The organism is Streptomyces sp. CA-106110 (assembly GCF_050936285.1).
Taxonomy (GTDB): Bacteria; Actinomycetota; Actinomycetes; order Streptomycetales; family Streptomycetaceae; genus Streptomyces.
The window spans coordinates 9,990,098-10,047,768 of record NZ_JBNJNB010000001.1 but is presented as its reverse complement, the minus strand read 5'-3'; the positions used below and the strand labels follow the sequence as shown (position 1 = coordinate 10,047,768).

Genomic DNA, 57,671 nt, shown 5'->3' with positions numbered 1-57,671 from the left:
ATTAGAGGTGAGCCGCCATGGAGCACGAGACCGGCACGCCGTCACCCCCCGGCCGCGTACACCGTTCGCCGCAGTGGACCGTCCGGCGGCGCCGGGCCCGTTACGCGGGGCGCCGGAGGCCGGGGGCGGCGGCGCCCCTCACTGCGCGGCGTCGCCGACGAGGCTCTGCGGCGCCGTCCGGCCGTCGTCCTGGTTCCGCAGCAACTCCTCGATCAGCCGGACCGCCTGGGGTACGGCTGCGGACACCGGCGCGGAGAGGCCGATGCGCTCCTCCACCGAGGCGGGTTCGCAGCCCACGACGAGTGTGCGCCGCGGCGGACGTGCCCCGGTTCCGGCGCAGAGTGTGCCGAGCAGCGCGAGTACGGCGTCGGGGGTCATCCGGTGGCCGTCGAGCGGTACGCCCTCCGCGTCCTGGCCCGCGCCGTCGTGCTCGATGACGTACAGCGTCCCGGGCTCGCCGCCGCGCTCGGTGGCGTCCACCAGGATCAGCGTGCCGTAGCCGTCGAGGACCTGGTACGCGAGGTGCACACCCCGCACCCCGATGTCCACGACCTCGACCGCATCGGGCAGATCGCGCGCGGCCAGCGCGCGCACGGTCTCCACGCCGAAGCCGTCGTCCCCGAGGAAGATGTTGCCGATGCCTGCGACGAGGACCCTGCCGTCGTCCGGGGGAAGGCTCATGCGTCGTCCTCCAGTGGGGTGACCTCGTCGGGCCGGAAGTAGAGGAAGGTTCCCTGTACGCGGCGGATGTCGGCGCCGGGGTCGTCCTCCACCGTCACCGCCAGGTACACCGTGTCGTCCACGTCGTTCAGCACGGCCTCGACCCTCGCGGTGCGCCCCCGCAGGAAGAGGTCCTGTGCGTCGGTGCGCCGCATCCCCGGCTTCAGGCGCACCCGGCTCCCGACGGCGACCGGGCGGCCCTCCACGACGATCCGGTCGGACACCGGGCTTGCCTCGGTCGCGGTCACCGGATCCCGCCACTCGGGGGGCGCCGAGCCCGCCGGGCCGCGGATCGCATCGGCCTCGGGGGTGTGGACGACGGGGGGAGCACCGGGGCCGTCGGGCGCGGGGACCGGGTAGTCCTCCAGGATGACCGGCGAGGACAGCACCACGTCCGCGCGGCCCCGTTCGCCCGCGAGGACGGGCCAGGTGTGCAGATTGCGGCAGGACGCGGCCGCGCCCTTGGCCCACTCCGGAGGATCGGTCATCGAAAGGAACGACCCGGCGCTCAGCCCCATCAGCAGATGGGTGGCCACCAGGCAGTGCGGGAGTGCCGCGTCCCGGTCCGCGGGCCGTTCCTCCGCGGGTGTCCAGCCGCTCGTGTTCTCCACGACGGCGGTCAGCCGCATGAGCCGGAACGGCCCGTCGAGTCTGCGGGCCGACAGCCGAAGTACGCCGCTGATCTCCTCGTGGCGGTGGATCAGACGGCCGGCGACGCGGCCGTCCCCGTCCAGGACCGCTTCGCTCTCCTCGCTCGCGGGGCAGCCGAAGGGAATGGCGATCCCGTCGCCGCCGGCGAGTTCCGCCACCGTGAGGAGGGCCTCGACGTGCTCTTCGGTTCCCTCGTCCAGGGGGACCAACATCCCATCGGGGGAGGCGAGTTCGGGTACGGTCTCGAACTCGCCGTCCGGGCGGGCGCGCTGGACGGTGCGCCGCCGCGCGCGGAGGAAGCGCAGTTCGACCGCCAGGCAGGCATCCGTCCCGGGTTCCATCAGGCATTCGGTGTACTGGAAGTCGTACTCCTCGTCGTCGGCGTCCCAGGCGGGCGGGACGAGCACACCGAACGGCCGACGCAGCCGGCTTCTGCCGGTGGTGGCGCGGTGCGGGTGGAGGGGGCAGCCCTCGAAGAGGACGGCGTCGGCCACCCGCCGGGCGAGGGCGAGGCGCGCCTCGGTCTCGGGGGCGAACGATGTGACGCTCACGGCGCGGTCCTTCCGGTGGTCGGGCTTCCGCTGCCGACCGGATCCGCCCCGGTCCGGCCGCCCGTGGCGAGGGCGATGTGCGGGGGCGTGCACAGGGGCTTCTCCTTGCGTACGAAGGCGCGCCTCAGTGCGTGGTAGGGAGCATCCGGGTCGTGGAAGATGCGGTGCATCTCGGCCAGTTCGCGGGCCCGGAAGGCGGACAGCGGCTCGGTGCTCTCCTGGCGTTCCAGGTCCGCCTTCTTCGACGCGACGCGTGAGCGGGTTCCCGGCAGCGACGCCAGCCGGGCCGCCAGCCTGCCCGCCTCCGCCGCGAAGTCCTGCGGCCCGCACTCGACCACCCGGTCGACAAGTCCGAGGCGACGGGCGCTCACGGCGCTCATCGGCAGCGCCTCGTGCATCAGCCGGTCGGCCGCCGCGGCACCCACCCGGCGCGGCAGCGTGTACGTCCAGTACTCCGATCCGTACAGGCCCATCAGCCGGTAGTGCGGGTTCAGTACGCAGCCAGCGCGGCACCACACCTCGTCGGCCGCCAGGGCGAGCATCACGCCGCCGGCCGCGGCGTTGCCAGCGAGCGCCGCGACCACCAGCCGGTCGGTGGTCCTCAGGACCGCTTCCACCAGGTCATCGATGGCGTTGATGTTCGCCCAGGACTCCGCCGCGGGGTCCTCGGCGGCCTCGATGACACCCAGGTGGATCCCGTTGGAGAAGAAATCCCGCCGGCCCCCCAGCACGAGCACCGAGGTGGGACGCGCACAGGCCTCACGGTAGGCGTCCAGCAGGCGCCGGCACTGAGAGGTGCTCATCGCGCCGCTCGGGAAGGAGAACGAGAGGAAACCCACACTCCCCTCCTCGCGGTACCGGATGTCCGTCCAGGTGCGCAGGCCCGGGCCGGCCAGTGCGGGCAGCCGCGGCAACGCGGGCAGCAGGTCGCCTAGGGCCTGTACGGCCGGGAGTTTGACCGTGGCCGGATGCCCGGGACGCCGTCGGCGGCGCAGCTCGGGGATCCACACGGCGCCGTCCTTCGTCGCCCGGCAGATCGCCCCGGCCCGGGTGGCCAGCAACTCCCCCGGCGTGCCGCGCAGGACGTCCTCGGGGTGGCCGCCGTGCAGGTACCACTCCTCGCCCAGCAGCGTGTCCAGCACGCCAGGCCGGGAGTCGGCGGCGCGCAGTCTGCGCAGGACGGTCGCGGTCGGGTCCGTGTTCCAGCCGATCGTGCGGACGCTCTGGTCGAGGTAGGGACGGGTCCGCGCCGCTTCCTGCCGGAGGGGGCGGTAGCTGCCGGAGGCGAACCGCTCCACGGCGAGCAGCACGGCGGCCAGCGCCGCGTCGGCGATCTCGTTGCGGTAGAGGTCGCTCTTGGCCAGCGGTGGGAGAGGATACGCGACGGACGCCCACACGGCGCCGGCGTCCATGACCTCCTCGGCCTGCAGGACCGTCACCCCCCACTGCTCGGCGCCCTCCTGGATCGCCCAGTCGAGGGAGGACGGTCCGCGGTCGCCCACGGGACCCGGGTGGACGACGAAGCAGGGGCGGGTCGTCCACACCTGCCGGGGGATGGCCGTCTTCAGCATCGGCGCGATGACGAGCTCCGGCGCGTGCCGGGACACGGCGTCTGTCAACGAGTCGGCGGACAGGGCGAGTTCCACCGCCACGGTGTGGCCGCGGTCCCGCAGTTCGGCATGGACGCGCTGGGTGAGACTGTTGAACGCGCTGGCCACGAGCAGGATGTGCACGGTGGGCTCCCGGCGGACTCCCGGCGGACGACGTGCGGGCAGATTAGCCCCGCCGAGTGTGATCGTGAGGCACGTCCGTCCGTCTGCTCCGAAGACAAGCCGCCGGGTCACTCGAACGCGGGCGCCGGAGGGCTGCTCGGGCGCGAGACCGTGCCGGGGCACGGCTGTTGTGCTCCGGGAGCCCGACCGCCGCCGCCCGGCGCGCTGCGTTCCGGGGGGCTCCCGCCCCGTTTCCGGCCGCTGGCGGGCACCACCGTGTGTGACGCCCCTCGCCTCTTGGGGCGCGGCGGTGTAGACATGGCACATGGTCCGGCTCCTGCGTCGAACCGGCACCCGGTCGACCCGCCCAAGCGGCCCGCGCGCGCCACGTGCTCACCGCTTTCACCGAGCGCCCGCGAGTGAGGGACGGCAGGCTGAGCACCGCCGCCAGGAGGAGCGTGCGCCGGACGCGGGGCCCCCCGCGCCGGGTCCGCTCGCGGGGATCTGGTCGGCGCTGACCGGGCGCAGTGTCGCCGGGCAGGTCTTCGTCCTGCAAGTGGTCATCGTGCTGCTGCTGGTCTTGTCGGCGGTGGTCGCGCTGCTGCTGCAGGTGCGGCACGACACCACTCAGGAGGCCCGCCACCGCTCCCTCGCCGTCGCAGAGGCGTTCGCCAACGCGCCGGGCACACGTGACGCGCTGAGCAGCCCGGACCCGACCGCGGTGCTGGAGCCGCGGGCCGAGGCGGCACGCAAGGAGGCGAAGGTCGACTTCGTCGTCGTGATGAATACCGAGGGCATCCGCTACACCCATCCCAAACCGGACCGCATCGGCAAGAAGTTCGTCGGGACCATCGAACCCGCGCTGGCGGGTGGCACCGTGATCGAGGAGATCAACGGGACCCTCGGCCGGCTGGTGCAGGCCGTGGTGCCCGTCAAGGCGCCCGACGGCAAGGTCGTGGGCCTGGTGTCGGCCGGTATCACCACGGAGCACGTGGGCGGCGCGGCGGATCGGCAACTGCCGCTCGTGCTGGCGGCGGCGGCCGCGGGGCTGGTCCTGGCGACGGCGGGGACCGCGCTCGTCAGCAGGCGGCTGCTGCGCCAGACCCACGGCCTGGGACCGCGCGAGATGACCCGGATGTACGAACACCACGACGCCGTGCTGCACTCCGTCCGGGAGGGAGTGATCATCGTCGGCGGCGACGGACGTCTGCTGCTCGCCAACGACGAGGCCCAGCGGCTGCTCGACCTGCCGCCGGACGCGGAGCGGCGGCACGTGAGCGACCTCGGGCTTCCGCCCGACACCGCCGCCCTGCTCGCGTCGGGGCGGATCGCCACGGACGAGGTCCACCTGGTCGAGGACCGGCTGCTGGCCGTCAACCAGCGGCCCACGGATCTGGAGGGAGGCCCGGCCGGTCATGTCGCGACCCTCCGTGACTCGACCGAGCTGCGCGCCCTCTCCGGCAAGGCCGAGGAGGCTCGCGAGCGCCTCACGCTGCTCTACGACGCCGGTGTGGGTGTCGGTACCAGCCTGGACGTGACGCGTACCGCGCAGGAGCTGGCGCGGCTGGCCGTCCCCCGGTTCGCGGACTTCGCCACCGTGGACCTGTTCGAGGAGGTGCTGCACGGAGTGGAGCCGGAGGCGGGCAACGAACTGCGGCGCACCGCGTTCAGCGGGATCCGCGAGGACCCTCCCCTGTACCCGGTGGGCGACCGGATCCGCTTCGTCGCGACCACTCCGCAGGCGCACAGCCTGGGCAGCGGCCGGGCCGCCCTGGAACCCCGCCTCGGCGAGGCCCCCGGCTGGCTCGCCCAGGACCTCGAGCGCACCGCGCAGGTGGTGGAGTACGGAATCCACTCGCTGATCACCGTTCCGGTGCGGGCGGGAGGCGTGGTGCTCGGAGTGGCCAACTTCTGGCGCTCGCAGAAGCCCGAGCCCTTCGACGAGGAGGAGCTGGCCCTCGCGGAGGAACTGGTGGCCCGTGCCGCGGTGTCCATCGACAACGCGCGCCGCTACACCCGGGAGCACGGCATGGCGGTGACCCTGCAGCGCAGTCTGCTGCCGCGGAAGCTGCCGGAACAGGACGCCCTGGACATCGCCTCCCGCTACCTCCCGGCGCAGGCCGGGGTGGGTGGCGACTGGTTCGACGTGCTGCCGCTGTCGGGCGCCCGCGTGGCGCTGGTCGTCGGCGACGTCGTGGGGCACGGCCTGCACGCGGCGGCCACGATGGGACGGCTGCGCACGGCGGTCCACAACTTCTCCGCGCTCGATCTGCCGCCCGACGAACTCCTCGGTCTGCTCGACGAACTGGTGGGCCGTATCGACCAGGACGAGGCGACCGAGGGCGGCAGTGCCCCCGTCACGGGCGCGACCTGTCTGTACGCGATCTACGATCCGGCCTCCCGGCGCTGCGCCGTCGCCCGGGCCGGTCACCCGCCGCCGGCCCTGATCGGGCCCGACGGACGCGTCGAGTTCCTGGACGTGCCCGCCGGTCCCCCGCTCGGCCTCGGTGGGCTTCCGTTCGAGACGGCGGAGCTGGAGTTGGCGGAGGGCAGCCGTCTCGTCCTCTACACGGACGGGCTCGTCGAGGGCCGCGAGCACGACATCGACGCCGGGCTCGAGCTGCTGCGCACCGCGCTGGCGGAGGCCGGGCCGTCGCCCGAGGACACCTGCCGGGCGGTGCTGGACGCCCGGCTGCCGCACCGGCCGAGCGACGACATCGCCCTGCTCGTCGCCCGCACCCGGACCCTCACGGCAGGCCATGCCGCCCAGTGGGAGGTGCCGATGGACCCGGCGGCCGTCGCCGAGGTACGCGCGGCGGTGACACGGCAGCTGGCGCAATGGGGGCTGGAGGAGCTGACGTTCACGACCGAGCTGATTCTCAGCGAACTGGTCACCAACGCCATCCGCTACGGCAGTTCCCCCATCCACGTCCGCGTGCTGCGCGACCGCAGCCTGATCTGCGAGGTCTTCGACGCCGTCAGCACCTCGCCGCATCTGCGGTACGCGACGATGACGGACGAGGGCGGACGCGGCCTCTTCCTCGTCGCGCAACTCGCCGAGCGCTGGGGAACCCGCTATACGCCGACGGGCAAGGTCATCTGGGCCGAACAGCCGCTGTCCTGAGGCCTGTTCACGGGAGTGATCGCCGCCGGAAACCTGGCGCTTGACGGGTACCCAACACTCAGGGGATCTGATAGTAAACCTTCCTATCAGTACAACTCACCACCCCCCGAACCCACTTGGAGTCACCGTGGTACATCCGTTCCACGACACGCAGGGCGCCCGCGGCACCTCCCGCCGCACCGTCCTCGCGCTGATCGGCGCCTCCCTGGCGGCAGTCCCGCTCCTTGACGCCACGAGCGTCTCGGCCACTCCGGCAGCCGCGAAGGCGACCGGACTCGACGACCCGGCGAAGAAGGAGATCGCCATGAAGCTGGTGTCGAGCGCGGAGAACTCCTCCCTCGACTGGAAGGCGCAGTACAAGTACATCGAGGACATCGGCGACGGACGCGGCTACACGGCCGGCATCATCGGATTCTGTTCCGGCACCGGCGACATGCTCGACCTCGTCCAGCTCTACACCGACCGCAAGCCCGGCAACGTCCTCGCCAAGTACCTTCCCGCACTGCGCGAGGTGAACGGCACCGACTCGCACGACGGACTCGACCCCAACTTCCCCAGGGACTGGCGCAAGGCGGCCCAGGACACGGCGTTCCAGCAGGCGCAGAACGACGAACGCGACCGGGTGTACTTCAACCCGGCCGTCCAGCAGGGCAAGGCCGACGGCCTCGGCGTCCTCGGGCAGTTCACGTACTACGACGCGATCGTGATGCACGGCGACGGGGACGACCCCACGAGCTTCCGCAACATCCGCAAGCGCGCCCTGCGCACGGCGAAGCCGCCGGCGCAGGGCGGCGGCGAGGTGGCATACCTCAACGCCTTCCTCGACGCGCGGGTGTGGGCGATGAAGCAGGAGGAGGCGCACAGCGACACCAGCCGGGTCGACACCGAACAGCGTGTCTTCCTGCGCAAGGGCAATCTGAACCTCGACCCGCCGCTGGACTGGAAGGTGTACGGCGACAGTTATCACATCGGCTGACGGCCCGGCTCCCGCTCCACGAGTGAGACCTTCAACGGCCGGAACTCCACCCGGGTCCGGGCCCCGTCCCCGGCCCAGGTGACCTCGACGGCGTCGTCGTCGGCCAGCACGCCGGCGACGACGTCGGCCAGGGGCGCGGGCCCGGGTTCGGCGGTGAGGACGGCCAGGCACACATGCACCGACGTGCCTCCGCCGGGCCCGGTGAGCCTTGGCACCCGGGCCCAGCGGGTCCAGGCCGTGCCCTGCGGCGCGCGGACCGTCTCAAGGCCGTCGTCCCAGCCGTACAGCCCGTGCAGCGCCGACACGACGGGCTCCTCGGGTCCGCTGGCCCATCCCGTCTGGGTGACACGGGCACCCTCCGGCGCCCCGGCCACACGGTGGACCCGCAGTTCGTACCGCCCCCGCACCACCGTGACGCTCTCCACGCGCAGGCCCGGCACCATCGGCGGCCCGGCGGCGAAGACGGGCCGGTGCCAGGACGCGGCCCAGCCCCAGCCGTCGTCGTGCTCGGCCCCCAGGAGACTGATACGGCGCCGTACGCTTCGGCGGCCGTTCACCACGACCGAGAAGTGGTTGTCCGCGACGTTCCCGAGGGCCGTGGGCCCGGTGCGTGTGGAGTACGCCTGGCGGCCGTAGTGCGGATCGTCCTCCGCCGCCGACTCTCCCTGGTGCGGACGTACGTCGTCGCTGCCGTGGTTGTGCAGTCGTACGATCCCGTCCGCCTGAGTCGACTGCACCAGCAACCCCGGTGCGGGCAGGGCGAGAACACGGTCGCCGGCCTCCACCGGCGCGGGCTCCTCGCGCGCCGTCCACAGGGGATCGCCGGCCGGCGCCAGCAGGGCCACGAACGCCTTGGACGCCCAGTAGGGGGACGCAGGACCGGAGTAGCTCTGCAACGTCGCCTCGTGCGGGCCGTGCCAGCCGAGGCCGAGCAGCCCGTCCTCGGTGAGGCAGCCGCGGTCCAGGAAGTAGCGCAGACTGCCGCTGATCAGCCGTCGGGAGGTGCCGGGCGACAGCGGGGTGTGGCCGGTGACGGCGCCCAGACCGACGGCCGCCGATGCGGCGAACCGGTAGGTCAGCGACCGGCCGAAGTACAGCGGCGCGCCGTCCGCGCCGAACATCGACGAGAAGCCGTCCAGGTGCGTGCGCAGCCGGGCGCCGTGAAGGGCGGACAGTTCCGCGTGCCCGCCGAGGTGGGCGTCGAGCACCGGATACAGGTGCAGGGCCCAGCCGTTGTAGTGGTCGAAGGCGCGTCCGTCCCCGTCCGCGTACCAGCCGTCGCCGCGGTACCAGCCCTCCAGCAGTTCCAGCGCGCGTTCCCGGGCCCCGGCGGTCTCCGCGTCGCCGCGGCCCACGGACTCCAGGAACCCGGCGACGGTGAACGGGAAGAGGTACCAGTTGTTCGGCGAGGGCGTGTGCCGCAGTGCTCCGCGCAGCCACTCCTCCGCCCGGTCCTGGACCCCGGGGGCGAGGTGCTTCCACAGCCAGGGCGCGGTCAGCCGCAGCCCGAGCGCGACGGACGCCGACTCCACCATCGGCTGGCCCTGGACGTCGTGACCGAGGATCAGGGGCCATGACTCGCCGTCGTCGCGGCCCGGGGTCCGCGTACCCGCGTCCAGACCGCACGCATACCGCTCCAGCCAGCCGTGCGGGTCGCCGCCGCCGGCGCCGGCCACGCGGAACGCGGCGGCGAGGAAGGTGCGGGCGTAGCCCTCAAGACCGTCGGAGCGCACTCCCGAGCGAGAGGGCCGTCCGGGCAGGTCGAGCAGGGCACCGCCCGGTGTGCTCCAGCGCCACGCGGATGCCAGCAGCCCGTCGGCCACGGCCTCCCAGTGGGCTCGGAGGTAGCCGGTGTACGGGCTCGACTCGCGGTCTTCCGGGGGCAGTTCGAAGGGGGTGCTCACGCCTGGAACGCCAGCCTTTCGCGTCGTACGGGATGCAGGAAGCCCGCGCCCGACGCCCAGCGCGCGGTCTCGGCCAGGGCGAGCTCGGCGAGGCGGCGCCACTCGTTGCCCTGACTGCCTGCCAGATGCGGGGTGATGAGCACGTTGTCGCAGTCCCACAGCGGGTGCTCGGGTGGCAGTACCTCGGGATCGGTCACATCGAGGACGGCACGGATGCGGCCCGCGACGGCGGCGTCGGTCAGCGCGTCCTGGTCGACGACGGCGCCCCGGGCGGTGTTGATCAGTACGGCGCCCGGGGGCATCGCCCCGATCAGCTCGCGGCCGACCAGACCGCGGGTCGCGGGCAGCAGCGGGGTGTGCACGCTGACGGTGTCGCTGCGCGTGAACAGCTCGGGCAACCCGGCCCGGGTCACGCCGAGTTCCGCCGCGTCCGCGTCGGTGACGTACGGGTCGTACAGGAGCACTTCGAGATCGTGCGGGCGCAGCAGCTCGATGACCCGGCGGCCGATGAGCGACGCCGACAGGATGCCCACGGTGCGGCGGAAGTTGCCGACGGCGCGGGGCGTGCGCAGCCAGGTGTCCCCGGTGCGGTGGACGCGGTGGTCGCGGGCTCGTTCCAGGACCTGCTTGCCGGTGAGCAGGATCATCGCGAGGGTGTACTCGGCGACCGGCACCGTGTTGGCCGAGGCGGCGGAGGACACCTCGATGCCGCGCTCCCAGCAGGCTTCGGTGATGTGCGAGCGCACGCTGCCCGCGGTGTGCACCACCGCGCGCAGTCGGGGCGCAGCCGCCAGGGCGGCGGCGTCCAGCGGGGGGCAGCCCCAGCCGGTGACCAGGAGGTCGACCTCGGCGAGGACGGCCCGGGCCCGCGGGGTGGTGAGGTCGTCGAGGACGGGCGACGGGGCGAGGTCGCAGATCGCGGCCAGTGCGCCGAGCGACTCGGGGTCCAGGACGGCCGCGGCGGCCTCCTGGGACATGGCGAGGGCGGCACGGGGGTGGAAGCCGGGACCCGGCGTCGAGAGAGTCATCGGGCTGGGGAACTCCTCACTCGCTGCGGACGTGCGGCGGGAGGAATCCTCTTGGTCCGGTGGGAAGCGGTCAAGGCACCGATCGGGCCGGTCACCTCCTGGTGGCGGGCCAAGCAGGTCGGGTCCGCCCGTGCTTGCGCGGCGGCCTGCGTACAGACTGGTGGTGAACGAAGGAACGCCATGGCGGCGGCTCGCGGCGCGATCCAGGAGGTCCCGGCAGCCGCCGCCCCGGGCGCGGGCGCGCAGCCGTTAGCGGCTGCCCGCACGTCAGTACCGGACGGGCCGGCCCAGCGCTGGTGGAGACGACCATGACCCGACCGGACGGCGGCCGGCCCATCGTGGTCGGCGTCGATCCCGACCCGGCGAGGCGCGCGGCTCTGGCCTGGGCGGCCGACGAGGCGGCGCGTCGCCGGGTGCCGCTGCGCCCGGTGCATGTCGACAGCGTGCCGACCACGGAGTTCCGCAGATGGGACATGCCGCCCTCCTGGAGTGCGCGGGACCACGCGCTGCACGACGCGGGAGAGCATCTCCTCGAGGCGGCGGTGGCGTTCGCCGAAGCCCGCCAGCCGCAGGTCGAGGTGGCCGGGCTGCTGGCCGAAGGGCACCCGGTGGAGATCCTGCGGGAGCAGGCCCACGACGCCACGGCCCTCGTACTGGGGTCCCGGCATCCGAGCCGGATGACCGAGGTGTTCGGACCGACCTCGATCACTCTGCCCGTCATGGCCCATGCCCGCTGCCCGGTGGTCGTCGTGCCCGAGCCGGAACACCTCCCCGACCGGCCCGAGTACGTCGTCGTCGGCGTGGACGGCAGCGCGCGCTCGGCCACCGCCGTCGCCTTCGCCTTCGAGGAGGCCGCACTGCGGAGCGCGGTCCTGAGGGCGCTGTACGTGCGGCCGCCGGGGCTGCTCGGCGGACTCGACGAGGACCAGGCGTGGCAGGAAGGCCAGCTTCTGCTCTCCCGCACCACCGCCGGCCGCGCCGAGGAGTACCCGGACGTGGAGCTGCGCCTGGACGTGGTCAGCGGTCATCCGGCGAGGGTTCTGGCCGAGGAGTCCGCGCATGCGGCGGCCCTGGTGGTGGGGACCCGGGGCCACGGCGGCCTCGCCGGTCTGCTGCTGGGCTCGGTGAGCCAGGGCGTACTGCGCCACGCCGGATGCCCTGTCATCGCCGTGCCCCACCCACTCGTCCCGGTCGAGGACAAGGGCACCTGACGCAGCGGGGCCGCGCGAAGCCGACCTGGGGGGCGGCACGCTCGGGGCAGCGCCACCGGGCTTGCGACCGGCCGGGGGCCGGGCCGCTGCGTAGGCTGGTGGCCATGGTGTCGTACACCAGGGAACGGCATGTCGTTCTGCCGTTGTTCAAGGCGCGGTGGCTGAGTCAGACCTTCGTCCACTGGCCCTACGACCCGCGGAGCGTGCAGGCGCTGCTGCCGCCGGGGCTGACCGTCGACACCTACGAGGACGCGGCGTGGGTGGGGTTCACGCCCTTCGTCATGTCGGCTCTGCGCCCCGGCGTTCTGCCACCGACTCCGTCGTCCTTCGCGGAGACCAATCTGCGCACCTTCGTGCACCGCCCCGACGGCCTCGACGGCTTGTGGTTCCTCTCCCTGGAGGTCGCCGTGCCGGCCATGCTGGCGGGGTGGCTGATCGGCGCGCCCTACCATCTGGGCGTGCTGCAGGTGCGGAAGGAGGGCGCCACGGTGCGCTATGCCGGAGTGCGTCGCGGGGGATTCCCGTCCTATCGCCTCGCCGTCCGTCCAGGAGAACCGATCGACCCGGATCCGAGGGACGTGTGGCTGATCTCCCGCTGGCGGGCCTTCACCCGCACCGGCCGGGTGCTGTGGCAGACCTCCGTGGATCACGAGCCGTGGCCGCTGTGCCGTGCCGAGGCGGTGGAACTGCGCCAGACGCTGACGGCGGCGGCCGGGCTTCCCGCGCCGGCCGGGCCCCCGGTGCTCCACTTCTCGCCACGGGTGAGCGCGGTGCGGTTCGCACTGCCGCATCCGGTCCGCCGCCACTGAGCGGCCGGGGTCGAACCCGCCCGGGACCTAGGGTGTGACCGGATCGAGCAGCTGGGGGCCGTTGTTGCGGACGTTGTTGACGGCCATGGACACCGGGCGGGCGGCCAGCCGGCCGTCCGCGGGCGGGTGCAGCACTCCGTGCAGCCGGGCCGGGTCATGCTGCTCGGGGTCCAGCCAGCCGTCCTGCTGGTCGGGGGGCACGGCGAGGGGCATGCGCGGGTGGATGCGGCCCGCGGCGTCGGTGGCGTCCGTGGTGATGACCGTGCAGGTGGTCCACCAGGCCGCGGGGTCGTCGTCCTCGGCCACCGCCGGATCCCGCCAGAACTCGTACAACCCCGCCAGGGCCATCACCTGCCCGTCCTCGGGGCTGATGAAGTAGGGCTGCTTGTGCGCCTTCGCCGGGCCGGCCGCCGGGACCTGCTGCCACTCGTAGAACCCGTCGGCGGGCAGCAGACAGCGCCGTTTGAGGAAGGCCTGGCGGAAGGCCGGCTTCTCATGGACCGTCTCCACCCGGGCGTTGATCATCCTTGCGCCGGTCTTCGGGTCCTTCGCCCAGGACGGCACCAGCCCCCAGCGCAACGGCCGCAACTGCCGCCGCACGGTGCCACCGCCGCGGGGCGCGCGCTCGAGCACCGCCCATACGTCGTCGGTCGGGGCGACGTTCCAGTTGGGCTCCAGGGCGTCCTGACGGTTCCAGTCGGTGACCTGGAAGAGCCGGGCCAGGTCCTCGGGGCTGCGGGTGGAGACATATCGACCGCACATGGGCTCACTGTGCCACGCGTCGTGACGAGGACTCCGGCACCTGGGCGGGGGCGGTCACGAGCGGGCGAGGTCGCCCCCGAGCGCGGACCCCCGACGCGCCCCCGGCGGGGTCACCGAGGCGAACGCCATCCGGAACAGGTCCCACGCACTCGCGTCACCGAACGCCGCGCCACCGGCCTGGGCCGCTCGCCCCCGGCGGTACGCCGACTCGGTGCCAACGGCACCGGGGCCGGACGGTTCGGCGCAGTCGACCGGGCTCGTCTCCACGGGCCTCCGCTCCTTTGGTACGCGCTCCGAAACGGCCGACGGCCCCCACTACGCGCGAGCGCGGTGCCGCCCGGCAGGGCCGCGACTCGCCGCAACGGCCCCGGCCCAGCGCCCGCAGCCTGCCACCCCCACGCGGGGCACACGTCCCCGTCCCTCATACGCGCCGCGACGGCCACGACGCGACCACCCGAATGGCCGAACGGCGGCATCCGGAGGCATCTCGCCCCACCACTCCGCGGTCCTCCCAAGCCGACGCGCCACTCACCCGTCCGCCGCCCAATGCGCGCCGAATCCGATAAAAGGTGTGATCGTTGTAAACCACTGCAATAGGGACAGTTGGCGAGTGAGGAGCTACGGTGAGCGACCCTGACCGGGAGCCCGGGAGCGCGCGCGTGGCGCACTCCGCGGTCGACGAGGCCTGCGCCGTGGCCGACGCCGTCCTCTACGAGGGCTACCTCCTCTACCCGTACCGGAGATCGTCGCCCAAGAACCGCGTGCGCTGGCAGTTCGGCATCCTCGCGCCGCGTGCCTGGGCGGGGGCCCACGGCCCCGTCGCGCCGAGCATCTCGGGGTCCGTGGAGTCCTGGCAGCAGCAGACCGAATGCCTGCTGCGGGCAGGGCGCGAGGCCGTGGTCCAGGTGCGCGTGCGCTATCTGCAGATGCAGCAGAGGGTCGTCGAGCTCCGGGAGGAGGACGGCCGCTACACCCCCGTGGACTCCGTGGAGACAGCCGGCGACGTCCATCTGGCCTTCGACGAGGCGGTGCCGCGCGAGAGCGACCTCGTCGTTCCGCTGGCCGCCCTCCTGGCAGGTGAGCGGCACTTCGCCCTGGCCGCTCCCGGCGGTGAGGAGACGGAGGAACTTCCCGATGGCGTGGGGCGGTTGGTGCGCCGGCGGTGCCCCGTCGAGGCGCGGACGACGCTGTACGCCGAGCGGCTCCCCGGCCCCGGAGGACTGCACCGGCTCCGGGTGCGCACGGAGAACACCGGTGAGGCGACCCCGCCGGAGACCCCTCGCGAGGAGGCCCTGCGCCATGCGCTCATCGCGACACACACGTTGATCGGCGGCCAGGGAATCAGCTTCCTCTCCTCCATCGACCCGCCCGAGGAGGCCGCCGCTCACGTCCGGGACTGCCGCAACCTGCACACCTTCCCGGTGCTCGCCGGCGAGGAGGGATCGGACGGCCTCGTCCTGTCCGCCCCGCTCATCCTGCCCGACCACCCGCAGGTGGCGCCGGAAAGTCCGGGCGACCTGCACGACGCCGCGGAGATCGACGAGATCCTGACCCTGCGGACGCTGCTGCTCACGGACGACGAGAAACGTGAGGCCCGCGCCACCGACGCCCGGGCCGCGTCGATCCTGGACCGGGTGGAGACCATGCCGCCGGAGGTGCTGGCCCGGCTGCACGGAGCCATCCGCTCCCTCGCCCCGACGGCCGCCGGCGCCGTACCGGCCGCGGACGCCGCCGCCCCCGACGAGCGCGGTGCCACGACCGAACCACATCCGCACGCATCCGACGCGTCTCCCGCCCTGGCGTTCGCCGGACCGGTGGCCGCGGCCCACGACCGACTCCGGGACCGACTGCAAGGGAGGCCGAGCACATGACCGTGGAAAGCGGTACCAAGGTCAGCCGACGCAACGACAAGGCCGAGCAACCACGCGGGTTCGACGAGGTCCATATCCTGTGGATCTCCGAGGGCATGAGCTGCGACGGCGACACCATCTCGATGACGGCGGCCGGTCAGCCCGCCATCGAGGACATCGTCCTCGGGCTCGTACCGGGCCTGCCGAAGGTCAATCTCTACAACAAGGTGCTCTCGCCCAGCATGGGCGGCGAGGACTTCCTCGCTCCTTTCCGCGCAGCGGCACGCGGCGACCTGGAGCCCTTCATCCTGGTCATCGAGGGCTCGATCCCCAACCAGAAGATCATCCAGGGCGACGGCTACTGGACCTCGTTCGGCAACGACCCCGAAACGGGTGAGCCGCTCACCCTCAACTGGTGGATCGACCACCTCGCTCCCCGCGCCTGGGCGGTGGTCGCCGCCGGTACCTGCGCCACGTACGGCGGGATCCACGCGATGGCCGGCAACCCCACGGGCTCCATGGGCCTCGCCGACTATCTGGGCTGGGAGTTCAAGTCTCAGGGCGGACTGCCCATCGTCAACGTGCCGGGCTGCCCGATCCAGCCCGAGAACTTCATGGAGACGCTGACCTGGGTGCTCTACCACGCGGCCGGGTCGGCACCGCCGCCCCCGCTGGACCACATGCTGCGTCCGCAGTGGCTGTTCGGGAAGACGGTGCACGAGGGATGCGACCGCGCCGCCTACTACGAGCAGGCCGACTTCGGCCGGGACTACAACTCCCCCAAGTGCATGGTCAAGGTGGGTTGTTGGGGTCCTGTCGTCAACTGCAACGTGCCCAAGCGCGGCTGGATGGCGGGCGTGGGCGGGTGCCCGAACGTCGGGGGCATCTGCATCGGCTGCACGATGCCCGGCTTCCCGGACGCCTTCATGCCGTTCATGGACGAGCCGACGGGCGCCACCTTCTCCGCCGCCCTGATCAGACCCTACGGGGCCGTGATCCGGCGACTGCGCGGCCTGACCAACATGGCGGTCAACCGCGAACCCAAGTGGCGTCACCCCAAGGCCGAGCTGACCAGCGGTTACGACGCCCACTGGCGCCCCTGAGACCGGACAAGCGAAAGAGAGCGAGGAAAACACGGACATGACGGCAACCGAGGCGCGGGGCGCCAAGCGCAAACCCGCGCAGATCGTGGACATGTCCTGGGACCCGATCACCCGGATCGTCGGCAATCTCGGCATCTACACGAAGATCGACTTCGCGAACCGGGAAGTCGTGGAGTGTCACAGCACCTCGTCCCTCTTCCGGGGCTACTCCGTCTTCATGCGAGGCAAGGACCCGCGCGACGCGGGCTTCATCACGTCGCGCATCTGCGGGATCTGCGGTGACAACCACACCACGTGTTCCAACTACGCCCAGCAGATGGCCTATGGCGTCAAGCCGCCGATGCTCGCCGACACCATCGTCAACCTGGGCGAGGCGGCCGAGTACATCTTCGACCACACGATCTTCCAGGACAACCTGGTCTTCGTCGACTTCTGCGAAGCCATGGTCAAGTCCACCAACCCCGGCCTCCTGGCGCGGGCCGAGCGCACCGAGGCACGCCACGCGAACATCCACGGGTACCGGACCATCGCCGACGTGATGCGCGCCTACAACCCGTTCGAGGGCGAGGTGTACAAGGAGGCGCTGAAGGTCAGCCGGATCACCCGGGAGATGTTCTGCCTGATGGAGGGGCGCCACGTCCATCCCTCCACGCTCTATCCGGGCGGTGTCGGCACGATGCCGGAGCCGACCACCTTCACCGACTACCTCTCCCGCCTGGTGCGCGTGCTCGACTTCGTCAAGAAGGCCGTCGTGATGAGCGACGACGTCTTCGACTTCTTCTACGAGGCGATGCCCGGCTACGAGGAGGTCGGCCGGCGGCGCATCATGCTCGGCTGCTGGGGCGCCTGGCAGAACCCCGACGTGTGCGACTACCGCTACGAGACGATGAGCGAGTGGGGCAAGGCGATGTACGTCACCCCCGGCGTCGTCGTGGACGGCGAACTCGTCACCAACGACCTGGTCGACATCAACCTGGGCATCCGGATCCTGCTGGGCAGTTCCTACTACGAGGACTGGGCGAACGAGCAGCCGTTCGTCACCCACGACCCGCTCGGCAACCCCGTCGACATGCGCCACCCCTGGAACCAGACGACGGTCCCGATGCCGCAGAAGCGCGACTTCGACGGCAACTACAGCTGGGTGATGAGCCCTCGCTGGTACAACAAGAAGACCTCCGAGCACCTTCCGCTGGACACCGGCGGCGGCCCCCTGGCCCGCCTGTGGTCGACGGCGCTCAACGGCATGGTCGACACGCCGTACGTGAAGGCCACCGGCCGCAGTGTGGAGATCTCGCTGCCCAAGAGCGAGCAGCTGCCGGAGATGACGCTGGAGTGGAAGATCCCCAAGTGGAGCAACACGCTCGAACGCGACCGGGCCCGGCCGTACTTCGTCGCGTACTCCGCCGCCATGGCCTTCTACTTCCTCGAGAAGGCGATGGGGTTCGTCCGTGCCGGCGAGACCAAGGTCTTCGAGAACTACGAGGTGCCGGACGAGGCGATCGGCTGCGGGTTCCACGAAGCGGTGCGCGGTGTCCTCTCCCACCACCTGGTGATCAAGGACAGGAAGATCGCGAACTACCACCCGTACCCGCCGACGCCGTGGAACGGCAGCCCGAGGGACATGTATGGCACCCCCGGGCCCTACGAGGACGCCGTCCAAGGCCAGCCGATCTTCGAGGAGAACGGCCCCGACGACTTCAAGGGCGTCGACATCATGCGCACCGTCCGCAGCTTCGACCCCTGTCTGCCCTGCGGGGTACACATGTACCTCGGCAAGGGCAACACGCTGACCAAGCTGCACTCGCCCACGTACGGAGCGGCTCATGCCTGAGTCCGTGCGGCTCGACGAGGCGGCGGTCGCCGAACGGCTGACGCGCCTCGACCTCCTGCTCGAGCAGATCGAGGGCGCCCCGGGGCCCATGACCGGCGCCGCGATCGAGGCGGTGCAGGTACTCGCCGCGGTCTACGGGGAGGCGCTGGCCCGGGTACTGGACGGCGCCGACCGCGCCCTCGTCGACCGTATGGCCGGTGACCAGCTCATCGGCCATCTCCTGGTGCTTCACGACATCCACCCGGAACCGCCCGAGCGCCGGGCCGAGCGCGCGGTCGACGCGCTGCGCCCCTCGGTGCTCGAACGGGGCGGGGACGTCGAGCTGACGGCCGTGGAGGAGGGCGTCGCCCGGGTGCGGCTCGCCGCCAAGGGCTGCGGATCCTCCTCCGCCGAACTGGAGGAGGCGGTCCGCGAGGCCGTGCTCACCCTTGCCCCCGAGCTCTCCGGCGTCGAACGGGCGCCGGGGGCTGACGGGCGGCGCAGCACCTTCGTACCGCTCGAAGCACTCACCCTGCGTCCGGCGTCCGTCGCCGAGCCGTCATGACCTCCGGTGCTCTGGCCCGCGTCATCCGCTCCGCCGCGGACCGGCGACCGGAGGCGGAGCGCTGCGACCTGTGCGGCGTCGAGACCCCGTCCGACCACCGGCATCTGCTCGACGTGGGCAACGACGAGGTGCTGTGCGCCTGCCGGCCCTGCTCCCTGCTCTTCGTCGAGGCCGAGGCGAGCGAGGGGCGGTACCGGCTGGTGCCGAGCCGGCGGGTACGCCTGCCTCCGGTGGGTACTCGCGCCCTAGGCGTCCCGGTGGGGCTGGCCTTCTTCATCGCGCGTGCGGACAGCACCGTGACCGCGCACTACCCGAGCCCCGCGGGGGCCGCGCGCTGGGAGGCAGACCCGGAGGCATGGCGCGAGGTCGTCGCCCAGTGCCCCCCGCTCGCCACCCTCGAACCGGATGTGGAGGCGCTACTGGTGAACACCGCCCGTTCCGCGGAGGAGCACTGGATCGTCCCCATCGACGACTGCTTCCGGATGGTCGCGCTCGTCCGACGGGAATGGCGGGGCCTGTCCGGCGGCAGCCGGGTGTGGCCGGCCGTGGACCAGTTCTTCGCGGAGCTGACCGAACAACCGTAGACCGGCAAGGAGGAGCTGATGGGCATCATCCGAGTAGGCAAGCCGCACGTGAAACCCGACACCCCGACCCATGTCTCCGGGCTGCACGAGGGCAACAGGGGGCCCTACAGCCGTCAGACCGGACACCACAAGGACGGGACCGCCGACGCCCGCCGCTCGACCGGAATCCACTGGCGCAAGCACAACGCGATCGCCAAGACCATGCCGAACCTTCCTCCCGGATGAGGCGGCATCCACCACCGCGCCGCTTCCGGTGCGGCATCGCAGACAAGGACCGAGGAGTAGGGAACATGGCCAGACGAGTGCTGATCGCCGAGGCGCTGCTCATTGCGGGCCTGGCGACCGTCGTACTGTGCCGGGAGATGCCCGGGCTGGTACGCGAAGTCAGGATCTGGCGGATGGTGGGACTGCCGGGCGTCACCAGGCGCCGCCGCTGACCCGCCCTCCCGCCGGGCGCCATTGGGCCGGGCCGCGCAGTCCGCTGCGCGGCCCGGCCGCGTGCGCGCCCGCGGTACCCGCCGCCGGTACGGCAGACCATGACCGAGCTGAGCGGCCGGCCGGTGCGTGCAGGGGCTCGCGCCAAGCCCACGACCCGGCAGCCCCGCCGGGTCGCCGCGCGCCAAGCGCACCGAACCGGCAGCCCCGCCCGGTCGCCATGCACGACGGCCGCCGCCGTGCGCCAAGCCCACCGCCCCGGCAGCCCTGCCCGATCGCCGCGCGTCATGGGCCCCGACATCCCCGCCCCGTCGCCGTGCGCCAAGACCCACCCACCCGGAAGCTCCCCGCCCGTCGGGCCGTGCGTCGGGCCCGCCGCGCCGAGCCTCAGGCCTTCGTCCGTGCGGACCGGCCGGGCTGTACCTCAGCACCGGATCGGCCTCCGCGGGTTCCGGTCACGGACTAGGTGAGGCCGAGGTCCGGTGCCTGGAGGCCGAGGCGGGACAGGGCCGAGGTCAGCCAGCCGGCTGGTACGGCGACCAGGGCGGCCGCGGCCGACGGCAGCGGCGCCGGCTCCCCGTCTCCTTCGGTCTGCTCGTCTCCCGAGGGCAGCCAGACCGAACCGGCCAGCCGGCAGGCGAGCGGCCGCAGGCCCGCGTGCAGCAGCGTGGCGGTGGTGATAGCCGACAGGGAGATGCCCCAGGCGACGGGTCCCAGCGGGGTGGATCCGAAGAACTGGCTGACGCCCGGCGTCTGGACGATGCCGACGAGCACGCCGGCCGAGCCGACGGTGGCGGCGAGCACCTGGCGGTCCGCGCCGCCGCTGATGAGGGTCTGTGCGAGCTGGGTGCCGACCACCGCCACCAGCGCCACCGTGGCGGCCCGGCGTTGCGTACCGGTGAAGCGGGCGGCCGTCCAGGCCAGCCCCGCACCGAGGGCCGTGGTGAGCCCGCGCTGCAGCATCTCCTGGGTCAGCGCGGTGCCCAGCGAGTGGTGGGGACCTTCCTCGAGCAGTTGTTCCCCGGTGCTCTCGGCGGGTGTGCGCACCGCGATGGACAGCGCGGGAGCAAGGTCGGTGAGCAGGTTGACCAGCATGATCTGCCGGGCGCTCAGCGGTGAACTGCCGACCACGGCGGAGGCCAGCACGCTGAACGTGACCTCGCCCAGGTTGCCGCCGAGCAGGATGGCCAGCGCGGTCCTGACCGAGGTCCACATCGCCCGGCCCTCGGTCAGGGCGGTGACGATCGTCTCCAGTCGGTCGTCACCGATCACCAGATCGGCGGCGGCCGTGGCCGCGGGGGTGCCGCGCCGCCCCAGGGCGATGCCGACGTCGGCGAGGCGGATGGCGGGGGCGTCGTTGGCGCCGTCGCCGGTCATGGCCACGACCCTGCCCAGTCGCTGGTACGCCTGCACGATACGGACCTTGTGGCGCGGGGTGCACCGGGCGATCACGTCCACCTTCGGCAGCAGCACGTCGAGCGACTCGTCGTCGAGTTCGTCCAACTCCGGTCCGGTGCAGACGGTCTGCTCGGGGTCACCGGTGACGGAGGCCGCGATGGCCTCGGCGGTCGCGGCGTGGTCCCCGGTGAGCAGGACCGTGTGCACGCCGGCCGCGCGCAACCGGGCGGTGGCCGGGGCCGCACCGGGCCGCACCGGGTCGGCCAGGACGACGAAACCGGCGAAGACCAGGTCCTGCACGACGTCGTCGGTGAGCTCCTCGTCCGGGAGCATGGTCCGTTCGGCCACGGCGAGGACCCGCTTGCCGGCCCCGGCGAGTTCCTCGGTGGCCACGGTGAGGGCCCTGCGCCCGGCGGCGTCGAGCGCGGTCTCGGTCCCGTTCAGACGCCGGCGCGTGCAGCGGGCCAGCACGACCTCCGGGGCGCCCTTGATGCTGAGCAGGCCGGTACCCGCGGTGCGGCCCGCTGTGGCGTGGTAGGCGCGGGACGGGTCGAAGGGCAGGGTGTCCGTACGCTCCCAGCGGGGGGCGTCGCGGCTGACGGACACCCCTGCCGTGCGGGCGCCCATGTCCACCGCCCGGTCGGTCTGGTGCGCCATGGGCGCGGACTGCCGGGCGGCGGGGGTGGCACGCAGCGCGGCGGCCAGGATCGCCTCGTGCGGCGGGCCGAGCCGGTCGAGGGAGAGGGTGCGGGTTCCGTCGCTGACGGCGGCGAGTTGGAGATCGCCCTCGGTGAGGGTGCCGGTCTTGTCGAAGCACAGCACATCGGCCCGGCCGAGCGCCTCGATGGTCCGCGGGTTGCGGACCAGCGCGCCGTGGTCGGCCAGGCGGCGCGCGGAGGCCAGCTGGGCCGCGTTGACCAGGAAGGGCAGACCTTCGGGGACCGATGCGACGGCCAGGTTCACCGCCGAGGCCAGGCTCTGCGCGAGCGGGCGTCCGTGCAGCAGTCCGGCGCCGACCACCGCCACCGCGGAGGCCGCGGCCACCGGCAGGCTGGCCCTGGTGAGCGACGACAGCCGCGCCTCGACCCCGGTGGCCGGTGCGGCCTCCCGTGCGCTGGCCATGGTCCGCCCGACCTCGGTGGCCGCTCCGGTCGCCACGACCACGGCCACCGCCTCCCCGGCGGAGACGGTGGTGCCCTCGTAGAGCATCGAGCTGCGCTCGGGGAGCTGCGCGGCGACCACCGGGGCCGGGTCCTTGGCCACGGGCAGCGACTCGCCGGTCAGCGACGACTCGTCGACCTCGAGGCCCGCGGCCTCCAGCAGACGGCAGTCGGCGGGAACCACGTCCTCGGGCCGCAGCAGGATGACGTCACCGGGCACCAGGTCCTCGGCGGTGACGAGCCGCTCGCCACCGCCGCGCCGCACCCGCGCGCCGACCGCCGAGCGGGCGGTCAGCTCCGCGAGGGCGCGCTCGGTCCTGACCCGCTGGAAGCCGCCGACCAGCGCGGACATGGCGGTGATCGAGGCGACCAGCGCGGCGTCCGCCCGCGAGCCCACCGCGGCGGCCAGGGCCGCCCCGCCGGCGAGCACCGGGGTCAGCGGGTTGGCGAGTTCCTCGACGAACGCCGAGGGCAGCGTGGTGCGCGGCGCCGCTCCCCCGGTCGAGTCGCCCTTCGCCCGCGCCGCGGCCTCCTCGGCAGGGAGCCCGTCAATGCTCGTACGCAACCGTTCGAGGACCCGCGCGGGCGGCATCAGGTGCCACGGCACGGTCTCCACGGACGGGGTGATGGGATGCGAGTACAGCCGCCGGGCACGCCAGACGCCTATGCAGAACGCGATCCCGCCCGCGGTGTTGCACGCCGCCTGTCCGCGCGAGCACGCCTCGGACGCCGGTGCCCGCATCGCCGCGACCGCGCCGATGCCGCTGCCGCTCGCGGCCAGCACCGCGCTGTCCCGGTCGACCTGGCGGGCCACGCCGACTCCGGTCATGATCAGCGCGACCGAGTCCAGGTCGGTACCGACCAGCAGATGTGCGCCCCAGGCCGGCGGCTCCCCTTCGCGGTGGACTCCGATGCCGCAGTCGGACGCCCCGAGGGCCCGGCGGTTGCCCGACACCAGGAGCACCACCGCACCGTCCGCCTGCAGCGCGCGCACCGACGCCACCAGGTGGCCGTCCCCGGGCACCATCGCGTCCACGAAGCCGAGCTCCGGGGAGGGCTGGTCGCTGGCGAGGACCACTCGCAGGCCCGAGCGGCGGGCCGCCGCCGCCAGGGTCTGCGCGCCCGGAAGCGTCTTCATCGCCACCCCCGCCACGGCCATGAGCCGGCGCCGGCGGGCGAGGCCCAGAACCAGCTCGCTGCCCCGGCTGCGCAACCGGTCCGCGGCCTGCCGCCCGGTGCGGCCGGTCAGGTCCAGGTCCTCCAGGGGGCCGAGCGCCCAGCCGTCGCCGTCGCTGCGGACCCGCGCGGGCGCCGCCGGATCGAACAGGGCGAACAGCGGGTCGGAGACCTCTTCCGTCCCGACGCCGCCGAGCACCTCCAGTCCGGTCAGTTCGTACCGGCCGCCGCGCAGTACGTCCACGTCGAGGAGCACGGTGTCCACCTGGCCCAGGCGGCGCAGCGCGCTGCGGTCCATCGCCACGACACCGCGTAGCGCGAGGAACCTGCCGAGGCTGGTGGCGAAGCCCTCCCGGCCGGCCTCCGGTGCCTTCGGCATGCTGGCCAGCGCCACCGCCAGGGCGCGCCGTGGTCCCGCGTACGGGGTGGCCAGGGCGCCGATCGCGGCGCCCGTCCCCATCGCCCGTCTGGCGTAGCGCGCCGTCACGTCCTCATGTGCCTCGGGCCGTTCCACCACGATCGGCTCGGCCTGCGCGTCCTGCGGCCCCCGCACGAGCCGGGGTTCAGCCTCCACCCACGCATCGAGCTCGGCGTTCGCCTCGCGCCACTGCGCCATGCGCTGCGCGACGTCGAGCACCAGTCCTCCGCCGCGGGTGGCCATGCCCTGGACGAAGGCGTTGACGACGGGAACGACCGGCCCACCCGTGCCCTCCCGCCCGGCGACGCGCGCCAGTGCCACCCTGCGCAGCCACGGGTGGTACTGGACCGCCGTGGCCAGCGCACCCGCCTCGGCCGGCAGGGGCGTCCAGGGCGACACCCGTGTGGCCACCGTGAGCAGGAGACCCGCGACGTCGGCGATCAGGACCGGAAGCGTCGGCCGCCTGCTCGGCCCCTCGGACGGATGGTGGGGCTCGGGGCACCACCGGTCGACCGTGCCCGACTCCCCGGCGCCGACCCCGTGCGACTCGGCACGGGCGATGATCCGGATCAGCTCCTGCTGGGGCGGCGGGGGCGAGGCCAACTGCACCACGACCCGCTCCGCCGGTGCGTTCACCCGGGCCCACAGCACGCCGGGATGCTGCTCGAGCGCGTGCTCCACGGCATGTGACACCCATGTGCCGCCGGGGCCCCGGACTCCCCGCACCTCGATATGGCAGCGCCCCTGGCGGGACCACACATCGCGTCGCTCCAGCCCGAGCAGCATGGCGGCCATGTCGGACGCACCGCGCACACCGGCGGCCACTCCGCCCGCCAAGAACCCGCTCAGTGGCACGGCGAACGGCAGCGGTAGACGTACTCCGGACAGCAGCGACATCTGGGTGGCACCTCCCGAGCGGCGGTCCCCCGGTTCGATGGCGATCATCCTGACCCGGTACGGGCGGGCTCGCGCGGCGTGCTGAGCCGAATGGATTCCTGGCTCGCAGCCTCAATTCCCCACAGGTAGCTTGTGCCTCGTTGGGGGGCGAAGTCCCGGACCCACGAACGGATGTGAACCGTGACCACGCCGAAGACCGCTGCGAAACGCCCGGCCACCCGGAGCGGGAGCGCCACGCGCCCCGCCTCGAGGACGAAGACGACACAGCGGCCCGCCACTCCGCGGGCCGCGAAAGCGCCCAAGAAGAGATCCACCACCGCATCCGGCAAGCAGATCACCATCACCGTCCCACCCCTCGGCGAGGCGGCCGGCCGCGCGGTCGACGCCGCGGCCGTGCCCGTGGAGACCGCCCGCCGCGTATTGCCGGCCAAAGGCGGCCTGCCGCTGTACGCGGGCCTCGGGGCGCTGGCGGTGATCGGCGCCCTGGAGTGGCCGGTGGCCGCGGGCATCGGCATCGGCTACGCCTTGCTGAGGCACAACGGACTGCTCGCCCCGCCCGCCGCCAAGTGAGGTGCGTGCGACGCGTTCGCGTCGCCCTCCCCCGGCGGTCCCCGGGCCGAGCCGCCCGCGCCGCCCGAGCCGGCTGAGACCGGTTCGACGGAGGCCGGACGTGCCGACGGGTCCCACACGACGCCGGCACGTCCGTGGCCGCCGCCTCCTGCGGCGGGCTCCCTGACTCCCCGTCCGCGCACCGGCCGAGTATCCGCGGGCCGACGCCCGGGTGTATGCAAGAGATATGCGGCTTTTGCCTGGCGGAGGCATCCGCTGGTCGTGGCAGTCGAACCGGGGACTCGTGGCCATCCCGATCGCGTTGATCGTGGCGATCACGATCGCCGATGTCCTGGCGCCGGAGGACATCCATCTGGGACCACTGCTCGTGGTCGCGCCCGCACTCACCGCCTCGTTCGGCGGCTCCCGGCTCACCGCACTCATCGCGGCCCTCGCCGTGGCGGCGCTCATGGCCATCTCCCTGATCCGCAACAGCGTTCTCACCTCCAACCACGAGACCCAGCTCATCTCCCTGATCGTGATCGGCGCCTTCACCGTGCTCTTCTGCCGGCTGCGTGAACGGCACAGCGCGAAACTCAAACAGGTGCGGTCGGTGGCCGAAGCCGCCCAGCAGGTCGTACTGCAGCCCCTGCCCGACCAGATGGGTGTGCTGCGTATCGCCAGCGCCTATCGCGCGGCCACGGAGGAGGCACGCATCGGCGGCGACCTGTACGCCGCCGTTCGCACCAGGAGCGGGACGCGTCTGCTCATCGGAGACGCCCGCGGCAAGGGCCTGCCCGCCATCGAGGACGCGGCCCTGGTACTGGGCGCCTTCCGCAGCGCGGCTCACAACGAACCGAGCCTCCCCGCGCTGCGGAGCGAGATCGAGGCGACGCTGTGCTGGAGTCTGTCCCAGCCGGGCAGGCAAGGCACCGACGCGGACGAGTCCTTCATCACCGCCGCTCTCATCGACATCCCGGACGAGGTACCCGAGGTCCACATCCTCAACTGCGGGCACCCGCCGCCGCTGCGGCTGCACGCCGGACGGGTCGTCGCCCTCGCGCCGGGCCAGCACGCGCTCCCCCTCGGCATGTGCCTGCCGGGGGTCCCGGGCGGAAGCGCGGACACCTTCCCCTTCGCACCCGGCGACATGATGGTGCTCTACACCGACGGGGTCTCCGAGGCGCGCGACTCGGCCGACCGCTTCTATCCGCTCGACGAGCGACTGTCGGCCTGGAAGGACGCGGACACCCCGGGCGATCTCATTCTTCGTCTCCGCAACGACATCGTCGCGCACTGCGGCGGCACCTTCCAGGACGACGCCGCGCTGGTCGTGGTGCGCCGCGAGGCCGTCACCGGCGGTCAGGGGCCCGCCCAGGCCGGCCACTCGGCCCGCCGCCCGTCCCTTACGCACCGGTCCCTGCGCTGACAGCGGCCACCCAGCTGGGGCTCTCCCGCCCGGGATGCGCCGCGACTGGTGTGCCCATCACCCGGCCCGGACTCAGGCGGCCCGTGACCGGCCGGACGGGGTTCCGGCGTCAGGAGCTGTTCGCCGCGAAACCCCCGGCCGCGGCGGTGTCGCCCGCCGGACGACGCGCCTTCGACTGCCGGACACCGTACGGTCACACCGGCCGGGAAGGTTTCCGCCGTCCCCTCTGCCTCGGCTTGTATTCCGTCCGCCGCGTATCACGCGGGTGCGACGCGGAAGGACCTTGTGCGCCGTGTCCCTGCTCCCGCTCGAAGAGCTCCCCGGGCCGCTCCCCGCCCCCGTCCGTAGCCCCTCCCTCGCGCGCCTGGCCCGCCGGGTGCTGACCCTGCTCCCGCTCCTGCTGATCGGTGCGTGGGCCGCCGCCGACTGGCGTGCCGTGCGCGGCGGCACCGCCCGGCTGGTCTCCGCCGACCCCTGGTGGCTGCTGGCCGGGGTCTTCTTCACCTGCCTGGGCTGGGTGACCGCCGCGTGCGTCCGCCAGGGAGCCGTGCCGGAGAAGCTCCCGCCCGGGCCGCTGCTCGCCTCCCAGTTCGCCGCCGGCGCCGCGAACCATGTGCTGCCGGCGAGCATCGGAGCCCATGCCGTCACCCTGCGCTTCCTGCAGGGCCGCGGTATCCCGTTCGCCCGGGCCACCGCCTCGCTGGCCCTGTACTCACTGGTGAAGCCGATCGCGAAGACGGCCGTGCTCCTCTTCTTCGTCGTGGCGTTCCCCAGGACGCTGCAGCTCGGCCGACTCCTCCCGGACACCAGAACGCTGCTGCTCGCCGCCGGGATCGCGGTGATCGGTGTCGCGGCCGTCGCCGTACTGCTCACGGTCGTACGCCCGCTGCGCCGCCCGGCATTGGCCCTCGCGCGCACCGCTCTGACCGACGCACGGATTCTGCACACCCGGCCCAGCCGGGTGCTCGCCCTGTGGGGCGGGTCCGCGGTCGCCCCGGTGTTCCAGGCATGCGTGATCGCCTCGGTCGGATCCTCGCTGGGCATGGGACTGCCGTGGACGCAGGTGATCTTCGCGTTCCTCGCCGCGAGCACCGCCGTCGGGGCCGTGCCGGCGCCGGGCGGCATCGGCCCCGTGGACGCGGCGACGGTGTTCGCCCTGGTCGCCTACGGCGCACCGATGGAGCTGGCCACGGCCGGCGTGATCGGCTATCGCGTCCTGACGGTCTGGCTGCCCCTGCTGCCAGGGACGCTGGTGCTCGCCACCCTGGTCCACCGCAAAGTGCTGTGATCCGGGTCCGCCCGTACCGGGATAGCCGGTCCGGATCGAGGGCGCGGCAGTCCGCCGCACGAGCGGGAGACCGCCACACACCACCTCCGGGCCGCCCGGCGGACCTTGTACGCGGGGGCCTGCCGGCCGCCTCCTGACGGCCGGCACCCCTGTCGTCGGTGCCCTCGGCTACCGTCTCTGGCGCGGGCACTGCGGCGAATGGACCGGCACCGACGTCCGTGACCGCCTTCCGCCCACCGCTCGCCCGACCCCAGCCCAGGACAGGAGCCCCTCGTGCACTACGACATCACCGGCATCCGTGCGCAGTTCCCCGCCCTGGCCACCGGCAGCGTCCACTTCGACGGGCCCGGAGGCACCCAGACCCCCGAGCCCGTCATCCGGGCCATCACCGACGCGTTCGCGCAGCCTCTCTCGAACCGGGGCCGGCTGACCGCGGGAGAGCGCAACGCCGAGGCCATCGTGGCCGGCGGCCGCGAGGCCATGGCCGATCTGCTGGGCGCGGCCCCGTCCGGAATCGTCTTCGGGCGCAGCGCCACCCAGCTCACCTACGACTTCTCCCGCGCCCTGGCCAAGACCTGGTCGCCCGGCGACGAGGTGGTCGTCACCCGCCTCGACCACGACTCCAACGTCCGGCCCTGGATCCAGGCCGCGGAACAGTCCGGCGCGACCGTCCGGTGGGCCGACTTCGACCCCCGGACGGGCGAACTGACCCCCGAGCACATCGCCTCGGTCCTCGGTGAACGCACCCGGCTCGTCGCCGTCACGGCCGCCTCCAACCTGATCGGGACCCGGCCCCCGATCGCCGCGATCTCCCGCCTGGTCCACGACGCCGGCGCCCTGCTCTACGTCGACGGTGTCCACTACACCGCCCACTCCCTGGTGGACATCGCGCGACTGGGCGCGGACTTCTTCGTCTGCTCGCCCTACAAATTCCTCGGACCGCACCACGGCGTCCTCGCCGCCCGGCCCGAACTGCTGGAAACCGTGCACCCCGACAAGCTGGCGGCCTCCAGCGACGCGGTACCCGAGCGCTTCGAACTGGGCACGCTGCCCTACGAGTTGCTGGCCGGTACGCGCGCCGCGGTCGACTTCCTGGCCGGTCTGGACGCCGATGCCACCGGCACCCGCCGAGAACGCCTGGCCTCCGCCTTCCACGCGCTCGAAGAGCACGAGGACACGCTGCGCGCACAGATCGACAAGGGCCTTTCCGGGCTCGCCCTGGTCACGGTGCACTCCCGGGCAGCCGACCGCACCCCGACCCTGCTGCTGACCTTCGAAGGCCAGGACACGGCGGACGCCTACCGCTTCCTGGCGGAACGCGGCCTCCACGCGCCTGCCGGATCCTTCTACGCGCCCGAGGCCTCACGCCGCCTCGGGCTCGGCGACACCGGCGGACTCCGAATCGGGCTCGCGCCCTACAACGACTCGGCGGACGTCGACCGGCTCCTGGAGGGCCTCGCGGACTTTCTGCGTCGCTGAGGAACACGCCGATGCGCGCCCCTCGGGCCGGCGGCCGCTAGGCCGGCCCGCGGTGGCCCGCGGCCAGGGCCGGCAGCAGCCGACAGGCGTTGTCGCGGTTGATACGGCGGCGCTGGACCTCGTCGAGAGCGGGGTCGTTGTCCAGCGCGGGCGCGGTGACGCCCGTGACCAGATGGGCCGGGGTGGGGGGCCAGTCGCTGCCGTAGAGGATCCGGGAAGGGTCCACGGCGGCCAGCAGAGTCGGCGTGGCCGACGGGGACATGGGCGCGGCCGTGTCGTAGTAGAAACGATGCAGGTAGTCGCGGATCCGGACGTGATCCACCTTCGGCATCAGATGGTCGCTGAACACCTCGATGCGGCTTGCGATGTAGGGCAGGAATCCGCCTCCGTGCGGCAGGATGAAGGTGAGATCCGGGAAACGGTCCAGGGTGCCGTTGATGATGAGACTGATCGCCGCGCGTGTCGTGTCCATCAGGAAGTCGCACAGGAACGGCGGGACGCCTTCCAGCTCCGCACCCCCCGGCCGGACCTCCATCGGGTGGGTGCTGATCACGGCGGAGCGGTCGTTCAGTTCGGCGAGAATCCTGTCCTGCGAGGCGTGGCCGAGGTGGACGCCGTTGACGCTGGTCCGCGCGCTGACGCCGACCGCCCCGAGGTCGTCCATGCCGTGCCGGACCGACCAGATCGACAGGTCAGGGCTCTCGAGGAAGACAGGGGTGTAGAACGCGAAGCGGCCGGGGTGGCTCCGGGTGAGGTCACTGGCGGCCTGCAGGGCCACCCGGGCGCTCTCCTTGCGCAACTCCGGGTCCTGCAGGCGTCCCAGCATGGCGACGGTGAGCACGCTGGTACGGATGCCCGCGCCGTCCATCAACGCCAGCGCGCTGTCGACGTCCCAGCGGGTCCACGGGGGCAGTTTCCCGCGCTGAACGATGCCCTGCCCTTCCGCCCAGTCCATCCACTCGGGCGCGGTGTAGTGGTGGTGCACGTCCACCCGCGCCCGGCGTGCATCGCCGCCCGCCGGCTCACCGATCTCCGCACCGGCCACCCGGGCCGCGCCTGCCGCTGTCTGCAGTGATGTCATGCGGGGTCCCATTCCTGTGGTCGCGCCGGAAAGCCCGGGGCTTGGGGCGGTGTTCGCTCAACGCCCGAGGATTCGGCGCAGCACGTATGTCAGTTCCTTCTCCATGTCCTTCGGCTCACCGTCGGTGCGCCAGGCGACGAACCCGTCCGGCCGTACGAGGACCGCGCCGTCCGGGGTCGTGCCGTGCACCGATGCCCAGTCGGGTCCGTCTCCGGTGTCCAGGTCGAACTCCGCGCCAGCGCCGATGGCGTAGATGTCGAGCGGAACGTTGAGTCGCGCACCCGCACTGCGGGCGGCGGTCCGCCAGTCGCTGCTCCCGCAGAGCGTCACGAAAGAGCGCTCGTACAGGTCGACGGTCGAAACGTTCGTCCCGTTGTGGGTGACCCACATATGGGGTGCGCGGGTTCCGGGGTCGGCACGCAGGCACAGGAAGTCCGGGATGACGGGTTCTTCCACATCGGCGCCGACCACCGCCGCGGAGGCGTAGCGGTACCCGAGCGCCACCGTCATCAGATCCGCAGTGTCGTTCGACGCGGTCCGGGCGGAGTACCCGGGATGCTGCTCACGGGCCGCCTGCAGGGTCGCCCGCGAGCTGGTCGCCTGTGCGACCGGCCGGCGTTCCGCCTCATAGCTCTCCAGCAGCTTCACGTCCGCCCAGCCGCGGAGCACCGCCGCGACCTTCCAGGCGAGGTTGTGCGCGTCCTGGATGCCGGTGTTCGATCCGAAGGCGCCGGTGGGCGGCATTTCGTGTGCGGAGTCGCCGATGAGGAACACCCGTCCGTCCTGGTAGCTGTTCGCCACCCGGTCGGCCGCGTGCCACGGCGCCTTGCCCGTGATCTCGACGTCCAGATCGCGCACTCCGGCGGCCGCCCGGATGTGCTCGCTGATCCGGATGTCGGTGAAGTGCTCCAGTGTCTGCCCGCGCTCGGGGAACCAGGGCACATGGAAGACCCACTGCTCCTCGTTGTCCACCGGCAGCAGCACGCCCTCACCCGCGGGGTCGGTGACGTAACAGACCACGAAGTGCTCGTCACCCGACACTTCGCGCAGCCGCTTGCTGCGGAACGTGACGCTGACGTTGTGGAACAGATCGCCCGAGCCGGAGTGCTCGATCCCGAGCCGCTCGCGCACGGGGCTGCGGGGGCCGTCGGCGGCGAGAAGGAAGTCCGAATGCACGGTGTGGGTATCGCCGGTTTCCCTGTCCTGCAGAACGGAGTGCACCCCGTCTTCGTCCTGGGTGAAGGACAGCAGTTCCATGCCGAAGCGCACGTCTCCGCCGAGCATGCGCGCGCCGTCGAGGAGCACGGGCTCCAAGTCGTTCTGGCTGCAGGCGCAGCGGAGCGTCGAGCACACGTCGGCCTCGGGCGCCTTGCCCGTGATCCGCGCCGAAAGCCATCGGCGGTTCCCGCTGTGCAGGGTGTCCACCTGCAGGATTCCGTGGTTCTTGGACAGCACTGCGGCAGCTTTGCGGATCTGCGGCTCAAGACCCGCCGTCCGGAACAGTTCCATCGTGCGCATGTTGTTGCCACGGCCGCGTGGATGGGCCGATGTGGCCGCATGGCGCTCCACGACGCGGTGCTGGATGCCGAGGCGTCCGAGGAAGACCGAGGCGGACAAGCCCACTAGTGAGCCCCCCACGATCAGGACGGGCACGTAGTCGCTGCCGCGATCGTTCATCGCGTGTTCTCCTCCGGGGTCGGCATCGTTGTGACGCGGCCACTTGGTGACGCGGCGGCCGCGGTTGTCCTTGGCTCGCCCCATGTCTTTTGCCATGCCTGGCCCGGCGATATTCAGTGATCACCTGAACAGCGGAAATTCCGATGCGCGCATGTGGTGCGACCGGCGGCGGATCGGCATCCGGCGGGCGGATATCGCGCGAGTGGGGGAATCACGTTTACGGGCGGGAGCCGACCGGGGAGGGCTGGATCGAACTCGCACATGCGCTGTCCCGCGGGCGGGCGGGAACCTTGAGAAAGGCCGGAGGAATGACTCAGCTCGATGAACGGGAAACAGCGGACGCGGCAGCGGAGGCGATCTCGAAAGCCTCGCGCGGATCGGCGGACTATCGCGCCAACCCCTACCCGGTGTACGAGCGCCTGCGTGAGTCGGCCCCGGTCTGCCCCATCTCTCCCCCGCACGGGGTCGAGACCTACCTGATCACGCGGTACGACGACGCGAAGGCCGCCCTGACCGATCCGCGTATCAGCAAGGACATGTACGCGGCCATCGACGCCTACCACACCATTTTCGGTGACTCGTCCGTCGCACTCGACGACAACATGCTTTTCTCCGACCCTCCCAAGCACACCCGGCTGCGCCGCATCGTCAATAGCGCTTTTACTCCGCGCCGTATCGAGTCGCTGCGTCCCCGTATTCAGCAGATCACCGACGAACTGCTGGCGAAATGCTCCACCGAGGGACCCGTCGACCTGCTGCCCTCCTTCGCCTTCCCGTTGCCGCTCATCGTGATCTGTGAGCTCATCGGAATTCCCGATGACGAGCGCGAGGAGGTTCAGAAGTTGTGCGCCGTGGTGGCGCGCACCGGGTTCAGCAAGGCGGACAAGGAAAAGCTGGCCGTGGCCGAGGGGGCGCTGCGCGACTACTTCGTCGAGATCATCGCGCGCAAGCGCGCCAAGGCCTCCGACGATCTCCTCAGCGATCTCATCCGGACGCAGGACGAGCAAGGCGCCATGAACGACGGGGAGTTGCTGTCCACCCTGTGGGTGCTGCTCTTCGCCGGCCACAAGACGACCGCCTACCTCATCGGCAATGCGGTGTTCAATCTGTTGAGCCATCGCGACCAGCTGCGGGAGGTCATGGCCGACCCGGAGCTCCTCCCGAACGCGATCGAGGAGGTCATCCGCTACGAGGGCTCGGTGGAGAACGCGACGTTCCGGCACGCGCTCGAAGACATCGCCATGCGCGACACCGTCATTCCCAAGGGAGCCCTCGTCCAGGTCGCGGTGGCCTCCGCGAACCGCGACCCGGAGAGGTTCGAGTCGCCCGACACCTTCGATGTGAAGCGGCCGGGGCTGCAAAGTGCCCATCTCGGCTTCGGCAGCGGTCCGCACTACTGCCTCGGCGCCCCGCTGGCCCGGATGGAGATGCGGATCGCGTTGTCGACACTCTTCGGGAAGTACCCGACCGTCGAGCTCGCCGTACCGCCCGGGGAAGCCGACTGGCTCAAGGTCCCCTTCCCCGCGTTCCGGGGTCTGGAGAGCCTTCCGGTCGTCCTGGACCCCGCCCGGCTCCTCACGGACTGAGCGTCCTGGCCGCCGCTCGGCTCCTCAGGGGCCGAGCGGCGGCCGGTGACGTGCCCGTCGCCTCACACGGACCGTACGTTGGTCGGCGGATAGGACGGACGCCTCGGCATCGGGGCCGCGGCGACGGGCAGCGGCGGCAGCGCCTCCTGTTCCACCCACGCCGTGAACAGATCGTCCAGGGACCGGCCGGCGAACCGTGCGGCGTGCGTGGTGAAAGTGCTCGTCGTCACGGTCCCGCCCCGATGCACACCCGTCCAGCCGCGCAGCATCCGGAAGAACGTCTCGTCGCCCAGCGCGCAGCGCACCGCGTGCACCACGAGACCGCCGCGTTCGTAGAGGCGGTCGTCGAACATCCGCTTGCGGCCGGGATCGGACAACCGCAGGTCCTGCGGCTGCAAGGACAGCTTCCGGTGCGCGATCGCGGCCAGCTCAGCCGCCGTGCGGCCCCCGGACCGCTCCGACCAGAGCCATTCGGCGTACTTCGCGAAGCCCTCGTTCAGCCAGATGTGCCGCCAGTCGGCGATGGTCACGCTGTTGCCGAACCACTGGTGGGCGAGCTCGTGCGCCACCAGCCGTTCGGAGGTGCGGTGCCCGTCGACGTGGTTGGAGCCGAACAGCGACAGTCCCTGGGCCTCGACGGGGACGTCGAGCTCCTCCTCCGTCACCACCACCGCGTACTCGCCGAACGGGTACGGCCCGAAGAGTTCCTGGAACAGCTCCATCATGGCGGGCTGGCGCGCGAAGTCCCGGGAGAACTGCGGGAGCAGGTGCGCCGGGATGTACCCGTGCTGCGGCACTCCCTCCTCGCCCGGATCACCGAGCAGCACCGTCTGGTACTTGCCGATCGACAGCCCGACCAGATAGCTGGAGGTCGGTGCCGGCTGCTCGTAGACCCAGGTGGTCGTGGACGCCTTCGTCGTACGGGTCAGCAGGCGCCCGCCCGCGACCACCGCGTACGCCGACGGCGTGGTGACCGATATCTGGTACGCGGCCTTGTCCGCCGGACGGTCGTTGCAGGGATACCACGAGGACGCCCCGACCGGCTGACTCGCCACCAGCGCCCCGTCCTCCAGCTCCTCCCAGCCGATCCCGCCCCAGGGGCTGGTGACCGGTTTCGGGTTGCCCGACCAGTGCACTTCGACCGTGAACGCGGCACCCGCCCTGATCGGCTTCGGCGGACGGATCCGCAGCCGGCCGCCGCGGTGCGAGTAGTGCGGCGCCCGCCCGTCGACCCGGATCCGGCCGATCCGGAAGTCCGCCAGATTGAGCTGGAACTCGGTGATCGGGGCCGGGCCCGCTATGACGCCCAGCCGGGCCGACCCCGCGAGCCGGTTGGGGCCCGGACGGTAGTCCAGCGTGAGCTCATAGCGGTGTACCCGGTAGCGGGAATCCCCGTTGGCGGGGAAGTACGGATCCGCTTCCACCTTCTGCTGCGAACTCACTGGTGCGTCTGCTCCCTGCGCTGTGCTCGTTCGTCGTGCCGGTGCCCTGCCCTCCGGTCCGAAACGAGTCACGCCGCTCGCTTCCGGGGACGCCACGCCTCGATCGGGTTGCCCAGCCAGCGGGTGCCGTCGGGAACGGACTCCGCGGCCATGACGAGCGAGGCGGGACCCAGCGTGGTGCGGGCCCCGACCGTGCTGCCGGGCAGGACGATTCCGCCAGGACCCAGAGTCGCGCCCTCACGGAGGACCACAGTATCCGTCCGCAGGATTCGGTCATGGAAGAGGTGTGTCTGCAGCACACAGCCTCGGTTGACCGTGGCCGCGTCCTCCAGCGTCACGAGGTCCGTCTCCGGCAGCCAGTGGCTCTCCACCCACACCCCGCGGCCGATGCGGGCGCCGAGGCCACGCAGCCACAGGGTCATCAGCGGCGTGCCGGGCACCGCCCCGGCCAGCCACGGCACGGCCACGGACTCGACGAACGTGTCCGCCAGCTCATTACGCCACACGAACGAGCTCCACAGCGGGTGCTCACCCCTGTGGTGCCGTCCCACGAGCAGCCACTTCGCCACCACAGACACAACACCGGCCGCGAGCCCGGCGCCCAGCAGGACGACCCCGCACAGCAGCCAGGCCCAGCCGCCCAGCGCGCTGAGCGCCGCGGCCGTGAGCAGGACGAGCCCGGCCGAGCAGAACACGGGCACGAGCCGGCACAGCTCCACCAGCCCGCGGGCCCACAGCAGCCGGGCCGGCGGCTCGTAGGTACGGCTCTGGTCGCCCCCGGCGGCCGCGCGGGGCAGCTTCATCGGTGGCAGCCCCAGGTACGAGCTGCCCTTCTTCGCCTTCTTCGGTGTCGCGGAGAGCACTCCGACCAGCCCGTCGTCCGGCACGCTGCGGCCCGGCGCGGTCATCCCGGAGTTGCCGAGGAACGCCCGCCGCCCGATCTCCGCGCGCCCGATCCGCACCCAGCCGCCGCCCAACTCGTACGGGGCGGTGAGTGTGTCGTCCGCCAGGAACGCCCCGTCGCCGACGGTGGTCAGACTCGGCAGCGCCAGCACGGTGGACACCTCGGCGCCCCGGCCGATGCGCATGCCGAGCAGCCGCAACCACACGGGCGTGATCAGCCCGGCGTACAGCGGGAACAGGGTCTCTCGCGAACGGTCCATCAGCTGGGTGACGGTCCAGGCCTGCCAGCCGGTGCGGCCGTACGCGGGGTGCGTTCCCTCACGCAGCCCGAGGCTCGTCAGCCGTACGGCGATCACGATCAGCAGCGCGTACGTCAGCCCGTAGGCGAGTGTCGCCGGGACGAGCGCCACGGCGGCCCCCTGCAGGGCCGCGCCGAGTCCGGCGGCCGGGTCCACGAACGGGTGTGCCACGAGGAGCGCGGCCGCCCCCGCCGGAACCGGGAGGGCGGTCAGCGCGGAGCCGCTGACGCCGTACATCGCCCGCCACCAGACGCTGCGCCTGGGCCGCTCCTTGGGCCAGTTGCGTTTGGCCTTGCCGAGTTTGACGGCGGGTGCGCCCGCCCAGCGCTGACCGGTCGGGATCTGGCCCGTGACGGCCGAGCCGGGCGCCACCTCGGCCCGCTTGCCGACCCGTGCGCCCGGGAAGAGCATGCTGCGCGTGCCGACCACGGCGTGCGCGCCCACCTTGACCGGGCCGATCTCCAGCCGGTCGCCGTCCAGCCAGTAGCCCGCCAGATCCACCTCGGACTCGACGGCTGCTCCCCGGCCCAGTTTGAGCATGCCGGTCACCGGCGGCAGCGAGTGCAGGTCCACGTCCGGGCCGACCTTGGCGCCGAGCGCCCGCGCGTAGCGCTCCAGCCACGAGCCCGTCAGCGAGGTCGCCCCACTGAAGTCGGCGAGCCGTTCCGCCGCCCACAACCGCAGATGTACGCCCCCGCCGCGCGGGTAGCGGCCGGGCTTGACGTCCCGCAGGAGCAGCCGGGCCCCGCCCGCGCCGATGGCGAGCCGCCCCGGCGCGCTGTGGAACAGCACCGCCCCGGCGGCCACGGCCCACCACGAGGTCACCGGCGCCCACGGATACGGACCGAACCAGTGAAGCACGTTCCCGAGTGCGGCCAGGGCCACGGTCCAGCGCAGCCCGAGCACCGTGAACAGGGGGACCAGCAGGAGGATTTGCAGGATCCTGGCGCGCAGGGGCACCGGGGCGATCACACGCTCCGCGGCGTCGTCCTGCGCCGACTCTTCCAGATGGCGGGCGAGCTTGCGCAGCGTCGGGTGCTGGTAGATGTCGAGGACGGCCGCGGTCGGGTAGCGGGTGCGCAGCCGGGTGGTGAGCTGTGCGGCGGCGAGGCTGCCGCCGCCGATCGCGAAGAAGTCGTCGGACGCGTCGGCCACCGGGATGCCGAGGACCTCGGTCCACTGCTCGGCCAGCCACGCCTCGGTGCCGTACAGCTGGGCGACGGGACCCTCCTGGCCCTCCAGCGGCCAGGGCAGCGCGTTCCGGTCGACCTTGCCGGACGTGCGGGTCGGCAGTTCGCCGACGGGCGCGAGCAGCGGGACCAGGGCGGCGGGCAGTTCGGCACGCAGTTTCTCGACCGCGGCCGAGTGGTCCCACCCTTCCTGGGTGACGATGTATCCGACGAGGAGCTCGTTGCCGCTGCGCGCGGTCCGTACGGCGGCTGCTGCGCCGGCCACCCCGGGCAGGGCCTGCAGCGCGGCGTCCACCTCTCCGAGTTCGATCCGCCGCCCGCCGAGCTTGATCTGCTCGTCGGCGCGCCCGAGGAAGACCAGCCCCTCGGGCTCGGCCAGCACGAGATCCCCGCTGCGATAGGCGCGCTCCCAGCCGAGGAACTCGAGAGGCGCGTACTTCTCCGCGTCCTTCTCGGCGTCGAGGTACCGGGCGAGCCCGACGCCGCCGATCACCAGCTGACCGCTCTCGCCCATCGCCACCGGCTGCTCGGCGTCGTCCACGACGGCCAGTTCCCAGCCGTTCAGCGGCAGTCCGATCCGGATCGGCTCCTCGCCGGTGAGCAGTGAGGCGCAGGCCACCACGGTCGCCTCGGTGGGCCCGTAGGTGTTCCAGACCTCGCGTCCCTCGGTGACCAGCCGCTGCGCCAGTTCGGGCGGGCAGGCCTCGCCGCCGAAGATCAGCAGGCGGACGTCGTTCAGGGTCTCGGGTTCCCAGAGCGCGGCCAGGGTCGGGACGGTCGAGACGACGGTGATCTCCTGCTCGACGAGCCACGGACCGAGGTCGGCCCCGCTCCTGACCCGCGAGCGCGGCACGGGTACCAGGCAGGCCCCGTACCGCCAGGCCAGCCACATCTCCTCGCAGGAGGCGTCGAAGGCCACGGACAGGCCCGCCATGACCCGGTCGCCGGGCCCGATCGGCTCCTCCGTCAGGAACAGGTCCGCCTCGGCGTCCACGAACGCTGCGGCGCTGCGGTGGGCGACGGCGACGCCCTTGGGCTTGCCGGTGGAGCCGGAGGTGAAGATGATCCAGGCGTCGTGCTCGGTGCCCGGGCGGGCGGCGGGGATGTCGGACGCGCTGTGGACGGTGATCTGGTGCCCGGCGCCGACGACCGCGCGCACCTGTGCCTCCCCGAACACCAGCTCGGCCCGCTCGTCCGGATCCTCGGCGTCCACCGGAACGTAGGCGGCGCCCGCCGCGAGCACGGCCAGGATCGCCACGTACAGGTCGTTGGTGCCGGACGGGACGCGCACGCCGACCCGGTCGCCGAGGCCGACGCCCGCGCCGGCCAGGCGCCGCCGCAGGGCCTCGACCTCAAGGGCCAGGGCGCGGTAGGTCAGGCAGCGGTGGCCGTCGTCGAGGGCCGGCTCGTCGGGGTGCGCCCGTACCGAGGCGTCGAGGATGTCCACGAGCGTCCGCGGCGAGGCGGCGGGGGCGGCGCCGAAGCGCGCGCGGTCGCCGAACTCTGCGTGCATCTCCTGGTCGGACAGCGCACGTGCGGGGCCTTGCTGGAGGGCTGCCATCGGGTCCTCACGGTCGTACCCGGAGTGCTCCGGGGCGCTGGTGGGCCCGCAGGGATGCCTGGGGATCTTCCGGTCCAGCTCCAAACAAGCGGACAATTTTAATACGAGGATGGACACGGACTGTTCCGCCCGCCCTTCGAGGGCCTGCCAGGAGCACCCGGAAGGGGTAATTCCGATGCGCTGACATGCGGATATGTCACTGTGACGAGATATGCCCCACATGAGCCCGGGAGGCCTCGGCAAGCGTCGACACCCCTCGGGTACAGCACGCTCCCCTGACCCTGCGGAGAGCCATCACCCAGCCGGTCACCCCGTCAGCGCGCCCTGCCCCGCGGCTTCAGCGGCACGGGCGGCAGGTCCGGTGCGGGCAGCGGGTCACCGTCGTACCCCTTCACCTCGCCGAACCGCGAACCCGTCGTCCAGTCGGTCCGGGCCTGCGCGATGTCCTCCTGCGTCCGGCCGATGAAGTTCCACCACATGATCAGCTCTTCCTCGAACGGCTCGCCGCCCAGGAGCATCAGGCTCGCGTCCGACTCCGCGCGCAGGGGGAGTTCGACGCGGCCGCAACCCAGGTAGAGCATCGACCCGGGCAGCACCGGGACGCCGTCGACATGGGCCTCGCCGGACATCGACAGGACCGCGTACTCGAAGTCCGCCTCCAGCGGGAGACGTACGTCGGCACCGCGCGTCAGGGTCAGGTCGGCGCCCACGACGGGCGTGTACGTCGTACCGGGCGACGCCACTCCGGCCAGCTCGCCCAGGATCAGCGTGGCGTCGAGGCCGGGCGCGGTCACCTCGGGCAGGTCGGGGTAGTACTCGAAGCGCGGCTCGGTGTGCCGGTGGCTGTCCGGCAGGGCGACCCACAGCTGCGCACCGTGCAGGAAGCGTGCGTGCGGCTTCGGGCTCTCCTCGGAGTGGCTGATGGCCCGGCCCGACGTCATCAGTCCCAACTGGCGCGGCCGGATGGTCTGCAGACTGCCCGTCGAGTCGCGGTGCAGCACCTCGCCCTCGTGCAGCCAGCTCACCGTCTGCAGCCCCATGTGCGGATGGGGCGGGACCTGCATCCCGGGCTCGTCGGCGATGTCGTCCGGGCCGTAGTGATCGACGAAGCACCACGCCCCCACCATGCGCCGGCCCAGGTTGGGCAGCAGGCGGCGGACTTCCGTGGACTCGCCGAGCCGGACCCGGCGCGGGCTGAGAAGCTCACGCACCGGCTCCGCCACCACGAACCCGCGGCCACCGCACACGGCGGGCACCGCTTCGCGATCGACATTGCTCATGCCGCACAACCTAGCCCCGCGCACAGGCCCGCGTCAGGCCATCCACGCGCCCTTGAGGGCGCTCTTGAATCGAACGTGGCGCCAGGTTGACGGTGCGGAGATCCCGGATCGGATGTGCATCCCGCGCGATAGTAGCCATGGCGATAGTAGCCATGTACGGTATCGATCGTGAATGCGACTCCCCAGGGCGAGACGCCCGGATTCCTCGTCTGGCGGCTCTCGACGAAGTGGCGCGTGGCCGTCGACCGGGCCGTGGCACCCCTGGGCCTGACACATGCTCAGTACGCGCTGGTCGCGACACTGTTCGGCATGCACCGCGCCGGGCGGCGGCCCAGCCAGCGGCAGCTCGCCGACCACACCGGCCTCGAAGCGCTGTACGTCTCCAAACTGGCCCGCACCCTGGAAGCCGCCGGTCTCGTCGACCGCGTCCGGGACCCGGCGGACCCCCGGGCCGTGCAGCTCTCGCTCACCGCACACGGGCGGGATGTCGCCCGTCAGGCGATCGAGGTGGTCCAGCGGCTGCACGAACAGTTCCTCCAGCCCCTGGGCGGCCGCGACAGCGCCCGGACCGAGGACTTCGTACAGGCACTGCGGATCCTGCTCGACGCACCGCTCGACCCGTCGGCCGCCGGGGGCGGCGCCGATGGCCCCGGTCCGCAGCACACCGAAGGCAACGACAGCGAACAGGAGCAGTCATGACCAACCCCACTCCCGTCGTCAACAGCCAGCTCATAGGTCTCACGCACTACGCCGCCCGCGCACTGCTGGAGCGTGTCCTCGCCCGCACCGGCACCACGTTCACCCAGTCGTCGGTGCTGCGGACCCTCGCGAACAGCGGCGGGCGGCTGGAGCGCGCCTCCCTCGTCGCCCAGGTGGTCGGCTCCCTCAAGATCGTGGACGAGCAGGCGGTCCGGTCCGACATCGAGGCACTCGTCGCCGGCCGGGCGCTGGACGCTTCCGCCGGCGACCAGGTGTCGCTCACGGACAGCGGCCGGGAGCTGCTCGAGAGCATCCAGTCCGCCGGCGGGGAGATCGCCTCCCGGCTCTACGCGGACATCCCCCGGGAGGACCTGGAGGCCGGCGGGCGTGTGCTGACCGTGATCCTCGAGCGCGCGAACGCCGAGCTGGCCGTCGCATAACCGCCGGTTCGGCCCCTCGCTCCAGGTCGTGGAATATTCAACGATCAGGGTCCGTTGTCGACGCCGTAAGGAGGTCTTGAGTGGAGACGACGTACTACGACCACGGAGCGCCCGCCGAGCGCTGGGAGCGCGCGCGGATGTTCTTCGACGCCAAGGACTACTACGCGGCGGCGCGGGTCCTGGAGGGACTGGTCGACGAGGTTCCGGAGCAGACGGGGCCGCGGCTGCTGCTGGCACGCGCCTACTACCACTCGGCCCAACTGCGCCGCGCCGAGGCCGAGTTGAACGTCATCGTGGAGCGCGACCCGGTGGAGCACTACGCCCGGCTGCTGCTGGGGCGCACCCTCCAGCGCCAGGGGCGCGACAGCGAGGCCGAGCCGCATCTGCGTCTCGCCTCGGCACTCTCGGGCGACTTCGCCGAGGCGTGAGCCCCGGCACCGCACCCGCACATCGACGGCCCGTGCCCGGTTCTCTCGGGCACGGGCCGTCCTGCGCGCACAAGGTCTCCTGGCCCCACCGGCTCGTCGCCGTGTGCAGGCTCATCAATTTGCTTAGAGTTCCTCAGTGATCGTATGGTGATCGTGTGGAACTTCTTCGACTCTCAAAGGCCGCCAAACGCTTGGGTGTTCACCCCGTGACGCTTCGTCTTTGGGCTGACTCGGGGAAGATTCCGGTGACTTGGGTCGGGCGTGAGCGCCGGTTCTCCTCGATCGATGTGGAGGCGATGAAGGTCTCCACCGGTGGCGAGCGTGTCCGCCTGGAGGGCCTGTACGTGCGCGTGTCCGGCTCCCATGGGCAGGAATCCTCGCTTCAGGCGCAGGAGAAGGAGCTGCGGGTCACCTCCACCGGCGAGATCGTCAAGGTCTTCCGTGACCGGGCCTCTGGCCTGCGGGAGGACCGGCCCGGTCTGAGCCGGCTCCTGCGGGCCGTTGCTGACGGCTCGGTGACCGTCGTGCGGGTCACGCACGAGGACCGGCTCGCCCGGTTCGGTGTCGGCTGGCTCAAGCACCTGCTGTCCGTGTACGGCGCCAGTCTTGAGGTGCTGCACCCGAAGAAGCTCGGCGGCCGGGACGAACTCCTTGAGGACTTCGCGTCGCTGGTCACCACGTTCGCCGGCCGCCTGTACGGGATGCGGTCGGCTGAGAACCGGCGTCGTCTGCTGGCCGAGTCGGGGCAATGCCAGGCCGGTAGTCGCCGGTGAGCCGGAAGCCGCTGCTCGCCGACGGTGAGACCTCTCGGACCGCGTGCGCCCGCACTCTTGTGCGCACCGGCGTGGATGAGAAGACGGGCGAAGTCCTGACCCAGGCCGTGCTGGCCGAACGCATCGGCTGGTGCAGCGACCTGGTGGCGGGCATGGTGTCTGTCGTGCTCGCCGAGCGTTGGAACAGCCGTGATGTGAAGGTACTCGCCTCCGGCGTGGACGAGGTCGGTCGGAATCTGCCGTCGAACGCGTGGATGGCGCTGCGCCGTCTGGGCTGGAGTGCCGCCCCGCACGAGGGCGTGAAGGTCAACGACCGGATCGTGCGCATGGCCCAGGAGCAGGCCGGGCGGGCGCTTCGCTCGGTGAAGTGGCGCGCCGATGTGGTCTTGGGGATGCTGGCGACGTGGCCGGCCGATCCGAGCAAACGCACTCCCAGCGAGTGGGACGCCGTACGCGCAGCGGTCCCTGGTGGAAAGTATCTGCCGTCCAGCATCATCAAGGCCCGCACCCGGCAGGCCGCCACGTATCTCAAGGCCAACGGCCGTCTGCCCGTGGACGTGTTCGAACTCGAAGGCACCCCGAGGATCCCCCGCCTGCTGCTGCTCAAGCAGGCCACGATCGAACGCTCCGAAACCGGCACCGGGCAGGCGCTGCTACGGCTTCAGTTGCCCACCCGCCCCGACCCGGCCACCTACCGGGACTGGACGTGGGTGGCCTGCCCCATCGCGTTGCCGCCTACGGTCCCGGCAGCGGCGGTGCTCCACCTTCCCACCCTCCGCTGCGCGGGTGACACCGTGCGCGCTGACCTGGCCTACACCCACGCCGTCCCCAAGGCCCACCGCACCGGTCATACGGTGGCGCTCGGCGTGGACTGGGGCCTGAACACGCTCCTCAGCGCGGGCGCCGTGCAATTGAACGGCGAGGGGCGGATCACCACGCTCGGTGCCGGCGCCCAGTTCCGGGCCGCCGATGTGCTCGCCAAGCAGCACCGCCTGCGCCGCCTCTCGGAGCGACTGCACACCAAGGCCGACCAGTACATGCGGCTCATCGCAGGCCACGACGACCACCAGCTTGCCCCCAAGCTCGACGTGCTGCGCAGCGAGATCGCGCACGTGTCCAACCGCAGGTCGAACCTCAACGACTCCCTGGCATGGGTTGCCGCCAGGTGGGCCGTCGACCAGGCCATCGCGGCCGGGGCCACGGTGATCTATGTCGAGGATCTGCGGTCGATGGAAGCCGGGGGCATGGGCCGCACCCTGAACACCCGCCTGTCCCAGCAGGTCCGCGGACAGATCGCCGACCGCACGCGGCACCTCGCCACCGAACAGGGCATCGCCGTCGTCACGGTTCCGGCCCGCAACACCTCCAAACTGTGCCCGCACTGCCTGACCCCGCTGCGGCACCGCAAAGCCTCCGACCGGCCCACTATCGCGGGATGGAAATGGGCCATCTGCCCCCACCAGGACTGCCGGTGGCAGGGTGACCGCGACCACGGTGCCTGGCGCCGTATCGCAGCCCGCGGCCTGGCCCACCAGGCCACGACCGTTTCCGACCGCACCAGCAGCCACATGGTGATCCGGACGGTCCTCGACAACCTGGAAGCGAACGCCGTCCTCACACCGACTGACAAGACCAGCCGGAAGGACCGGACCAAGACCGGCCCCACCCGGCCACGTTCCACACGCCCCGCGCCCAGGCGACGCAGGGCACCCTCCCCAGCACGGCCTCGCGGTCGTGTTGGCCAGCGTCCGGAGGGACACGCTCACACGGACCGGACCCGGCTGCCCCGCGCAGCCCACCGACACCAGGGCGTGAACACGATCAGCACACCCACCACCAGCCGACACCGGCCACGAGGGGCAGCACTCGGCGCGGGATTCCACCTCCACGCCCACGCCTCCCCACCACGGTGGGAAACGATCCCGGAAACCCAATCCAACTCAGGATCGCATAGCTGATCAGAGACGCTCAGGACCATGGACCGCGGCGGTCCCGATCCGCGGCCCTCGAGTCCCGCCTGGTGGCGAGATCCCGCGAAGACCGGAGGAGCCGTGAAACCGCGGCGCGACGGCTACGGGGCGCAGGTCTCGCCGACGCGGGCGTCCGAGGACGGGGCACCGAGGGTGGCGCCGTTGAACCACCACGAGCCGCTGGTGGCCAGGCCGCTGCTGGTCCCTGAGAGGACCCAGGCGCCGCCGTCGTTCGTGTCCTCACCGGGGGCGCCGGCGACCAGGCCGGCCTTTCCGTTGCGATCGGGGTCGATGAGGCGGAGGGCGCTTCCGAACTGGTCGGACTTCTCGGCGGTGCCGGGGACGGACGAGATGTCCTGGCTGATGGTCTTGCTTCCGGTGGTGGTCAGGCCGGTGGCCGAGCCGCGCATGACCCAGACGGTGCCCGCGTCGGTGGCGCCGCCGACGTCGTTGCCGGGTGCGCCGATCGTGGCATCGGCGTAGCCGTCGCCGTCGATGTCACCGACGCCGACGGCGCCGCCGAAGCGGTCGCCGAGCTGCTCGGTGCCGGGGACACCGGGTGAATTCTGTGTCCAGACCTGGAAGTCGGGGCCGGTGTTGACAGGGCCGTCGGGTCCACCGAGGTGGACGCGGACCGCGCCGCCGTCGAGCAGGACGCCGTTCAGCTCGTCGCGGTCGGCGGGCGACCCCACGACGAGGTCGGTGTAGCCGTCCTTGTTGATGTCGCCGGACGCACCTGTCGCGCCGCCGGTCACGTAGCCGCCCCACGCCAGTCCGTCGGGGCCGCCGCGCAGATACCGGGCCGCACCGTGCGACTCGACGGGGTAGAGGCTCTCTTCGATGATCTGGGTGCCGAGCACGACCAGGTCGTCGGTACCGTCTTTGTTGTAGTCGCCCGAAGTCAGGCCTGCGGGCCTGTAGTCCTCCTCCCACGACCAGGAGGAGCGGTCCGCCGGGGCCAGATGCCTGACACCTGCCGTGACTTCGCTGTGGTACGTCCACACATCGCCGCCGGTCATGACGGCGAGCTGGGTGCCGGAGCCGGTGAACCGGCCGGTGGCCAGGCCCATGGCGAAACGGCCCTGCGCCGTCGGGCCGTCGTCCTGGAGCCAGAGGCTGTCCGCGCCGTGCAGCCCGGTCCTGGAGCCGAACAGCACGGTCGCGGCGCCCGCGTTGGTGGCCGCGCCGATGTCCTTGCCGGGGATTCCGACGACGAGATCGGCATAGCCGTCGCCGTCCAGGTCACCGGACGCGGTCGACTTGCCGAAGTTGTCGTCGGCCTGGGCCAGACCTTGTATGCCGGGGGTGCTCAGGCTGAACGTCGCCCTCCGCGAGGTGGAGATGCCGCCGGCGGAGCCATACAGGACGGCGACGTACCCGGCACCCTTCTTGGCGCTGACGGTACCGCCGGGGGCGGAGACGACGAGGTCGGGGTAGCCGTCGCCGTTGAAGTCGTCGTGGGCCACGGCCGCGGGCGCGGCGGTGGCGGACGGTGTCGTCGCGGTGATCGTGGCGCCGATCGTCAGCAGTACGGCCGCTGCGGCCGTGGCGGATGTCCGGCTTCTTCCGGTGAGTCGCTTGCTACGCACGTAAGGGCTCCTGAGCTGAGGGATTCCCGTCCTGGTGGCGACCCGACAGGCAGTCGGATTGCGGGCAGCCTGCGAATGGCAGGGTCTCGGGAGGACGGCCCACCCTGAAGGGGCCACACAGCTCCACGCGGCCCGCGACGATGCGGAACTCTGCCACCATCACGATGCGTCCCCCCGACCGATGGCAACGCAGCCCTGCGCCCGACGCCTTCTCGCGTCGAGGCACAAGAACCGTTGCCCCCCACTACGGCGGCTCCGAACGTGAGACTCCTTCCGTCGCCCGACGGTTGTACGCACCGTCGCCTGCGAAGATCGGAGGATGACACCCGAAGTCGACCGCACCCACCCGCACGACCGCCCGGTCGCCGAGCGGGTCGAGGAACTCCTCGCCGCCGGTGGCCCGTTGCCGATCGTCGCCGCCGGCCACCCGGTGCTGCGCCGTGGCGCCGAGCCCTTCCACGAGCAGTTGCCGCCCGCGCTCCTCGCCCGCTTCATCGAGGCTCTGCGCGAGACGATGCACGCGGCGCCCGGGGTCGGGCTCGCCGCGCCACAGGTCGGAGTGCCGTTGCGCATCGCGGTCGTCGAGGATCCGGCGCCCGTGCCCGAGGAGGTCCGGCTCGCGCGCGGACGGGTGCCGCAGCCCTTCCGGGTGCTCGTCAACCCGTCGTACGAGGCCGTCGGCACCGAACGTGCGGCTTTCTTCGAGGGTTGCCTGAGCGTTCCGGGCTGGCAGGCCGTGGTGGCCCGGCACGCCCGGGTGCGGCTGCGGGCGCTGGACGAGCACGGGGCCGCGGTGGACGAGGAGTTCTCGGGCTGGCCGGCGCGCATCGTCCAGCACGAGACGGACCATCTGGACGGCACGCTCTATCTGGACCGTGCGGAGCCCCGCTCGCTGTCGTCCAACGAGGCGGTGGCGGCACGCTGGGCGCAGCCGACGCCCGAACGGGCCGCGGCGGAACTGGGTTTCACCCTGCCCGGCTGAGCCGGCCCACGACGAGAACGGCGCCCGCGGCGTACTTCATGGGCCGCGGGCGCCTTTCCTCTCAGGGTGTCGGGATGACCCCACCGGCGGCCGTTCGGGCGTTCATCACTCCCTGGGCCGGGTGGTTCCCGTCGGCGTCACCCCCGGTATGCCTCCAGCAGGCGGAGCCACACCTCGCTGATCGTCGGGTACGACGGGACCGCATGCCACAGGCGGTCGACCGGCACCTCGCCGGCCACCGCGATGCTCGCGGAGTGGATCAGTTCACTGACACCAGGGCCGACGAACGTGACGCCGACCAGGGTCTCGCTGTCCAGGTCGACGATCATGCGGGCGCGCCCACGGTAGCCGTCGGCGTACAGGCCCGCGCCGGCCACCGACGACAGTTCGACGTCGACGGCGCGGACCCGGCGGCCCGCCTGCTCCGCCTCGGCCAGGGACAGGCCCACGGCGGCCGCCTCCGGGTCGGTGAAGACGACCTGCGGGACCGCCGCGTGGTCGGCGGTCGCGGAATGAGCGCCCCAGGCGTCGGTCTCCAGCAGCGGGACGCCCGCCGCGCGCGCGGCGATGGCCGCACCCGCGATGCGTGCCTGGTATTTGCCCTGGTGGGTGAGGAGCGCACGGTGGTTGACGTCGCCCACCGCGTACAGCCACTCACTGTCCGTCACCCGGAGCGTGTCGTCGACCTGCAGCCAGGAGCCGGGTTCCAGGCCGATGGTTTCCAGGCCGATGTCCTCGGTCCGCGGGGCCCGGCCGGTGGCGAACAGGATCTCGTCGGCCTCGAGGCGGTCGCCGGCGTCCGTCACGACCACCAGGGTGGCGCCCTCGCGCCGCACCGACTCCACCGAGGTGCCGGTGCGCACGTCCACACCGGCCTCCGCGAGCGACTGGGCGACCAGTTCGCCGGCGAAGGGCTCCATGCGGGGCAGCAGGCCCTTGCCGCGGACCAGCACGGTCACCTCGGAGCCGAGGGCCTGCCACGCCGTGGCCATCTCGGTGGCGACCACTCCGCCGCCCACGACGATCAGCCGGCCGGGCGCGGCCTTCGCGCTCGTCGCCTCGCGGCTCGTCCAGGGGTTCACCTCGGCGACGCCCGGCAGGTCGGGCAGCAGGGCCCGGCTTCCGGTGCACACGGCGACCGCGTGCCGGGCGGTGAGCACCTTCTGCTCGCCGTCCGGCCCGGTCGCCGTGACCGTGCGGGGCCCGGCGAGGCGCCCCTGGCCCCGGTACAGGTCGGCACCGATGCCGTCCAGCCAGGCGACCTGGCCGTCGTCCTTCCAGTTCGAGGTCTCGTAGTCGCGGTGGGCCAGGACCGCGGGCACGTCGAGGGGACCTGCGGCGAGCGGGGCGAGGCCGGGAACGCGGCGGGCGTCGGCGCGGGCGATGACCGGGCGCAGCAGGGCCTTACTGGGCATGCACGCCCAGTACGAGCATTCGCCGCCGACCAGTTCGCTCTCCACGACCGCGGTGGAGAGGCCGGCCGCGCGCGTGCGGTCGGCGACGTTCTCCCCCACGGGCCCGGCACCGAGCACCACTACGTCGTAGGCGATGGATTCCGTTTCCGTCATGGGCCCAGTGTGGTTGTTGGTGTGCGCCGTGGCCACATGGGTACGCGCGCGGAATACATGCCCCCGTGTCGCCGTTGTGGACAGCGGCTCAGCCCCGACACCAGGAAGAGGGAAATCGCGATGAGCAGCACTGTGGAGCTCACCAAGGAGAACTTCGACCAGACGGTCCAGGACAACGACTTCGTCCTGATCGACTTCTGGGCGTCCTGGTGCGGGCCGTGTCGTCAGTTCGCCCCCGTCTACGAGAATGCGGCGACGGACAACCCGGACCTGGTGTTCGGCAAGGTGGACACCGAGGCGCAGCCCGAGCTGGCGGCGGCCTTCGGCATCCAGTCGATCCCGACGCTGATGATCGTCCGCGACCGGGTCGCGGTGTTCGCTCAGCCGGGCGCCCTGCCGCAGGCCGCCCTCGACGACGTCATCGGGCAGGCCCGCAAGCTGGACATGGACGAGGTCCGCAAGGCGGTCGCCGCGCAGCAGGCGAACGCCGAGCAGAACGGGGAGTGACCCCTAGAAGGGGTACCTCGCCACCTCACGGCGTACCGTCGTCCAGCGCAGTTCGGTGAAGGCCGCCAGATCGGCCTCGCCGCCGAGGCGGGCGCCGGTACCGGATGCTGCGATGCCACCGAACGGGGCGACCGCCTCTTCGTTGATGGTCTGGTCGTTGATGTGGGCGGTGCCCGTGGGGATGCGCTCGGCCAGTTCGAGGCCGCGCGCGGTGTCCCGGGTGACGATTCCCAGGGAGAGGCCGTAGGGTCCCGCGGACGCGAGGACGACGGCCTCTTCCGGTGTGTGGAAGGGGCGCACGGGCGCGACCGGCCCGAAGACCTCTTCCGTGTAGGCGGGTGTGGAGTCGCCGGCGCCCGCCAGCACCGTCGGCCGGTAGAACAGGCCGCGGTGGGTGCCGCCCGCCGCGAGCTTCGCACCGCGAGCCCGGCTCGCCTCGACCAGGCCCTGGACGCGCTCCAGTTGGGCGCGGTCGATGAGCGGGCCGAGATGCACCTGTTCGCGGTACGGGTCCCCGACGACAAGGGAGTCGGCGCGGGCCGCGAGCCGCTCGACGTACTCGTCGTACAGCGAGGTGTGAACGAGGTGGCGGCCGGTCGTCATGCAGTTCTGGCCCTGGTGGAAGAACGATCCCCAGGCAGCCGTGGCGATCACGGCGTCGAGGTCGGCGTCCTCCAGGACGATCAGCGCCGAGTTGCCCCCGAGTTCCAGGTGGACGCGCTTCAGATGGCGTCCGGCGGCCTCCGCGATGGCGCGGCCCGATGGGGTCGACCCGGTGAAGGAGATCACCGGGATACGGGGGTCGGCGACCATTTCCTGACCCACATCGGGTCCACCGGGAAGCACGTGCAGCAGGTCCTCGGGCAGTCCGGCCTCGGCGAGGACGGCCCCCAGCGACTGGCCGCCGCAGACGGCGGTGCGGGGGTCCGGCTTGAGCACGACGGCGTTGCCCAGCGCGAGTGCCGGTGCGACGGAACGGACGGCGAGGAGCAGCGGGAAGTCGAACGGCGCGATCACGCCCACCACTCCGACGGGGACCCGCCGGGTGTACGACAGCCGGGGCGCCTCGGACGGCAGGACCCGGCCCGTGGGGCGGGACGCCAGCGCCGCTGCCTCATAGCACTCCTGCGCGGCGACGTGCAGCTCGAGGGCCGCCTTGTCCGGGACCGAACCGGACTCGCGGACGATCCAGTCGCGCAGTTCTCCGGAGTCCGCGGCGAACAGGTCACCCGCTCTGCGGAGCACGGCGGCGCGGACGGAGTGCGGGGCGTCGGCCCAGGACCGCTGGGCCGTACGGGCGAGGCCGGCCACGGACTCGACGTCCTGTTCGGACGCGAGGGTCACGGTGGCGAGCGTGTCACCCGTGGCGGGCTCGGTGACGGCGTACTCGGCGCCGGTCAGCCGGTGGGGCTGCCAGGTCTGGGGGTCGAGCGGCATCACGGCTCTCCCATCGGTCACCGGGCGGGACTGCGGCACCAACGGAGTCCCGTGTCAGGGGCGGCCGGCTCGGGAACCCGGCGACGGCCCGGCGGGTCCGCCGCCGGTCGCTGCCACCGCGACCGTATGCCACGCGTCGATGGTCAGCTGGATTCCCGGTGCACGACGCGCGCCCCGAGCACCTCGTGCACCTCCGGCACACTCCCAGGATCGCGCACGACCCGGTCGACCAGCTCGGCGAGATGGTGTCCGGACGGCAGTTCGATATGGACCGTGCTCAGCCGGGGCCGCAGCAGCCGCCCCAGCATCAGGTCGTCCGCGCCCACCACGGCCGTCTCCGCAGGGATGTCCACGCCCTCGTCCTGCAGCGCGCGCATCAGCAGCATCGCGTACTCGTCGTTGTACGCGAACACGGCGTCCAGGCCCAGCGAACGCCACCGCGCGGCGAGCCCGGCGGCCGCCTCCTCCTCGTAGGCGAGCGGCAGCTCGGTGACGGTCGCCCCGGTGCCCCGCAGAGCCCTGCGGACCCCGTCCAGCCGTGCCTTGGAGAAGAACTCGAGACCCGGCTCCCGCGGGACGACCACCCCGACGCGGCGGCGTCCCCCGGCCAGCAGGTGAACCCCTGCGCTGTGGCCGACCCCGCCGTGGTCCAGGAGCAGTGCGTGGGCGCCCTCGACTGGTTCGGGGCCGAGGGTGACGACGGCGCGTGCGCCGGAGCGCTTGAGGACGCGCACACCCCGGGGGCCGAGGCCGCCACCGGGCACGATGACGGCGACGGGCCGCAGTTCGGCCCACGCCCTGGCGGCCTCGTCGCCGCCCAGGCCGACGCTGCCGTACTGGACCACTGTGTAGTCGAAACGGCTGAGGGCCCACTGCAGTTCGTTGAAGAACTGACTGTAGAGCGGGCCCACGGGCACGTTCGGGGAGGGCATGAGCACCATCCGGCTGTGCCCGGCGCGCAGGCTGCGGGCGGCGGCGTGCGGAACGTACCCCAGCTCCTCGGCGGCCTCGTGCACACGCCGGCGCGTCGGTTCGCTGATGCGTACGGCGCTGGTGTTGTTCAGGACGTACGAGACGGTGGCCCGGGAGACACCGGCCAGTCGCGCCACATCGGCGCTCGTCGGCGCGGCGGACGGCACGGGCGACGACGGGACGGGCTGTTCCGGTATCTGCACCATGAGGCACGCATCCTTGCAGAACGGCTGCGGGCGACCGCTTCCAGGGGGCGATACGGGCCACAACATCCGCCCCCGCAAGGGAAGTTGCGCGTTTCCGCCCGAATGACGCAGTGACAGGTTACCGTTCGGTAGACCATGGACTCGCGGAGGTGTCCCGCATGGCTTCCGACCGTACTGACGGGCTGGCCGCAAGCGCCCGCGCGCTCGCCGCGGGCGAGGTGACCTCCCGTGAGCTGGTGGAGTGGGCGCTCGACCGGATCGCGGCGGCACAGCCCTCGGTCAACGCCTTCCGGCTGGTGCGCGGCGAGGCCGCGCCGGCCGAGGCCGAGGCGGCCGACAAACAACTGGCGGCCGGGGTGCGGCGACCGCTGCTCGGCGTGCCGGTGGCCGTCAAGGACGACATGGACGTGGCGGGCGCGCCGACCGCGTTCGGCTGCCGGGGCGAGTTCCCGCCGATGGCCGAGGACAGCGAGGCGGTGCGGCGGCTGCGGGCGGCCGGGGCCGTGATCGTCGGCAAGACCAACACCTGTGAGCTGGGGCAGTGGCCCTTCACCGAGGGGCCGGCCTTCGGCGCCACCCGCAACCCCTGGCACCTCGGCCATACCCCGGGCGGTTCCTCAGGCGGTTCCGCGGCGGCGGTGTCGGCCGGCCTGGTGCCGGCGGCGCTGGGTTCGGACGGCGCCGGGTCGATCCGCATCCCGGCCGCCTGGACGCATCTGGTCGGCATCAAGCCGCAGCGCGGCCGGATCTCGACCTGGCCCCGCCCCGAGTCGTTCCACGGCATCACGGTCAACGGCACACTCGCCCGTACGGTCGCGGACGCGGCGTTGCTCCTGGACGCGGCGAGCGGCAACCACGACGGCGATCTGCACCGCCCGCAGGCGCTCGACGTCTCGGCCGCGGTGGGGCGCGACCCGGGCCGGCTGCGCATCGCGCTCTCGCTGAAGCCGCCCTTCACCGCGCTGCCCACCCAACTCGACCCCCGCGTCCGGGAACGGGTCCGCGCGCTCGCCGAACGGCTCGCCGCTCTGGGGCACGTGGTCGAGGAGGCGGAGCCGCGCTACGGACAGATCGGGCTCGCCTTCGTGCCGCGTGCCACCGCGGGCATCGCCGAGCGGGTGCGGGACGTGCCGCACCCGGATCTGCTCGACCGGCGCACCCGGGACGCCGCCCGCCTGGGCAGGCTGCTCGGCGGGGCGCCGCTGCGCGTGGCACGCCGGGCGGAGGCGGCGCTGCACCGGCGTGTGGGGGCGCTCTTCGCCACGTACGACGTCATCCTCGCGCCGACGACCGCCACTCCCCCGCCACGTATCGGAACGCTCGCCCAGATGAACGGCTGGAACACCGACCGCGCGATGATCGCGGCCTGCCCGTACGCCTGGCCGTGGAACGTGCTGGGCTGGCCCGGCGTGAACGTCCCGGCGGGCTTCGTCGACGGAGGGCTGCCGGTGGGCGCCCAACTGCTCGGTCCGGCCGACAGCGAGCCGCTACTGGTGTCCCTGGCGGCCCAGTTGGAGGCGGACCTCGCATGGCACGAGGCGTGGCCGCCGTCCGAAGGCGCCCCGAACGCGCAGGCGGCGTAAGGCGCGTTCGGGCCGTACGCTGTGACCATGGACGATGCGTCGATGGTGGGCTTGATGGGGCGGGTCACCGGTACCGTCGGTCCCGGGCTGGTCGGCGAGGTGATCGTCCGTGTGCGCGGCGGCGCCGAGCACTTCCTCGCGTATCCAGCCGACGGGCGGGGCCGTCTCGAACCGGGCACGGTGGTGATGGTGGTGGACTACCTCCCGCCGCGGACCGTCTACGTCGAGGCCGCGTACGGCAGTTGAGCCCGTACGACCGCAGCTGGAGCGGCGTGCCTGTCAAGAATGTGACAAGGATCCGTCAGCGTCTTCATTACGGTCTTGCGCAGGCGCACACTCCGTTCGTTCGGTGCCGAAACCCGGCACCAGGCAAAGGGGGCGTTTGCCGATGGTCATCGGCGTCGTCGCGGGGGCTGCCGTCCTCGTGCTGGTCTTCATCGTTGTGGTCTTCAGGCTCATGTGGCGTGTCGCGGAGCCCAACGAAGCGTTGATCATTTCCGGTTCGAAGCATCGGACCGAGGGTCTCGAGGAAGGAATGGGCTTTCGCATCGTCACGGGGCGCGGCACGCTGGTGCTGCCGGGTGTGCAGGCGGTGCGCAAGCTCTCGCTCGACCTCAACGAGACCGAACTGCACGTGGATTGCGTGACGCACCAGGGCATTCCGCTGAAGGTGCGGGGCGTGGTCATCTTCAAGGTCGGCGACGACTTCGTGTCGGTCGCCAACGCGGCGCGGCGCTTCCTCGATCAGCAGAAGCTGATGTCGGAGCGGGTGCACAACGTGTTCGCGGGTCATCTGCGGTCCATCGTGGGCGGGTTGACGGTCGAGGACATGATCCGCGACCGGGAGAAGCTCACCGGTCAGACCCGGGCCGCCTGCGGCACGGAGATGGAGAAGCTCGGTCTGATCGTCGACTCGCTGCAGATCCATGAGATCGAGGACCCGACCGGCTACATCCAGAACCTCGCCATGCCGCACGCAGCGGCCGTGCAGCGGGACGCGCGCATCGCGCAGGCGGAGGCGAACCGGCTCGCCACCGAGGCGGAGCAGCAGTCCTACGCGCGGATGGCGGAGGCGACCCGGGACAGCGAGATCCTGCAGGCCGGTTACCAGGCCGAGCGCGACAAGGCGGCCGCCAAGGCACGGCAGGCCGGTCCGCTCGCCGACGCCGGGGCCCGGCAGGAGGTCGTGGTACAGGAGACCCGGGTGGCCGAGCTGGAGGCGCAACGGCGCGAACAGCAGCTCCAGGCGGACGTGCGCAAGCCGGCGGACGCGAAAGCGTACGAGAAGCGCACGCTGGCCGAGGCCGAGCGTGACGCACGGATCTCGGCGGCGCAGGCCAAGGCGAAGGAGACCGAGCTGGCGGCCGCCGCCGAGGCGACCCGGGTCAAGACGGCCGCGGGCGCGGAGGCCGAGGCCACCAAGACGCGGGGTACGGCCACGGCGGCGGCGACCCGTGCCACCGGTGAGGCGGAGGCTGCCGCCGCGCAGGCCAAGGGTCTGGCGGAGGCCGAGGCCACGAAGGCCCAGGGTCTCGCGGAGGCGGAGGCCATCAAGGCACGCGCCGCTGCCCTCGCGGAGAACCAGGAAGCCGTCGTGGCGCAGCAACTCGCCGAGAACTGGCCGGAGATCGTGCGGGCGGGCGCGTCCGCCTTCGGCAATGTCGACAACATGGTGCTGCTCAACGGCGCCGACGGCATGGCCGAGATGTTCGCCAAGGCGCTGACCATGGGCGGCACCGGTCTGGGCCTCGCGCGTCAGCTGCTGTCCTCCATGAACGGCAACGGGGCGCCGGCGGGCGGATCGGCGGGCCTCAACGGGGCGGTGGCGCCGCGCCCGGAGAAGGTCGTGGTCGAGAAGAACGAGGGCTAGATCACCTGGCGTCACAGCCGCTGAGGCGGTGAGCTTCGGGCGTACGGGAGTCGGTTCCCGTACGCCCGAAGCGCTTTCCGGTCCGCGCGGAACTCAGCCGGCCCCGTGGGAGTCCAGTGCGGCGACGGAGCGGCGCACGGTCTCGGCATGCCCGTACAGGCCGGGCAGTCCGCCGGTGTGCAGGAGCACGGTGCGCCGGCCCGCACGGATGTCGCCGTCCTTGACGGCCGCGATCAGTCCCGCCATGGCGCGACCGCTGTAGACGGGGTCCAGGACGATGCCCTCGGTGGTCGCCGCCGTCCGCATCGCCTGCAGGACGGGTTCGTGCAGGACTCCGTAGCCGGCGCCCACCTGATCGGTGCGGATGCGCAGGGACTCCGCCGTCACGGTGCGGCCGGTGACGGCAGTCGCGAGGCCGGCCACGGTGGCGGCCGGATCGGCGACCGCACCGCAGTGCACGCCGAGGACGCGCTCCTCCCCCAGGGCGCCGATCAGCCCGGCCATCGTGCCACCGGAGCCCAGTGCCACCACGACCTGGGCGAGGTCGGGCAGTTGGGCCCTCAGTTCCTCGCCGCCGTCGACGTAGCCCCGCGCTCCGAGGGGACTCGAGCCGCCGAACGGGATCAGATACGGGCGGGCTCCCTCGCGGCGCAGCCGCAGGCAGAGCTCGTCGGCGGCCTCGGCGAGGCCACCGGGAGCGCCGTCCCCGGCCCAGTGGACCCTCGCCCCGAAGAGGCTGTCGAGCACCAGGTTCCCGGAGCCGCCCCCTGCGCTGTCGGCCGTACCGGACAGGACCAGCACGACATCGAGTCCGAGACGGGCCCCGGCGGCCGCGGTCAGACGGGCGTGGTTGCTCTGCGGGGCACCCGTGGTGACCAGTGTGTCCGCGCCCTCGGCGAGGGCGGCCGCGAGCAGCCGCTCCAGCTTGCGGACCTTGTTGCCGCCGCCTCCCAGGCCGATGAGGTCGTCCCGCTTGATCCACAGGTCGTCCTCGCCCAGCCCCAGTGCCGCCGCCAGCCGAGGCGCCGGCTCCAGTGGCGTGGGCCAGGTGGACAGGGCGATCTTGTCGTTCATGGAGACTCCAAGGAGAGGGCGCCGACCGGGTCCCGCCCGGTGGCGCCGAAACGCGTCAGAAGACCTGTGTGTAGCAGCCGAAGCCGATCACGACCACGCCCACCAGCGCCGTCAGGATCCTTAGGGTCTTGGGTATCGTCATGGGGAATCCCCGTTCATGGGTGGGAATTGGTGCCGGCCGGCCACTGCTGGGTGCCGGCCGCCGGGCTCACAGGCAGGTGCGCACGAGCCATTCGTCGGGGTTGTAGGTGTCCTTGGCCGGGTCAGGGATCGTCGCCGGCCGTTCCTCCACCGTGTCCTCCAGGCGAATGCGCTCCGGCAGCTTTCCGAAGCGTGCGTGGCGCGCGGTCTCCGTCGCGTCCGGCAGTTGCGTCTTCTCCTGCGTCATCTCGTGCTCCTCTGCTCGCTCGGGCCGGCTCACGGTTTCTGACCGGGCCGGCGGGGCCGGGGGCTGACGCCCCGGCGGTCGCCGTGTCGGCTCAGACGACGGTCACCGGGATGTCGCCCCGGGCGGCCAAGGCGTACAGGCACAACTGGTGGGCAGCGGCGCCGAGTTCGTCGGTGGCCTGTGGGTCGACCCCGCTCGGTTCGAGCCGGAGCACCGCTGAGGCCGAACTCGTCCGAGTCGTCGTGGTGCACGGTGCCATGGGGATGCTCTCCTCCGCAGGAACCGTTGCCGGTTCGACTGGTGACGATACTGGCAAGATGTCGATCACCGGTCAAGGTGGTTACCGTCACTACCCCAGAACAGCCACGCCGGCGCGACGCACCGCGAAAGGTCTGCGAATCCCCAGGCAGAAGGCGAATGAGCCTGCACACGGAATCTGCGGCCGGACCCGGCTCCAAGTGGTTACTGTACGTACATCACCGGTTTGACAGGTGATATCCGGCGTGCCAGGGTCGTGCCACGAGCCTATGGCGGACACCGGGATCCCGCGATCGGAACGCGGACGGGGCGCCGCTCA

The 57,671-nt window shown here is 72.1% G+C and carries 46 protein-coding genes; 26 read left to right on the top strand and 20 right to left on the bottom strand.

Annotation, left to right across the window (positions count from 1 at the left end):
- Positions 1-138: 138 nt before the first annotated feature.
- Genes ACQEXA_RS46370 through ACQEXA_RS46360 form a run of 3 tightly spaced genes read right to left on the bottom strand, consistent with a single transcriptional unit; the run spans position 139 to position 3,655 of the window.
- The gene (locus ACQEXA_RS46370) at positions 139-681 is read right to left on the bottom strand and encodes a hydrogenase maturation protease (protein ID WP_432924760.1); all 543 of its coding nucleotides are present in this window, start codon (positions 679-681) and stop codon (positions 139-141) included.
- Positions 678-1,922, bottom strand: coding sequence for a hypothetical protein (locus ACQEXA_RS46365; RefSeq protein ID WP_432924762.1), 1,245 nt, complete (start codon positions 1,920-1,922; stop codon positions 678-680). The genes ACQEXA_RS46370 and ACQEXA_RS46365 overlap by 4 nt, the downstream gene beginning before the upstream one ends.
- On the bottom strand, positions 1,919-3,655 hold the full coding sequence (locus tag ACQEXA_RS46360) for a hydrogenase maturation protein (RefSeq protein WP_432924763.1): 1,737 nt from the start codon (positions 3,653-3,655) through the stop codon (positions 1,919-1,921). The genes ACQEXA_RS46365 and ACQEXA_RS46360 overlap by 4 nt, the downstream gene beginning before the upstream one ends.
- 304 nt (positions 3,656-3,959) lie before the next feature.
- Here ACQEXA_RS46360 and ACQEXA_RS46355 point away from each other — a divergent pair, with 304 nt between their 5' ends.
- Together ACQEXA_RS46355 and ACQEXA_RS46350 are read left to right on the top strand one after the other, a co-directional pair.
- Positions 3,960-6,758, top strand: coding sequence for a SpoIIE family protein phosphatase (locus ACQEXA_RS46355; RefSeq protein WP_432924765.1), 2,799 nt, complete (start codon positions 3,960-3,962; stop codon positions 6,756-6,758).
- Between the two features lie 127 nt (positions 6,759-6,885).
- Positions 6,886-7,734 carry a chitosanase gene (locus ACQEXA_RS46350; protein WP_433132887.1) on the top strand — a complete coding sequence of 283 codons (849 nt, stop codon included), beginning with the start codon at positions 6,886-6,888 and terminating at the stop codon, positions 7,732-7,734.
- Here the strand turns inward: ACQEXA_RS46350 and ACQEXA_RS46345 are convergent.
- Entirely contained in the window at positions 7,722-9,638 is a 1,917-nt protein-coding gene (locus ACQEXA_RS46345; RefSeq protein WP_433132885.1) for a DUF2264 domain-containing protein, read from the bottom strand. The genes ACQEXA_RS46350 and ACQEXA_RS46345 overlap by 13 nt on opposite strands.
- Positions 9,635-10,666 carry a hydroxyacid dehydrogenase gene (locus ACQEXA_RS46340; RefSeq protein ID WP_432924771.1) on the bottom strand — a complete coding sequence of 344 codons (1,032 nt, stop codon included), beginning with the start codon at positions 10,664-10,666 and terminating at the stop codon, positions 9,635-9,637. The genes ACQEXA_RS46345 and ACQEXA_RS46340 overlap by 4 nt, the downstream gene beginning before the upstream one ends.
- A 308-nt stretch (positions 10,667-10,974) precedes the next feature.
- Here ACQEXA_RS46340 and ACQEXA_RS46335 point away from each other — a divergent pair, with 308 nt between their 5' ends.
- Together ACQEXA_RS46335 and ACQEXA_RS46330 are read left to right on the top strand one after the other, a co-directional pair.
- A complete protein-coding gene (locus ACQEXA_RS46335; RefSeq protein ID WP_432924773.1) occupies positions 10,975-11,877 on the top strand; it encodes a universal stress protein in 903 nt (300 codons plus the stop codon).
- A 104-nt stretch (positions 11,878-11,981) separates the two neighbouring features.
- Positions 11,982-12,686 (top strand): YqjF family protein, encoded by a 705-nt coding sequence (locus ACQEXA_RS46330; protein ID WP_432924775.1) that lies wholly within the window; start codon positions 11,982-11,984, stop codon positions 12,684-12,686.
- 27 nt (positions 12,687-12,713) lie between these two features.
- Here ACQEXA_RS46330 and ACQEXA_RS46325 read toward each other — a convergent pair whose 3' ends face one another.
- A complete protein-coding gene (locus ACQEXA_RS46325) occupies positions 12,714-13,448 on the bottom strand; it encodes an SOS response-associated peptidase (protein WP_432924777.1) in 735 nt (244 codons plus the stop codon).
- 54 nt (positions 13,449-13,502) lie between these two features.
- A complete protein-coding gene (locus ACQEXA_RS46320; protein WP_432924779.1) occupies positions 13,503-13,715 on the bottom strand; it encodes a hypothetical protein in 213 nt (70 codons plus the stop codon).
- Between the two features lie 356 nt (positions 13,716-14,071).
- Here ACQEXA_RS46320 and ACQEXA_RS46315 point away from each other — a divergent pair, with 356 nt between their 5' ends.
- The 7 genes from ACQEXA_RS46315 to ACQEXA_RS46285 all read left to right on the top strand — a co-directional run bounded on the left by ACQEXA_RS46315 (position 14,072) and on the right by ACQEXA_RS46285 (position 19,797).
- Positions 14,072-15,319 carry a hypothetical protein gene (locus ACQEXA_RS46315; RefSeq protein ID WP_433132883.1) on the top strand — a complete coding sequence of 416 codons (1,248 nt, stop codon included), beginning with the start codon at positions 14,072-14,074 and terminating at the stop codon, positions 15,317-15,319.
- Positions 15,316-16,401: a hydrogenase expression protein HypE gene (locus tag ACQEXA_RS46310; protein ID WP_432924783.1), complete on the top strand. Its 1,086-nt coding sequence runs from the start codon at positions 15,316-15,318 to the stop codon at positions 16,399-16,401. Before ACQEXA_RS46315 ends, ACQEXA_RS46310 begins: the two co-directional genes overlap by 4 nt.
- A gap of 37 nt (positions 16,402-16,438) precedes the next feature.
- Positions 16,439-18,232 carry a nickel-dependent hydrogenase large subunit gene (locus tag ACQEXA_RS46305; protein WP_432924785.1) on the top strand — a complete coding sequence of 598 codons (1,794 nt, stop codon included), beginning with the start codon at positions 16,439-16,441 and terminating at the stop codon, positions 18,230-18,232.
- On the top strand, positions 18,225-18,776 hold the full coding sequence (locus ACQEXA_RS46300) for a NifU family protein (RefSeq protein WP_432924787.1): 552 nt from the start codon (positions 18,225-18,227) through the stop codon (positions 18,774-18,776). Before ACQEXA_RS46305 ends, ACQEXA_RS46300 begins: the two co-directional genes overlap by 8 nt.
- Positions 18,773-19,360 carry a DUF5947 family protein gene (locus ACQEXA_RS46295; RefSeq protein WP_432924789.1) on the top strand — a complete coding sequence of 196 codons (588 nt, stop codon included), beginning with the start codon at positions 18,773-18,775 and terminating at the stop codon, positions 19,358-19,360. Before ACQEXA_RS46300 ends, ACQEXA_RS46295 begins: the two co-directional genes overlap by 4 nt.
- Before the next feature lie 18 nt (positions 19,361-19,378).
- Positions 19,379-19,585, top strand: coding sequence for a hypothetical protein (locus ACQEXA_RS46290; RefSeq protein ID WP_359396081.1), 207 nt, complete (start codon positions 19,379-19,381; stop codon positions 19,583-19,585).
- Between the two features lie 65 nt (positions 19,586-19,650).
- Positions 19,651-19,797 carry a hypothetical protein gene (locus tag ACQEXA_RS46285; protein ID WP_359396079.1) on the top strand — a complete coding sequence of 49 codons (147 nt, stop codon included), beginning with the start codon at positions 19,651-19,653 and terminating at the stop codon, positions 19,795-19,797.
- A 460-nt stretch (positions 19,798-20,257) separates the two neighbouring features.
- Here the strand turns inward: ACQEXA_RS46285 and ACQEXA_RS46280 are convergent, their stop codons facing one another.
- Positions 20,258-24,892 carry an HAD-IC family P-type ATPase gene (locus tag ACQEXA_RS46280; RefSeq protein ID WP_432924792.1) on the bottom strand — a complete coding sequence of 1,545 codons (4,635 nt, stop codon included), beginning with the start codon at positions 24,890-24,892 and terminating at the stop codon, positions 20,258-20,260.
- Between the two features lie 132 nt (positions 24,893-25,024).
- Here ACQEXA_RS46280 and ACQEXA_RS46275 point away from each other — a divergent pair, with 132 nt between their 5' ends.
- From ACQEXA_RS46275 to ACQEXA_RS46260, 4 genes are all read left to right on the top strand, one after another.
- Positions 25,025-25,414, top strand: a complete 390-nt coding sequence (locus ACQEXA_RS46275; protein ID WP_432924795.1) for a hypothetical protein — start codon at positions 25,025-25,027, stop codon at positions 25,412-25,414.
- A 226-nt stretch (positions 25,415-25,640) separates the two neighbouring features.
- Entirely contained in the window at positions 25,641-26,822 is a 1,182-nt protein-coding gene (locus tag ACQEXA_RS46270; RefSeq protein WP_432924797.1) for a PP2C family protein-serine/threonine phosphatase, read from the top strand.
- A gap of 292 nt (positions 26,823-27,114) precedes the next feature.
- Positions 27,115-28,110 carry a lysylphosphatidylglycerol synthase transmembrane domain-containing protein gene (locus ACQEXA_RS46265; RefSeq protein ID WP_432924799.1) on the top strand — a complete coding sequence of 332 codons (996 nt, stop codon included), beginning with the start codon at positions 27,115-27,117 and terminating at the stop codon, positions 28,108-28,110.
- 273 nt (positions 28,111-28,383) lie between these two features.
- On the top strand, positions 28,384-29,589 hold the full coding sequence (locus ACQEXA_RS46260; RefSeq protein WP_432924801.1) for a cysteine desulfurase-like protein: 1,206 nt from the start codon (positions 28,384-28,386) through the stop codon (positions 29,587-29,589).
- A 37-nt stretch (positions 29,590-29,626) separates the two neighbouring features.
- Here the strand turns inward: ACQEXA_RS46260 and ACQEXA_RS46255 are convergent, their stop codons facing one another.
- Complete coding sequence (locus ACQEXA_RS46255) at positions 29,627-30,670, bottom strand: amidohydrolase family protein (RefSeq protein WP_432924803.1); 1,044 nt, start codon at positions 30,668-30,670, stop codon at positions 29,627-29,629.
- 57 nt (positions 30,671-30,727) lie between these two features.
- Complete coding sequence (locus tag ACQEXA_RS46250; protein ID WP_432924805.1) at positions 30,728-32,347, bottom strand: FAD-dependent oxidoreductase; 1,620 nt, start codon at positions 32,345-32,347, stop codon at positions 30,728-30,730.
- Between the two features lie 308 nt (positions 32,348-32,655).
- Here ACQEXA_RS46250 and ACQEXA_RS46245 point away from each other — a divergent pair, with 308 nt between their 5' ends.
- Positions 32,656-33,933, top strand: a complete 1,278-nt coding sequence (locus ACQEXA_RS46245; protein ID WP_432924807.1) for a cytochrome P450 family protein — start codon at positions 32,656-32,658, stop codon at positions 33,931-33,933.
- A gap of 62 nt (positions 33,934-33,995) precedes the next feature.
- Here ACQEXA_RS46245 and ACQEXA_RS46240 read toward each other — a convergent pair whose 3' ends face one another.
- From ACQEXA_RS46240 to ACQEXA_RS46230, 3 genes are all read right to left on the bottom strand, one after another.
- Positions 33,996-35,375, bottom strand: a complete 1,380-nt coding sequence (locus tag ACQEXA_RS46240) for a M1 family metallopeptidase (protein ID WP_432924809.1) — start codon at positions 35,373-35,375, stop codon at positions 33,996-33,998.
- Positions 35,376-35,443: 68 nt separating this feature from the next.
- Positions 35,444-39,328, bottom strand: coding sequence for a Pls/PosA family non-ribosomal peptide synthetase (locus tag ACQEXA_RS46235; RefSeq protein ID WP_432938958.1), 3,885 nt, complete (start codon positions 39,326-39,328; stop codon positions 35,444-35,446).
- A gap of 314 nt (positions 39,329-39,642) precedes the next feature.
- Positions 39,643-40,608, bottom strand: coding sequence for a pirin family protein (locus ACQEXA_RS46230; protein ID WP_432924811.1), 966 nt, complete (start codon positions 40,606-40,608; stop codon positions 39,643-39,645).
- Between the two features lie 168 nt (positions 40,609-40,776).
- Between ACQEXA_RS46230 and ACQEXA_RS46225 the strand changes: the two genes are divergently transcribed.
- From ACQEXA_RS46225 to ACQEXA_RS46205, 5 genes are all read left to right on the top strand, one after another.
- Positions 40,777-41,307 (top strand): MarR family winged helix-turn-helix transcriptional regulator, encoded by a 531-nt coding sequence (locus ACQEXA_RS46225; protein ID WP_432924813.1) that lies wholly within the window; start codon positions 40,777-40,779, stop codon positions 41,305-41,307.
- Positions 41,304-41,747, top strand: coding sequence for a MarR family transcriptional regulator (locus ACQEXA_RS46220; RefSeq protein ID WP_432924815.1), 444 nt, complete (start codon positions 41,304-41,306; stop codon positions 41,745-41,747). Before ACQEXA_RS46225 ends, ACQEXA_RS46220 begins: the two co-directional genes overlap by 4 nt.
- Positions 41,748-41,827: 80 nt before the next feature.
- Positions 41,828-42,175, top strand: coding sequence for a tetratricopeptide repeat protein (locus ACQEXA_RS46215; protein WP_359396053.1), 348 nt, complete (start codon positions 41,828-41,830; stop codon positions 42,173-42,175).
- A gap of 155 nt (positions 42,176-42,330) precedes the next feature.
- Positions 42,331-42,948 carry an IS607 family transposase gene (locus tag ACQEXA_RS46210; protein WP_432924817.1) on the top strand — a complete coding sequence of 206 codons (618 nt, stop codon included), beginning with the start codon at positions 42,331-42,333 and terminating at the stop codon, positions 42,946-42,948.
- On the top strand, positions 42,945-44,906 hold the full coding sequence (locus ACQEXA_RS46205) for a zinc ribbon domain-containing protein (protein ID WP_433132881.1): 1,962 nt from the start codon (positions 42,945-42,947) through the stop codon (positions 44,904-44,906). Before ACQEXA_RS46210 ends, ACQEXA_RS46205 begins: the two co-directional genes overlap by 4 nt.
- Before the next feature lie 113 nt (positions 44,907-45,019).
- Here the strand turns inward: ACQEXA_RS46205 and ACQEXA_RS46200 are convergent, their stop codons facing one another.
- The gene (locus tag ACQEXA_RS46200; RefSeq protein WP_432924821.1) at positions 45,020-46,507 is read right to left on the bottom strand and encodes an FG-GAP repeat protein; all 1,488 of its coding nucleotides are present in this window, start codon (positions 46,505-46,507) and stop codon (positions 45,020-45,022) included.
- 319 nt (positions 46,508-46,826) lie between these two features.
- On the opposite strand from ACQEXA_RS46200, the gene ACQEXA_RS46195 reads away from it, so the two are divergent.
- Positions 46,827-47,489 (top strand): peptide deformylase, encoded by a 663-nt coding sequence (locus ACQEXA_RS46195; RefSeq protein ID WP_432924823.1) that lies wholly within the window; start codon positions 46,827-46,829, stop codon positions 47,487-47,489.
- Positions 47,490-47,626: 137 nt separating this feature from the next.
- On the opposite strand, the gene ACQEXA_RS46190 is transcribed toward ACQEXA_RS46195, so the two are convergent.
- A complete protein-coding gene (locus tag ACQEXA_RS46190; RefSeq protein WP_432924825.1) occupies positions 47,627-49,057 on the bottom strand; it encodes a dihydrolipoyl dehydrogenase family protein in 1,431 nt (476 codons plus the stop codon).
- Positions 49,058-49,177: 120 nt separating this feature from the next.
- Between ACQEXA_RS46190 and trxA the strand changes: the two genes are divergently transcribed.
- On the top strand, positions 49,178-49,564 hold the full coding sequence (trxA, locus tag ACQEXA_RS46185; RefSeq protein ID WP_432924827.1) for a thioredoxin: 387 nt from the start codon (positions 49,178-49,180) through the stop codon (positions 49,562-49,564).
- Positions 49,565-49,567: 3 nt separating this feature from the next.
- Here trxA and ACQEXA_RS46180 read toward each other — a convergent pair whose 3' ends face one another.
- Entirely contained in the window at positions 49,568-51,001 is a 1,434-nt protein-coding gene (locus ACQEXA_RS46180; RefSeq protein WP_432924829.1) for an aldehyde dehydrogenase family protein, read from the bottom strand.
- Positions 51,002-51,144: 143 nt separating this feature from the next.
- Positions 51,145-52,179: a LacI family DNA-binding transcriptional regulator gene (locus ACQEXA_RS46175; protein ID WP_433132879.1), complete on the bottom strand. Its 1,035-nt coding sequence runs from the start codon at positions 52,177-52,179 to the stop codon at positions 51,145-51,147.
- Positions 52,180-52,337: 158 nt separating this feature from the next.
- Between ACQEXA_RS46175 and ACQEXA_RS46170 the strand changes: the two genes are divergently transcribed.
- The 3 genes from ACQEXA_RS46170 to ACQEXA_RS46160 all read left to right on the top strand — a co-directional run bounded on the left by ACQEXA_RS46170 (position 52,338) and on the right by ACQEXA_RS46160 (position 55,632).
- The gene (locus ACQEXA_RS46170; RefSeq protein ID WP_432924833.1) at positions 52,338-53,762 is read left to right on the top strand and encodes an amidase; all 1,425 of its coding nucleotides are present in this window, start codon (positions 52,338-52,340) and stop codon (positions 53,760-53,762) included.
- A gap of 27 nt (positions 53,763-53,789) precedes the next feature.
- Positions 53,790-54,008: a hypothetical protein gene (locus ACQEXA_RS46165; RefSeq protein ID WP_359396036.1), complete on the top strand. Its 219-nt coding sequence runs from the start codon at positions 53,790-53,792 to the stop codon at positions 54,006-54,008.
- A 142-nt stretch (positions 54,009-54,150) separates the two neighbouring features.
- The gene (locus ACQEXA_RS46160; protein ID WP_432924835.1) at positions 54,151-55,632 is read left to right on the top strand and encodes an SPFH domain-containing protein; all 1,482 of its coding nucleotides are present in this window, start codon (positions 54,151-54,153) and stop codon (positions 55,630-55,632) included.
- Positions 55,633-55,725: 93 nt separating this feature from the next.
- Here the strand turns inward: ACQEXA_RS46160 and ACQEXA_RS46155 are convergent, their stop codons facing one another.
- The 3 genes from ACQEXA_RS46155 to ACQEXA_RS46145 form a co-directional block, all read right to left on the bottom strand.
- On the bottom strand, positions 55,726-56,706 hold the full coding sequence (locus tag ACQEXA_RS46155) for a D-cysteine desulfhydrase family protein (RefSeq protein ID WP_432924837.1): 981 nt from the start codon (positions 56,704-56,706) through the stop codon (positions 55,726-55,728).
- Positions 56,707-56,914: 208 nt separating this feature from the next.
- On the bottom strand, positions 56,915-57,094 hold the full coding sequence (locus tag ACQEXA_RS46150) for a hypothetical protein (protein ID WP_432924839.1): 180 nt from the start codon (positions 57,092-57,094) through the stop codon (positions 56,915-56,917).
- Positions 57,095-57,185: 91 nt separating this feature from the next.
- Positions 57,186-57,353 carry a hypothetical protein gene (locus ACQEXA_RS46145; protein WP_432924841.1) on the bottom strand — a complete coding sequence of 56 codons (168 nt, stop codon included), beginning with the start codon at positions 57,351-57,353 and terminating at the stop codon, positions 57,186-57,188.
- Positions 57,354-57,671 lie beyond the last annotated feature (318 nt).

Coding starts and splice junctions, on each gene's coding strand:
- ACQEXA_RS46370 (WP_432924760.1), bottom strand. CDS start 681: ATGAGCCTTCCCCCGGACGACGGCAGGGTCCTCGTCGCAGGCATCGGC.
- ACQEXA_RS46355 (WP_432924765.1), top strand. CDS start 3,960: ATGGTCCGGCTCCTGCGTCGAACCGGCACCCGGTCGACCCGCCCAAGC.
- ACQEXA_RS46340 (WP_432924771.1), bottom strand. CDS start 10,666: ATGACTCTCTCGACGCCGGGTCCCGGCTTCCACCCCCGTGCCGCCCTC.
- ACQEXA_RS46335 (WP_432924773.1), top strand. CDS start 10,975: ATGACCCGACCGGACGGCGGCCGGCCCATCGTGGTCGGCGTCGATCCC.
- ACQEXA_RS46330 (WP_432924775.1), top strand. CDS start 11,982: ATGGTGTCGTACACCAGGGAACGGCATGTCGTTCTGCCGTTGTTCAAG.
- ACQEXA_RS46325 (WP_432924777.1), bottom strand. CDS start 13,448: ATGTGCGGTCGATATGTCTCCACCCGCAGCCCCGAGGACCTGGCCCGG.
- ACQEXA_RS46310 (WP_432924783.1), top strand. CDS start 15,316: ATGACCGTGGAAAGCGGTACCAAGGTCAGCCGACGCAACGACAAGGCC.
- ACQEXA_RS46305 (WP_432924785.1), top strand. CDS start 16,439: ATGACGGCAACCGAGGCGCGGGGCGCCAAGCGCAAACCCGCGCAGATC.
- ACQEXA_RS46300 (WP_432924787.1), top strand. CDS start 18,225: ATGCCTGAGTCCGTGCGGCTCGACGAGGCGGCGGTCGCCGAACGGCTG.
- ACQEXA_RS46295 (WP_432924789.1), top strand. CDS start 18,773: ATGACCTCCGGTGCTCTGGCCCGCGTCATCCGCTCCGCCGCGGACCGG.
- ACQEXA_RS46290 (WP_359396081.1), top strand. CDS start 19,379: ATGGGCATCATCCGAGTAGGCAAGCCGCACGTGAAACCCGACACCCCG.
- ACQEXA_RS46285 (WP_359396079.1), top strand. CDS start 19,651: ATGGCCAGACGAGTGCTGATCGCCGAGGCGCTGCTCATTGCGGGCCTG.
- ACQEXA_RS46280 (WP_432924792.1), bottom strand. CDS start 24,892: ATGATCGCCATCGAACCGGGGGACCGCCGCTCGGGAGGTGCCACCCAG.
- ACQEXA_RS46270 (WP_432924797.1), top strand. CDS start 25,641: ATGCGGCTTTTGCCTGGCGGAGGCATCCGCTGGTCGTGGCAGTCGAAC.
- ACQEXA_RS46255 (WP_432924803.1), bottom strand. CDS start 30,670: ATGACATCACTGCAGACAGCGGCAGGCGCGGCCCGGGTGGCCGGTGCG.
- ACQEXA_RS46250 (WP_432924805.1), bottom strand. CDS start 32,347: ATGAACGATCGCGGCAGCGACTACGTGCCCGTCCTGATCGTGGGGGGC.
- ACQEXA_RS46245 (WP_432924807.1), top strand. CDS start 32,656: ATGACTCAGCTCGATGAACGGGAAACAGCGGACGCGGCAGCGGAGGCG.
- ACQEXA_RS46235 (WP_432938958.1), bottom strand. CDS start 39,328: ATGGCAGCCCTCCAGCAAGGCCCCGCACGTGCGCTGTCCGACCAGGAG.
- ACQEXA_RS46230 (WP_432924811.1), bottom strand. CDS start 40,608: ATGAGCAATGTCGATCGCGAAGCGGTGCCCGCCGTGTGCGGTGGCCGC.
- ACQEXA_RS46220 (WP_432924815.1), top strand. CDS start 41,304: ATGACCAACCCCACTCCCGTCGTCAACAGCCAGCTCATAGGTCTCACG.
- ACQEXA_RS46195 (WP_432924823.1), top strand. CDS start 46,827: ATGACACCCGAAGTCGACCGCACCCACCCGCACGACCGCCCGGTCGCC.
- ACQEXA_RS46190 (WP_432924825.1), bottom strand. CDS start 49,057: ATGACGGAAACGGAATCCATCGCCTACGACGTAGTGGTGCTCGGTGCC.
- trxA (WP_432924827.1), top strand. CDS start 49,178: ATGAGCAGCACTGTGGAGCTCACCAAGGAGAACTTCGACCAGACGGTC.
- ACQEXA_RS46180 (WP_432924829.1), bottom strand. CDS start 51,001: ATGCCGCTCGACCCCCAGACCTGGCAGCCCCACCGGCTGACCGGCGCC.
- ACQEXA_RS46175 (WP_433132879.1), bottom strand. CDS start 52,179: ATGGTGCAGATACCGGAACAGCCCGTCCCGTCGTCGCCCGTGCCGTCC.
- ACQEXA_RS46170 (WP_432924833.1), top strand. CDS start 52,338: ATGGCTTCCGACCGTACTGACGGGCTGGCCGCAAGCGCCCGCGCGCTC.
- ACQEXA_RS46165 (WP_359396036.1), top strand. CDS start 53,790: ATGGACGATGCGTCGATGGTGGGCTTGATGGGGCGGGTCACCGGTACC.
- ACQEXA_RS46160 (WP_432924835.1), top strand. CDS start 54,151: ATGGTCATCGGCGTCGTCGCGGGGGCTGCCGTCCTCGTGCTGGTCTTC.
- ACQEXA_RS46155 (WP_432924837.1), bottom strand. CDS start 56,706: ATGAACGACAAGATCGCCCTGTCCACCTGGCCCACGCCACTGGAGCCG.
- ACQEXA_RS46150 (WP_432924839.1), bottom strand. CDS start 57,094: ATGACGCAGGAGAAGACGCAACTGCCGGACGCGACGGAGACCGCGCGC.
- ACQEXA_RS46145 (WP_432924841.1), bottom strand. CDS start 57,353: ATGGCACCGTGCACCACGACGACTCGGACGAGTTCGGCCTCAGCGGTG.